Origin of the sequence: Agromyces sp. NPDC057679 (assembly GCF_042799635.1) — a bacterium.
Classification (GTDB): Bacteria; Actinomycetota; Actinomycetes; order Actinomycetales; family Microbacteriaceae; genus Agromyces.
Window position 1 is genome coordinate 332,967 of record NZ_JBHVIK010000005.1, and the last position, 56,450, is coordinate 389,416.

47 protein-coding genes and 2 tRNA genes (2 of these 49 cut by a window edge) are annotated in these 56,450 nt (G+C 71.4%); 33 read left to right on the forward strand and 16 right to left on the reverse strand.

Going from position 1 to position 56,450, the window contains the following annotated elements; genetic code table 11:
- The 3 genes from ACFVAJ_RS21015 to ACFVAJ_RS21025 form a co-directional block, all read left to right on the forward strand.
- Positions 1-2,840 carry the 3' portion of a cell wall-binding repeat-containing protein gene (locus ACFVAJ_RS21015; protein WP_376947682.1) on the forward strand. Its footprint begins 2,746 nt before the window's first position, so the window shows 2,840 of its 5,586 coding nt (coding positions 2,747-5,586); its start codon lies off the left edge, out of view; the stop codon is at positions 2,838-2,840.
- A gap of 110 nt (positions 2,841-2,950) precedes the next feature.
- A complete protein-coding gene (locus tag ACFVAJ_RS21020) occupies positions 2,951-5,275 on the forward strand; it encodes an MMPL family transporter (protein ID WP_376947684.1) in 2,325 nt (774 codons plus the stop codon).
- A 102-nt stretch (positions 5,276-5,377) separates the two neighbouring features.
- Positions 5,378-5,450: transfer RNA gene (locus ACFVAJ_RS21025), tRNA-Lys, on the forward strand.
- A gap of 75 nt (positions 5,451-5,525) precedes the next feature.
- On the opposite strand, the gene ACFVAJ_RS21030 is transcribed toward ACFVAJ_RS21025, so the two are convergent.
- The 8 genes from ACFVAJ_RS21030 to ACFVAJ_RS21065 form a co-directional block, all read right to left on the reverse strand.
- Complete coding sequence (locus tag ACFVAJ_RS21030; protein ID WP_376947686.1) at positions 5,526-5,717, reverse strand: hypothetical protein; 192 nt, start codon at positions 5,715-5,717, stop codon at positions 5,526-5,528.
- An 86-nt stretch (positions 5,718-5,803) separates the two neighbouring features.
- The gene (locus tag ACFVAJ_RS21035; RefSeq protein WP_376947688.1) at positions 5,804-6,397 is read right to left on the reverse strand and encodes an energy-coupling factor transporter transmembrane component T family protein; all 594 of its coding nucleotides are present in this window, start codon (positions 6,395-6,397) and stop codon (positions 5,804-5,806) included.
- A 10-nt stretch (positions 6,398-6,407) separates the two neighbouring features.
- Complete coding sequence (locus tag ACFVAJ_RS21040; protein WP_376947690.1) at positions 6,408-7,088, reverse strand: energy-coupling factor ABC transporter ATP-binding protein; 681 nt, start codon at positions 7,086-7,088, stop codon at positions 6,408-6,410.
- On the reverse strand, positions 7,085-8,227 hold the full coding sequence (locus ACFVAJ_RS21045) for a thiolase family protein (protein ID WP_376947692.1): 1,143 nt from the start codon (positions 8,225-8,227) through the stop codon (positions 7,085-7,087). Before ACFVAJ_RS21045 ends, ACFVAJ_RS21040 begins: the two co-directional genes overlap by 4 nt.
- Complete coding sequence (locus ACFVAJ_RS21050) at positions 8,224-9,555, reverse strand: long-chain fatty acid--CoA ligase (RefSeq protein WP_376947694.1); 1,332 nt, start codon at positions 9,553-9,555, stop codon at positions 8,224-8,226. The genes ACFVAJ_RS21045 and ACFVAJ_RS21050 overlap by 4 nt, the downstream gene beginning before the upstream one ends.
- Complete coding sequence (locus tag ACFVAJ_RS21055) at positions 9,552-10,238, reverse strand: biotin transporter BioY (protein WP_376947696.1); 687 nt, start codon at positions 10,236-10,238, stop codon at positions 9,552-9,554. Before ACFVAJ_RS21055 ends, ACFVAJ_RS21050 begins: the two co-directional genes overlap by 4 nt.
- Before the next feature lie 130 nt (positions 10,239-10,368).
- Positions 10,369-10,839 carry a hypothetical protein gene (locus ACFVAJ_RS21060; protein ID WP_376947698.1) on the reverse strand — a complete coding sequence of 157 codons (471 nt, stop codon included), beginning with the start codon at positions 10,837-10,839 and terminating at the stop codon, positions 10,369-10,371.
- 120 nt (positions 10,840-10,959) lie between these two features.
- A complete protein-coding gene (locus ACFVAJ_RS21065) occupies positions 10,960-11,148 on the reverse strand; it encodes a hypothetical protein (RefSeq protein ID WP_376947700.1) in 189 nt (62 codons plus the stop codon).
- A gap of 98 nt (positions 11,149-11,246) precedes the next feature.
- Here ACFVAJ_RS21065 and ACFVAJ_RS21070 point away from each other — a divergent pair, with 98 nt between their 5' ends.
- From ACFVAJ_RS21070 to ACFVAJ_RS21080, 3 genes are read left to right on the forward strand one after another with little or no spacing between them, the layout of a single operon-like run.
- Entirely contained in the window at positions 11,247-11,864 is a 618-nt protein-coding gene (locus ACFVAJ_RS21070) for a TetR/AcrR family transcriptional regulator (RefSeq protein ID WP_376947702.1), read from the forward strand.
- Positions 11,865-11,872: 8 nt separating this feature from the next.
- Positions 11,873-14,779, forward strand: coding sequence for an MMPL family transporter (locus tag ACFVAJ_RS21075; RefSeq protein ID WP_376947704.1), 2,907 nt, complete (start codon positions 11,873-11,875; stop codon positions 14,777-14,779).
- Positions 14,776-16,917 (forward strand): YhgE/Pip family protein, encoded by a 2,142-nt coding sequence (locus tag ACFVAJ_RS21080; RefSeq protein WP_376947706.1) that lies wholly within the window; start codon positions 14,776-14,778, stop codon positions 16,915-16,917. The genes ACFVAJ_RS21075 and ACFVAJ_RS21080 overlap by 4 nt, the downstream gene beginning before the upstream one ends.
- 88 nt (positions 16,918-17,005) lie before the next feature.
- Here the strand turns inward: ACFVAJ_RS21080 and ACFVAJ_RS21085 are convergent, their stop codons facing one another.
- The gene (locus ACFVAJ_RS21085) at positions 17,006-17,410 is read right to left on the reverse strand and encodes a RidA family protein (protein WP_376947708.1); all 405 of its coding nucleotides are present in this window, start codon (positions 17,408-17,410) and stop codon (positions 17,006-17,008) included.
- 75 nt (positions 17,411-17,485) lie between these two features.
- Between ACFVAJ_RS21085 and ACFVAJ_RS21090 the strand changes: the two genes are divergently transcribed.
- The 6 genes from ACFVAJ_RS21090 to ACFVAJ_RS21115 all read left to right on the forward strand — a co-directional run bounded on the left by ACFVAJ_RS21090 (position 17,486) and on the right by ACFVAJ_RS21115 (position 26,957).
- The gene (locus ACFVAJ_RS21090; RefSeq protein WP_376947710.1) at positions 17,486-19,735 is read left to right on the forward strand and encodes a bifunctional alpha,alpha-trehalose-phosphate synthase (UDP-forming)/trehalose-phosphatase; all 2,250 of its coding nucleotides are present in this window, start codon (positions 17,486-17,488) and stop codon (positions 19,733-19,735) included.
- Between the two features lie 9 nt (positions 19,736-19,744).
- Positions 19,745-21,439 carry a dihydroxy-acid dehydratase gene (gene ilvD, locus ACFVAJ_RS21095; RefSeq protein ID WP_376947712.1) on the forward strand — a complete coding sequence of 565 codons (1,695 nt, stop codon included), beginning with the start codon at positions 19,745-19,747 and terminating at the stop codon, positions 21,437-21,439.
- A gap of 44 nt (positions 21,440-21,483) precedes the next feature.
- Positions 21,484-23,286 carry an acetolactate synthase large subunit gene (locus ACFVAJ_RS21100; RefSeq protein ID WP_376947714.1) on the forward strand — a complete coding sequence of 601 codons (1,803 nt, stop codon included), beginning with the start codon at positions 21,484-21,486 and terminating at the stop codon, positions 23,284-23,286.
- Positions 23,287-23,288: 2 nt separating this feature from the next.
- Positions 23,289-23,798 carry an acetolactate synthase small subunit gene (ilvN, locus tag ACFVAJ_RS21105; RefSeq protein ID WP_376947716.1) on the forward strand — a complete coding sequence of 170 codons (510 nt, stop codon included), beginning with the start codon at positions 23,289-23,291 and terminating at the stop codon, positions 23,796-23,798.
- Positions 23,799-23,861: 63 nt separating this feature from the next.
- Positions 23,862-24,890, forward strand: coding sequence for a ketol-acid reductoisomerase (ilvC, locus tag ACFVAJ_RS21110; RefSeq protein WP_376947718.1), 1,029 nt, complete (start codon positions 23,862-23,864; stop codon positions 24,888-24,890).
- 174 nt (positions 24,891-25,064) lie between these two features.
- Entirely contained in the window at positions 25,065-26,957 is a 1,893-nt protein-coding gene (locus ACFVAJ_RS21115; protein WP_376947720.1) for a bifunctional metallophosphatase/5'-nucleotidase, read from the forward strand.
- Between the two features lie 81 nt (positions 26,958-27,038).
- Here the strand turns inward: ACFVAJ_RS21115 and ACFVAJ_RS21120 are convergent, their stop codons facing one another.
- Positions 27,039-27,914, reverse strand: coding sequence for a hypothetical protein (locus ACFVAJ_RS21120; protein ID WP_376947722.1), 876 nt, complete (start codon positions 27,912-27,914; stop codon positions 27,039-27,041).
- Between the two features lie 102 nt (positions 27,915-28,016).
- Between ACFVAJ_RS21120 and ACFVAJ_RS21125 the strand changes: the two genes are divergently transcribed.
- Positions 28,017-28,763: a copper homeostasis protein CutC gene (locus ACFVAJ_RS21125; RefSeq protein WP_376947724.1), complete on the forward strand. Its 747-nt coding sequence runs from the start codon at positions 28,017-28,019 to the stop codon at positions 28,761-28,763.
- Between the two features lie 17 nt (positions 28,764-28,780).
- Here the strand turns inward: ACFVAJ_RS21125 and ACFVAJ_RS21130 are convergent, their stop codons facing one another.
- Positions 28,781-32,989 carry a BTAD domain-containing putative transcriptional regulator gene (locus ACFVAJ_RS21130; protein ID WP_376947726.1) on the reverse strand — a complete coding sequence of 1,403 codons (4,209 nt, stop codon included), beginning with the start codon at positions 32,987-32,989 and terminating at the stop codon, positions 28,781-28,783.
- A gap of 113 nt (positions 32,990-33,102) precedes the next feature.
- On the opposite strand from ACFVAJ_RS21130, the gene ACFVAJ_RS21135 reads away from it, so the two are divergent.
- The 4 genes from ACFVAJ_RS21135 (at position 33,103) to serA (ending at position 36,232) form a co-directional block, all read left to right on the forward strand.
- The gene (locus tag ACFVAJ_RS21135; protein ID WP_376947728.1) at positions 33,103-33,558 is read left to right on the forward strand and encodes a hypothetical protein; all 456 of its coding nucleotides are present in this window, start codon (positions 33,103-33,105) and stop codon (positions 33,556-33,558) included.
- Positions 33,559-33,604: 46 nt separating this feature from the next.
- Positions 33,605-34,114, forward strand: a complete 510-nt coding sequence (locus ACFVAJ_RS21140; RefSeq protein WP_376947730.1) for a DNA polymerase III subunit gamma/tau — start codon at positions 33,605-33,607, stop codon at positions 34,112-34,114.
- Entirely contained in the window at positions 34,111-34,482 is a 372-nt protein-coding gene (locus tag ACFVAJ_RS21145) for a bacitracin resistance protein (protein ID WP_376947732.1), read from the forward strand. Before ACFVAJ_RS21140 ends, ACFVAJ_RS21145 begins: the two co-directional genes overlap by 4 nt.
- A gap of 151 nt (positions 34,483-34,633) precedes the next feature.
- On the forward strand, positions 34,634-36,232 hold the full coding sequence (serA, locus tag ACFVAJ_RS21150) for a phosphoglycerate dehydrogenase (protein ID WP_376947734.1): 1,599 nt from the start codon (positions 34,634-34,636) through the stop codon (positions 36,230-36,232).
- A gap of 66 nt (positions 36,233-36,298) precedes the next feature.
- On the opposite strand, the gene ACFVAJ_RS21155 is transcribed toward serA, so the two are convergent.
- Positions 36,299-36,862 (reverse strand): TetR/AcrR family transcriptional regulator, encoded by a 564-nt coding sequence (locus ACFVAJ_RS21155; RefSeq protein WP_376947736.1) that lies wholly within the window; start codon positions 36,860-36,862, stop codon positions 36,299-36,301.
- A 161-nt stretch (positions 36,863-37,023) separates the two neighbouring features.
- On the opposite strand from ACFVAJ_RS21155, the gene ACFVAJ_RS21160 reads away from it, so the two are divergent.
- The 7 genes from ACFVAJ_RS21160 to ACFVAJ_RS21190 all read left to right on the forward strand — a co-directional run bounded on the left by ACFVAJ_RS21160 (position 37,024) and on the right by ACFVAJ_RS21190 (position 44,573).
- Positions 37,024-38,586 (forward strand): MFS transporter, encoded by a 1,563-nt coding sequence (locus tag ACFVAJ_RS21160; protein WP_376947827.1) that lies wholly within the window; start codon positions 37,024-37,026, stop codon positions 38,584-38,586.
- Positions 38,587-38,679: 93 nt separating this feature from the next.
- Complete coding sequence (locus ACFVAJ_RS21165) at positions 38,680-39,741, forward strand: 3-isopropylmalate dehydrogenase (RefSeq protein WP_376947738.1); 1,062 nt, start codon at positions 38,680-38,682, stop codon at positions 39,739-39,741.
- 29 nt (positions 39,742-39,770) lie between these two features.
- Positions 39,771-40,886, forward strand: coding sequence for a branched-chain amino acid aminotransferase (locus ACFVAJ_RS21170; protein WP_376947740.1), 1,116 nt, complete (start codon positions 39,771-39,773; stop codon positions 40,884-40,886).
- Complete coding sequence (locus ACFVAJ_RS21175) at positions 40,883-41,359, forward strand: GNAT family acetyltransferase (RefSeq protein ID WP_376947742.1); 477 nt, start codon at positions 40,883-40,885, stop codon at positions 41,357-41,359. The genes ACFVAJ_RS21170 and ACFVAJ_RS21175 overlap by 4 nt, the downstream gene beginning before the upstream one ends.
- Positions 41,360-41,477: 118 nt before the next feature.
- Positions 41,478-42,977, forward strand: a complete 1,500-nt coding sequence (locus ACFVAJ_RS21180; RefSeq protein ID WP_376947744.1) for a DUF222 domain-containing protein — start codon at positions 41,478-41,480, stop codon at positions 42,975-42,977.
- Positions 42,978-43,208: 231 nt separating this feature from the next.
- Positions 43,209-43,982 carry a fumarylacetoacetate hydrolase family protein gene (locus ACFVAJ_RS21185; RefSeq protein ID WP_376947746.1) on the forward strand — a complete coding sequence of 258 codons (774 nt, stop codon included), beginning with the start codon at positions 43,209-43,211 and terminating at the stop codon, positions 43,980-43,982.
- 9 nt (positions 43,983-43,991) lie between these two features.
- Positions 43,992-44,573: a group III truncated hemoglobin gene (locus ACFVAJ_RS21190; protein ID WP_376947748.1), complete on the forward strand. Its 582-nt coding sequence runs from the start codon at positions 43,992-43,994 to the stop codon at positions 44,571-44,573.
- A gap of 101 nt (positions 44,574-44,674) precedes the next feature.
- Here the strand turns inward: ACFVAJ_RS21190 and ACFVAJ_RS21195 are convergent, their stop codons facing one another.
- Positions 44,675-45,733 carry an aminotransferase class V-fold PLP-dependent enzyme gene (locus ACFVAJ_RS21195; protein WP_376947750.1) on the reverse strand — a complete coding sequence of 353 codons (1,059 nt, stop codon included), beginning with the start codon at positions 45,731-45,733 and terminating at the stop codon, positions 44,675-44,677.
- Positions 45,734-45,814: 81 nt separating this feature from the next.
- On the opposite strand from ACFVAJ_RS21195, the gene ACFVAJ_RS21200 reads away from it, so the two are divergent.
- The 3 genes from ACFVAJ_RS21200 to ACFVAJ_RS21210 all read left to right on the forward strand — a co-directional run bounded on the left by ACFVAJ_RS21200 (position 45,815) and on the right by ACFVAJ_RS21210 (position 48,691).
- Entirely contained in the window at positions 45,815-46,777 is a 963-nt protein-coding gene (locus tag ACFVAJ_RS21200) for a LysR family transcriptional regulator (protein ID WP_376947752.1), read from the forward strand.
- A gap of 10 nt (positions 46,778-46,787) precedes the next feature.
- Positions 46,788-48,302 carry a glutamate--tRNA ligase gene (gene gltX, locus ACFVAJ_RS21205; RefSeq protein WP_376947754.1) on the forward strand — a complete coding sequence of 505 codons (1,515 nt, stop codon included), beginning with the start codon at positions 46,788-46,790 and terminating at the stop codon, positions 48,300-48,302.
- 317 nt (positions 48,303-48,619) lie between these two features.
- A tRNA-Gln gene (locus tag ACFVAJ_RS21210) sits at positions 48,620-48,691 on the forward strand.
- A 62-nt stretch (positions 48,692-48,753) separates the two neighbouring features.
- On the opposite strand, the gene ACFVAJ_RS21215 is transcribed toward ACFVAJ_RS21210, so the two are convergent.
- Entirely contained in the window at positions 48,754-49,350 is a 597-nt protein-coding gene (locus ACFVAJ_RS21215) for a TetR/AcrR family transcriptional regulator (protein ID WP_376947756.1), read from the reverse strand.
- A 75-nt stretch (positions 49,351-49,425) separates the two neighbouring features.
- Here ACFVAJ_RS21215 and ACFVAJ_RS21220 point away from each other — a divergent pair, with 75 nt between their 5' ends.
- Complete coding sequence (locus ACFVAJ_RS21220) at positions 49,426-51,150, forward strand: FAD-binding protein (protein WP_376947758.1); 1,725 nt, start codon at positions 49,426-49,428, stop codon at positions 51,148-51,150.
- Between the two features lie 67 nt (positions 51,151-51,217).
- On the opposite strand, the gene ACFVAJ_RS21225 is transcribed toward ACFVAJ_RS21220, so the two are convergent.
- Positions 51,218-52,009 (reverse strand): SDR family NAD(P)-dependent oxidoreductase, encoded by a 792-nt coding sequence (locus tag ACFVAJ_RS21225; RefSeq protein WP_376947759.1) that lies wholly within the window; start codon positions 52,007-52,009, stop codon positions 51,218-51,220.
- 138 nt (positions 52,010-52,147) lie between these two features.
- Here ACFVAJ_RS21225 and ACFVAJ_RS21230 point away from each other — a divergent pair, with 138 nt between their 5' ends.
- Positions 52,148-52,654, forward strand: coding sequence for a MarR family winged helix-turn-helix transcriptional regulator (locus ACFVAJ_RS21230; RefSeq protein ID WP_376947761.1), 507 nt, complete (start codon positions 52,148-52,150; stop codon positions 52,652-52,654).
- Between the two features lie 27 nt (positions 52,655-52,681).
- Here the strand turns inward: ACFVAJ_RS21230 and ACFVAJ_RS21235 are convergent, their stop codons facing one another.
- Complete coding sequence (locus tag ACFVAJ_RS21235) at positions 52,682-53,545, reverse strand: TspO/MBR family protein (RefSeq protein ID WP_376947763.1); 864 nt, start codon at positions 53,543-53,545, stop codon at positions 52,682-52,684.
- Between the two features lie 147 nt (positions 53,546-53,692).
- Here ACFVAJ_RS21235 and ACFVAJ_RS21240 point away from each other — a divergent pair, with 147 nt between their 5' ends.
- From ACFVAJ_RS21240 to ACFVAJ_RS21255, 4 genes are all read left to right on the forward strand, one after another.
- A complete protein-coding gene (locus tag ACFVAJ_RS21240; RefSeq protein ID WP_376947765.1) occupies positions 53,693-54,265 on the forward strand; it encodes an ArsR/SmtB family transcription factor in 573 nt (190 codons plus the stop codon).
- A complete protein-coding gene (locus ACFVAJ_RS21245; RefSeq protein ID WP_376947767.1) occupies positions 54,262-55,608 on the forward strand; it encodes an MFS transporter in 1,347 nt (448 codons plus the stop codon). Before ACFVAJ_RS21240 ends, ACFVAJ_RS21245 begins: the two co-directional genes overlap by 4 nt.
- An 86-nt stretch (positions 55,609-55,694) precedes the next feature.
- Positions 55,695-56,027 (forward strand): PadR family transcriptional regulator, encoded by a 333-nt coding sequence (locus tag ACFVAJ_RS21250; RefSeq protein ID WP_376947769.1) that lies wholly within the window; start codon positions 55,695-55,697, stop codon positions 56,025-56,027.
- Positions 56,024-56,450: the start of a permease prefix domain 1-containing protein gene (locus tag ACFVAJ_RS21255; protein WP_376947771.1), read on the forward strand. Its footprint extends 626 nt past the window's final position; only the first 427 of its 1,053 coding nucleotides appear in the window; it begins with the start codon at positions 56,024-56,026; its stop codon lies beyond the right edge, outside the window. The genes ACFVAJ_RS21250 and ACFVAJ_RS21255 overlap by 4 nt, the downstream gene beginning before the upstream one ends.

The following is a 56,450-nucleotide window of genomic DNA, read 5'->3' on the forward strand; positions in this document are numbered from 1 at the left end:
CCGATGCACTCGCGGGTGCCGCGGTCGCGGCCCGGGACGGCTCGCCGATCCTGCTCGTCCGGCCCGGCTCGATCCCGCCGAGCACGGCAGCGGCGCTGAACACCCTCGATCCGGGTGAGATCGTCGTGCTGGGCGGTACCGGCGCGGTCTCCGCGGGAGTGGCCGGCCAGCTCCGCGGATTCACCGACGGCAGTGTCGTCAGGATCGGCGGAGCCGACCGTTACGCGACGGCGCTCGCCATCAGCAAGCGATTCTTCCCGGACGGGGCGGATCGGGTCTACGTCGCGACGGGGGCGAACTTCCCCGACGCACTGGCCGCGAGCCCCGTCGCCGGAATCAACCATGCTCCGCTGATCATCGTCCCGCCCAGCGGGCTCACCCCCGCGATCCGGGCCGAGCTCACGCGCCTCGACCCCACATCGATCCACATCCTCGGTGGGACCGGGGTCATCTCGGCCGCGACCGAGCTGGCACTCGCGACCTTCGCGCCCGAGCCGCTGCAGCCTCCGGACGACCGGCTCGACTTCATGTACTCGCGGGGGGCGTACGTGAACGTGGCAGGTGAGACCGTCACCGGCCTCGAGAACGTCGACTTCTGGATGGGCGGGCTCGCGGAACGGCTGAACCCGTTCGGCGGCATGCTCGGATCGACGTTCAACTTCGTGTTCGAGAAGCAGCTCGAGAATCTCCAGTTCGGCGACCGGTTCTACTACCTGTTCCGCAACCAGGGACAGCAGCTGTTCGCAGGGCTCGAGGGCAACACCTTCTCGGACCTGATCCAGCGGAACACGAACGCCTCGAACCTCCCGGCCGACATCTTCGCGCTGCACGACCCGATCCTCGACCTCGAGAACCTGCCGGACCCGCTGCCGGAGGGCCTGCTCGAGGAGTCCGACGGCACGTGGCGTTGGGACGGCGACGAGCACGTCGAGGTCCACGGCACGCCCGAGGTTGACCGGATCCGCGGCGATGAGGGCGACGACGCGCTCTGGGGTTACAGCGGCGACGACGTCCTCGAAGGCGGGGCCGGCAACGACGCCCTCGTCGGCGGGCCCGGAGACGACATCATCACCGACTCGTTCGGCGACGACAACCTCAAGGGCAAGCAGGGCAACGACGCGATCAACGCCGGGCCGGGCATCGACCTGACGATCGGCGGCCTCGGCGACGACTTCATCATGGGCGGCGGCGATCCGAAGACGACGTTCTCCGGCCTGGGCGACGACGTGGTCCTCGGCACATCCGGTCGGATGACCGTGTTCGGCGGCGAGCACAACGACTGGGTGGAGGGCTCGAGTCACGCCGACCTGCTGCAGGCCGACAACGCCGATCAGTTCCAGACCGACACGCTCGGCGGCAATGACGTCGTGATCGGCGGTCTCGGCAACGACGACATCGAGGGAGAAGGCGGTGACGATATCCTCGTCGGCAAGTCCGTCGGCACCGACCGCCACCTCGGCAACCTCGGGTTCGACTGGTTGACGTACTACGGAGAGACGAACAACGTGAATGCGGACTTCGCGTTCTCCAGAGTCTTCCAGCAGCAGAACCCGCTGCCGTCGCGGTTCGATCACCTCGAGGCGCTCTCGGGCGGCCAGGGCGACGACTCGCTCCGCGGCGCGATGGTCGCGCCGGACGACCTCATGGACAATGAGATCCCGCTGACGAAGGCCACGCAGGCGAGCATCGACCTCATCGACGGGCTCGAGGAGCTGATCCGGCCGAGCGGGGCACCGTTCGACTACGCGGCGCCGTTCATGCGAGGCACGCCGGAGAGCGACACCGACGGCGTCCACGAGATCATGGTCGGCGGCGTGGGAAGCGACCTCGTCGAAGGTCGGGGCGGCAACGACTTCCTCGACGGCGACGCGATGCTCCGAGTACAGCTGGTGGATGCCGACGGCACCCGGTACGACAGCGCAGCCGATGTGCAGGCGGCGGTCTTCCGCGGCGAGATCAACCCCGGCGAACTCGACATCGTCCGCGAGATCGTTATCGATGAAGAGGATGTCGCGGGCTCCGTGGACACGGCGTTCTACAACAACCCGTTCGAGGCGTACGAGATCACCGAACTCCCCGACGGGTACTGGCAGATCGCCCACACGCAGGTGCAGGAGGCCGAGGAGTCCGATGGCGTCGACGTCATCAGAGGCTTCGAGACGCTGCAGTTCGCCGACAACTGCGCGGCGCTCAACGATGCGGGCGAGTGGGAGGTGTGCGAAGTCACCGCGGTGATCCAGCTGTCGACCGACAGCCCGATGGAGGATGCGCCGATCACGGCGACGCTCGTCGACGCCGACACGCTCGAGCCCATCGACCTCACCGGTCTCGGCAACGCCACGTACACGTGGTGGGCCGGCGAGGGCGAGGGTGGCGAGATCTCCGAGTGGGAGCTGCTCTCGACGGTCACGGTGCCGGCGGGTCAGCCCATCAGCCCGGTGACCTTCACGCCGAACGACCTCGCGGTCGGCTACGTGCTCAGGGCGACGGTGACGTATCAGGATGCCGACGGCATCGTGTACACCGCCACATCGGCACCGACGGCGAACCCGGTGGGCAACGTCAACGACGTGCCGACGAACCCGGTGATCATCGTCTCGCCGAGCGGGCTGCTCACCGTGCAGGCGCCGCTCGACGCGGACGGGTTCAACGAGGACGATCCGGGGTTCACCTACCAGTGGTTCCGCGACGGAGCTCCCATCGCGGGGGCGACGAACAGCACCTATACGCCCGGTGACGCGGATGCCGGGACGGCGCTCACCGTCCAGGTCACCTACACGGACCTCTTCGGCACCGTCGAGAGCCCGACGTCCGCGCCCTACTCGCCGCCGGGAGGCTGATCGGGCGAGTGACCGAGTGCGGGGTCTGCGATGCGCGGGCCCCGCACCTCCGTTCGATCCCGAGCACGGCGACGACGAAGCATCCGACCCCATGCGCCGAAGGATGAACCATGAAGACGCAGCGCCCTCCCCGCATCGCCGGCACGAGGTCGGCCGCTTCGGTTCCCACCTCCCGGGGGCTTCCGGGCAGCTCATCCCGCTGGATGCGGGTCGGGGTCCCGATCGCCCTCGCGCTCGTCTGGATCGTGGTCTTCCTCGTCGGGGGCCGGATGTTCAGCCAGGTGAACGACCTCGCGACGAACGACCGCGTGCAGTTCCTTCCGAGTTCGGCCGAGTCGACGCGGGTCGACGCACTGCACGACGAGTTCGCCCTCGAAGGCGTGACGTACGCCGTCGTCGTGTTCGAGTCCGGACGACCGCTCACCGCCGCAGACGAGAGCCGACTGGAGATCGCCGTCGATCGGCTCGAGCCGATCGCGGGGGTGCAGGCCTTCAGCGCGACGCCGATGATCGTCTCCGATGACGGCCACGCGGCCGAGTTCGTCATCCCCGTCGACGCGGCAGGCGCAGTCGATGAGTCCGTGACCGAGCTTCGGGCAGAACTGCTCGCGCTGGTCCCCGAGGGGATCGAGGTCTACGTCACCGGGCCGGCCGGCTTCGCCAGTGACGTGATCACGGCATTCTCGGGCATCGACGGACTGCTGCTGCTCGTCGCGCTCGGCGCCGTGCTCATCGTGCTCATCGTCGTCTACCGGTCGCCGCTGCTTCCACTCGTCGTCCTGGCGACGAGTCTCTGCGCGCTCTGCGGGTCGATCATCGTCGTCTCGGCACTCGCTCGGAGCGGAGCCATCCTGCTCGCGGGCCAGACGCAGGGGATCCTGCTGATCCTCGTCATCGGTGCGACGACCAACTACTCGCTGCTCTACGTCTCGCGCTACACGGAGGCGCTCGAACACCACCGATCGCGCTGGGGAGCGACGCTCGAGGCATTGCGCAACTCGTGGCAGCCCATCCTCGCCTCGGGCGCGACGGTCATCGTGTCGCTGCTCGTCCTCCTCGTCAGCCGGCTCGATTCGAACCGGACGCTCGGCCCGATCGCCGCGATCGGCATCGTGTTCGCGCTGCTCGCGGCGTTCACCCTCCTGCCGGTGCTGCTGCTGTGGCTCGGTCGCACGGCCTTCTGGCCACGGCGGGTCGCGCATCGCAGCGCCGCCGCGGGCGAGGAGCCCGACGTGCTCGCGGGACCGGGCCTGTGGGCGCGTCTCGCCCGGGTGGTCTCCGCGCGCCCGCGCGCGACCTGGGTCCTCTCGACGCTGCTGCTCGGGGTGATGGCGCTCGGCCTCACGCAGCTGAGGGCCGACGGTGCCCCATCGAGCGAATACGTGCTCGGGTCCTCACCGGCGCGCGACGGCCTCCACGCGATCGCCGAGCACTATCCGGCGGGGGCGGGCACCCCGGTGATCGTGGTCACGGGCACCGACGCCATGCTCGAGGCGACGGCGACCGCACTGGAGGTCGACGGCGTCGACTCCGTGCGGGTGGCGACACTCGGCGGCCCGACGCCGATCACGCCCGAGGGGGTGCAGCCGTTCGCCGAGGGAGCCGGAATCGCGCTCGCCCCGATCGTCGTCGACGACCGCGCGCTCCTCGAGGTCACGCTGACCACCGCTGCGGATACCGAGGCGGCCGCGGCGACCGTGCTCGCGCTCCGCAAGGCGTTCGACGAGGTGAGTCCCGGCATCCTGGTCGGGGGGCAGACGGCGATCGAGATCGACGGCAGCGAGGCCGCGATCGCGGACCGCTCGCTCATCATCCCGCTCGTGCTCCTCGCGATCCTCGTCGTGCTCATGGTGCTGCTGCGGGCGGTCGTCGCACCGCTCGTCCTGATCGGGAGCGTTGCGTTGTCGTACGCCGCCGCCCTCGGCTTCTCCGCCGTGATCTTCAACACGGTCTTCGGGTTCAGCGGCGCCGACCCCACCGTGCCCCTCTTCGCCTTCGTCTTCCTCATCGCGCTCGGGGTCGACTACAACATCTTCCTCATGACCCGTGCGCGCGAGGAGGCCATCGTGCACGGCGCCCGCACGGGGGTGCTGCGCGCCCTCGTCCTCACCGGGGGCGTGATCACCTCCGCGGGAATCGTGCTGGCCGCGACCTTCGCCGCGCTCGGGGTGCTTCCCCTGCTGTTCATGGCGCAGATCGCCTTCATCGTCGCGTTCGGCGTGCTCCTCGACACCTTCCTGGTGAGGACGCTGCTGGTGCCTGCACTCGTCTTCGAGCTCGGCCCGACGGCGTGGTGGCCGAGCAGACTCTCGAAGGCACCGGCGATGGCGCGGGCCGAGGGCGGAGCGGCGGACCCGGCGGACTCGGCGGACCCGGCGGACCCGGCGGAACCGGCCGCTCCGACGCGGGAGCTCGCTCGAACCGAAGGCGGGTGATTCGGCGTGGAGAGGCCCGTCCGTGGCTCGATTCGCATTCTGGCCCGATGACCTGATAACGTAGTGCCTCGGTTCGGGTTGTGAACAAAACATCCGAATCATGCACCTCTAGCTCAATCGGCAGAGCAACTGACTCTTAATCAGTGGGTTCAGGGTTCAAGTCCCTGGGGGTGCACTGAAAGCCCCGATCCTCTCGCCAGGATCGGGGCTTTTCTTTTCCTGATCGGCCGGCCGCGGCTGTCCGCGCGGATCACGGAATGATGGTGCCGCGGAACTGCCGCATCGACTTCTCGCGTTCGACGTCGACCGAGTTCGCCACGCCGGAGCCATCGTCGACGGGCTGCCGCGGGCGGGTGGTGCCGCGGTGCCGGGTGAACAGCCATTGGCCGACGCACCAGGCTGCGAGCAGGACGACGAGTGCCAGCCAACCGGTCCAGTCCATGTCGCGCCTCCTGATGAGCTGAACGGTACTCCCGTTCGCGCCGGAACGGTGGAGGAGGCACGGTGCGAGAGCATCCGCGCCGGCGCTCAGTCGTCGAAGCCGCGGGCGATGAGCGCCTCGCCGAGGTGGTCGGCGGTCTGCAGCGCACGCACGATCACCGGCACTGCGAGCGCGACGACCGAGCCCTCGGCCCCGCGGGCCTTGCGCGCCTCGAGCACCTCGCGCACGATGTCGGCGAGGAGCGGCACGCAGCGGATCGCGAGGGCGAGGGCGAGGCCGACCCGGTCGGCGTCGATCCAGCGCCGGAACGGTCGCAGCAGGGTCTGCATCGCGTCGAGCGTCGCCGTCACCGGGGTCGTGAGCGTGTAGAGGGCCGCGAGGGCGACCGCGATCACGAGTCGCAGACCCATCGTCGCCGCGGCCTCCCAACCGGCGAACAGCCACTGCACGGGCACCGCGAAGGCGAGCACCCACAGGATCGGGGCGATCTGGCCCCAGACGGCCGATGCCGGCAGCCGGGCGGGGAGGAAGAGCAGCGCGGTCGCCCCCGCGGCGATGCCGAGGGCGAGGAGGGAGCTCTGCAGTGCGACGACGGTGACGAGCACCGCGAGCAGCCCGAGCTTCACGAGCGCCGGGGTGCGATGCACGAGCGAGTCGCCGGGGTGGTAGACGCCGATCATCCGGTCACGCTCACCCGATCAGCGCCCGGTAGGCGGCGAGAGCTGGAGCGGGGGCGTCGTCGGCGACGACACGGCCGGCCTCCATCACGATCACGCGGTCGAAGTCGTCGAGCAGTTCGAGCTGATGGCTGACGACGACGAGCTGCTGCTCGAGCGCGGCGAAGTGCTCGGCCACGAGCCTCGCGTTGCGGGCGTCGAGGAGGGTCGTCGGCTCGTCGGCGACGACGATCGCCGGGTCGGCGACGAGCACCGAGGCGAGCGCCAGCAACTGCTTCTGCCCGCCCGAGAGCCGGTGCGCGGGCCGGTCGGCCAGCGTCGTCAGCCCGAAGCGCTCGAGCGTCGCCTCGACGCGAGCCGCGGCATCCTCGGCGGGCAGCTTGTGCCGTCGCAGGGTGAACGCGACGTCTTCTCGGACGGTGGGCATGACGATCTGGTTGTCGGCGTTCGTGAACACGAAGCCGACGCGGCGGCGCACCTCGCGTCCGCGGCGGGCGACGTCGAGGCCATCGACGGCGACCGTGCCCGACTTCGGGGTGACGAGGCCGTTGATCATGCGGGCGATCGTCGACTTGCCCGACCCGTTCGCGCCGACGATGCCGACGCGGTGCTCCGTCAGGGTGAGCGAGACGTCGTCGACGATCGGCTCGGCGCCGAAGTCGTGCGAGACGCGGTCGAACTCGATGCGGCTCATGCTGCGCGCTCCACGATCATGGCGATGCCCTGGCCGCCGCCGATCGAGCAGGCTGCGAGGCCCGGCCGGTCATCGTCGGCGTCGAGCATGCGCGCGGCGAGGCGCACGAGCAGCACCGCGCCGGATGCCCCCCACGGGTGCCCGAGCGCGATGGCCCCGCCGTCGGTGTTGACGACGGCCTCGTCGAGTGCGAGCGCGTCGCTCACGGCGAGCAGCTGCGCGGCGAAGGCCTCGGTGATCTCGACGAAGCCGAGGTCGCCGGCGGTGAGCCCGGCACGATCGAGGGCGGCCGCGGCCGCGGGGGCGGCGCCGAGCCCGGGGAGCGCCGGGTCGCCGGCCGAGACCGCGGCGGCGCGCACCCGCAGGGCGGGCAGGCCGAGCTCGCGGGCGAGCTCGGGCAGGGTCACGGCCATCGCGGCGGCGCCGTCGGAGAAACCGCACGAGTTGCCGGCGGTGACGGTGCCTGAGCCCGACGCCTCGTCGAGGGACGCGAACGCCGGGGCGAACCGGGCGAGCAGTGGTGCGCTCATCGCGCGGGGGCGGTCGTCGATCGCGACGTCGTCGACCGCCACGAGTTCTCGGTCGAAGCGGCCCGCGCGCTGCGCCGCGAGCGCGAGCCGGTGCGAACGCTCGGCCCAGGCATCCTGGCGGTCGCGAGTGATGCCGCGCACGGCCGCGAGGTGATCGGCGGCGGGGCCCATGTCGGGGTCGGCGAAGCCGAGCGGTGCGAACGGCGCGCGGGTGAACCGCTCGCCGCTGTCCGGCCAGAGCCGATGCGGCGCGGTCGACGCCGACTCGGCACCGCCCGCGAGGAGGAGGCGCGCGTCGCCGGCGCGCACGCGCGACGCCGCCTGCATGACCGCCTCGAGGCCCGAGCCGCACTGGCGGTCGACGGTGACGCCGGGCACCGAGGCGCCGAGTCCGGCGCGGAGCGCCGCCACCCGGGCGAGGTCGCCGCCGGGTCCCATGCAGTTGCCGAGCACCACGTCGTCGATCGGCAGGCCCGCCGACGCGACCTCGGCGGCCACGGCGGCGAGCACGGGCGCGGCGAGCGCGTCGACCGCCTGGTCGGCGAAGCCTCGGCCTGCGGTGCCGATCGGGGTTCGTCGCGCGGCGACGAGCACGGGGGCGGCGGTCATGCGGGCTCGCTTTCGATGATGCCCTCGGACGAGTGGGGAGGGGAGACGGCGAAGGAGGCCGTGTCGGGGGCGGTGTCGCGGGCCTCATGGTCGGGGAAGCGGCCGGCGGCCTCACGCAGTCCGTCCGTCGCGAGCGCGGCACGCACGGCACCCCGGGCGACCTTGCCCGAGTCGGTGCGCGGTACCGCGCGGAAGAACCATCGGCGCGGCAGCTCGGCGGGCTCGAGTCGGGCGCGGGCCGCGTCGACGACCGCCTGCTGCGCGGCGTCGAGGCGCCCGTCGGCCACCGGCTCGTCGGCAGCGAGGCGATCGAGTTCGACGACGGCGACCACCCGCTCGCCGAGCAACTCGTGCGGCTCGCCCACGACGGCCGCCGCGGCGACCCCGGGAAGCCCCGTGAGCACCGCCTCGACGTGCTCGGCGAGCACCGTCGCGCCGGCGGTCGTGATCGCCGCGTCGCCGCGTCCGAGCACGCGCAGGCGGCCGTCGGGCGCGGTCTCGGCGAGGTCGCCGACGGTCGCGTAGCCGGCGGCGTCGCGACGCAGCATCCCGCCGCCGATCGCCTCGAGCGCGAGGTAGGGCGAACGTACCCAGAGCTCGCGCCCGCCGGGAGCCTCGCGCAGTTCGATCTCGGCGCCGGGGAACGGTTCGAGCCCGTCGCCGTGCCCCACGGCGACGAACGAGAGCTCCGCGGCGCCGTAGTACTCGACGAGGCGGAGTCGCGCGCCCGCCCCCGCGCGCAGCGACGCGCTCATCGCCGCACCCGCGACGACGGCCGTGCGCGCCTCGAGCCCGTCGTCGAGCAGCCGTGCGAGCCGCGTCGGCGTCGCGTGCACGACGCTCGCCCCGCGCAGCCCGTCGCCCACCGACGCCCCCGCCCACAGCGCGTGCAGCGCCGCGTAGAGGTGCATCGAGACGTGCAGGGGGCCGGTGACCGCGACGCGGTCGGATGCCCCGATGCCGGCGATCTCCGCGAGGGGCGACGCCGAGGCGAGCCACGACTCCTCGGTGCGGGCGACGACGGTCGGAGCGCCGCCCGAGGATCCCGAGGTGCGCAGGGCGAGCGCGGTGCCCTCGGGGAGGCGGCCCTCGAGTCGCGCGGCCTCCTCCGCGTCGCCGCCGACGAGCACGGGCCGCCCGCGCTCGAGCGCGGCGAGCACGGTCGTGATCAGCCGGACGGGCGACATGCCGGCGGGGCATCCGATGGGCCCGTCACCCGGCGGGAGCACGGCTGCGGCGACCGCCGCGGCGAGCTCGCCCACGCGCACGACGTCGCCGCCGAACGCGAGGGCCGGCGCGCCGGGCGCTCCCCGCAGCCATTCGCTCATGCGGCGTCGACCGCAGAGACCGAGGTGCCGCGGCGGGCCCACGGCCAGGTGCGGGGCTCGATGAGGCCCGGCCAGGCGCGGTGCACGCCCTTCGCGACGAGCACCGTGACGACGACCTTCAGCACGTCGCCCGGCAGGAACACCGTGGAGCCGACGATCGCGACGCCGAGCGGGGTGCCCGTGATCGCGGCGAACACCGGGACACCGACGAGGTAGATCGCGACGATGCCGCCGAGCGCCGTCCAGAGGAGCGCGGGCACGATCCGGTAGCGGGGGAGCAGGCGCGCGGTCGCCCAGCCGATCACGGCGACGCCCACGAGCCAGCCGATGAGGTAGCCGACCGACGGGCCGACGAAGACGCCGAGGCCGCCGCGCCCGCCCGAGAGCAGGGGCAGGCCCGCCGCGACGAGCACGAGCAGCAGCAGCACCGAGAGAAAGCCCTTGCGCGCACCGAGGACGGCACCCGCGAGCATGACGCCGAGCGTCTGGAACGTGATCGGCACCGCGGTGCCGCCGAGGTAGAGCGCGCCGGGCAGGCCGAGCGCGGCGATGAGCCCGGTGAACACGGCGATCTGGGCGAGGTCGCGGGCGGTGCCGCGACGCTTGGGCGTGCGCGCCTGCTCGAGGTCGGATGACCCGTCGGCGATCTCGGCGGACGGGGTGCTGCTCGGTGCGGTGCTCATCGGGTTCCCCTCTGGAGGCGTGGCGGGCGAATCACCCGTGATTTCACGCTAGAAGGGCGGGGGAGTGCCCCGTCGGCTCAGCCGTACAAGAATGCACGGCCGAATTTGGAACCGCCCGGATCGGCGAGGCTCAGGCGGCGGCGCGCGTCTCGAGCTCGGTCATCGGCCCGATCATGCGCACGGCGGCGAGCTCGGATGCGTCGGCGTCGGCGACCTCGACGGTGTCGACCGTCTCGTTCTCGACCGGGTCGGCCCAGACGATGAGCGGTGCGGGCTCCCAGCCGAGGGCCATCGACTCCTCGCCGGCGGGCACGACGACGGCGACCGAGTCGCGCTCGTCGAGGATCGCACGGGTGAGCTCGGCCGCGATCTGGTGCGTGAGCATCGCGTGGAAGATGCGGTCGGTGTCGCCGTCGGAGCGGCGGACGAGCGACCAGCCGCCGCCCTGACCGATGAACTCGGAGAGGCGGGCGTTGAGGAGTTCGAAGATGTGCTCGCCGCGCAGGTCGGCCGCGGTCGGGCGCGGCGGAGTTGCGGCAGGAGCGGCAGCGTGTGCGGAGGCCTGGGCGGCAAGCCGTGCGCGGCGCCAGCGGCGGAACATCAGTGGCCCCTCTCGGTCGTGGTGCAGCGGGTACTGCGTCGTCTCGGGTCGTTCGTCCCAGTTTCGGGCACCGCGGCGCGGATTCCGAATGACACGCCGGGCGGGCGCGGCGTCGGTGTGCTATTCGCCGAGTTCGGGGCGCTTCGTCTCTTCGGCGACGGTGCCGATCGCGATCGCGAGGCTCGCGGCCCACGACACCCACATCAGCAGCAGGCGCCAGTCGCGCGGGCCGTCGAGCGTGGCCTTGGCCACGCCGATCCCGCTGATGACGGCGCTGATGACGGCTCCGCTGAAGAGGTACTTGCGCATGTCCGCCACGCTACCGTGCGGTGAACGCGGGCTGGGAGTCATCCGTGAATCTGACCGATCGTGCAGGATCTGACCGATCGGTCAATTACCGTCGAATCATGCCCACCGATGCGACCATCCACTCGCGCGCCCGTGCCAGCGACGAACTGCTGCGCACCGCGCTCGAACAGTTCGCGACCGTCGGCTTCGCCGGCACCTCGCTGCAGCAGATCGCCGATCAGGCCGGGTACTCGAAGTCGAGCGTGCTCTACCACTACGCCTCGAAGGAGGCGCTGCTCGAGGCCGCGATCACGCCCGCCATCGAACGCCTCGAGGTGCTCGTCGGCGAGTTCGCCGAGGGGCGGCGCTCCGACGCCGCACGTGGCGTCTTCATCGGCCGGTTCGTCGACCTGCTGCTCGGCGAGCGCCTCGCCGTGCACCTGTTCGTGAACCAGGGGCACTCGCTCGGCGGCATCCCGATCGTCGAACGCGGCAACGCCGCCATCCGCGTGCTCGCCGACGCGATCTGCAGCGGGGCGAGCCTCGTCGAGCAGATGCGCTTCGGCGTCGCGCTCGCCGGCGCCACCTACGCGCTCGTCGCCGGTGCCACCTTCTTCGACGACGACGACCTCGTCAACGAGACCATGAACGCCCACACCGACGACGAGCTGCGCGAAGCGCTCGTCGACGTCGTCTCCGAACTCCTCCTCCCGGCCGACGGCCGCCAGACCCGATAGGCCCGCCCATGGCTCTCCTTCTGCACCGCATCGGCCGCTTCGCCTACCGCCGCGCGTGGCTCGTCATCGTCGCCTGGGTGATCGCGCTCGGCGCCCTGCTCGGCGCCGGCCTCGGCCTCGGCGGCCAGCTCCAGGACTCGTTCGCCATCCCCGGCACCGAGTCGCAGACCGCGATCGACCAGCTCGCCGCCGTGTTCCCGCAGACCGCGGGCGCCTCGGCGAAGGCCGTGATCGAAGCGCCCGAGGGCGACACCGTCGACTCGGCCGAGGCCCGTGCCGCCATCGAGGACATGGAGGCCGAGCTCGAGGACCTCGACGGCGTCGCGAGCGTGCTCGGTCCGTTCGACGAGTACGCCGGCGACCAGGTCTCGGGCGACGAGCGCACCGCCTACATCCAGATCACCTTCGACGGGCAGGTCACCGACGTGACCCCCGAGATGCTCGACGCCGTCACGGCGACGGGGGAGATCGGCGAGACCGCGGGCCTCGAGGTCGCGTTCGGCGGCGACGTCTTCCAGGAGACGAGCTTCGGCCTCACCGTCACCGAGGTGTTCGGCGTGCTCTTCGCAGCCGTCGTGCTCATCATCACCTTCGGCTCGCTGCTCTCGGCCGGGATGCCGCTGCTCACCGCCCTCGTCGGCGTCGGCGCCGCCTCGGGCGGGATCCTGATCGTCGCGTCCTTCGCGACGGTGTCCTCCACCGCCCCGATGCTCGCCGTCATGATCGGGCTCGCCGTCGGCATCGACTACGCCCTGTTCATCCTGTCGCGGCACCGCAACCAGCTCGCCCGCGGGCAGGACCCCGAAGACAGCGCCGCCGAGGCCGTGGCCACCGCGGGCGGTGCGGTCGTGTTCGCCGGGCTCACCGTCATCATCGCCCTGCTCGGCCTCCTCGTGGTCGGCATCCCGTTCCTCAGCGTCATGGGCGTCGGGGCCGCCTTCGCCGTGCTCATCGCCGTCATCGGCGCGGTCACCCTGCTGCCGGCGCTCCTCGGCGTCTTCGGCAAGCGTCTCGCGCCGAAGCCCGGCAGCCGGGCGCACCGACGGGCGAACGCGGCCGACGACGGCGGCAAGCCCACGATGGGCCGGCGCTGGGTCGACCTCGTGCTGAAGGCGCCGGTCGTGTTCGTCGTCCTCGTCGTCGGCCTCCTCGGCGCCGCCGCGATCCCCGCGGCGAGCCTCGACCTCAACCTGCCGAACAACGCGGGCACGCCGGGCTCCACCCAGCGCGAGGCGTACGAGATGATCGAGAGCGGCTTCGGACCGGGCTACAACGGCCCGCTCATCGTGACGGTCGACATCACCCAGACGACCGACATCTTCGACGACCTCGACGCCATCGGCGCGCAGCTCGCCGAGCTCGACGACGTCGCCTACGTCGGCGAGGGGCTGCCGAACGAGACCGTCGACACCGCCATCATCCAGGTCGTGCCCGAGAGCGCCCCCGACACCCCCGAGACGAAGGCGCTCGTCGAGGAGATCCGCGAGCTCGCGCCATCGATCGAGGCGGAGTTCGGCACGCCCATCGCCGTCACCGGCTACACCGCCGTCGCGATCGACATCTCGAACCGGCTCGCCGACGCGCTCATCCCGTTCGCGCTCATCGTCGTCGGGCTCTCGATCGTGCTGCTGCTCATGGTGTTCCGCTCGGTGTTCGTGCCGATCAAGGCGGCCCTCGGCTTCCTGCTGTCGGCGTTCGGCGCGATCGGCGTCACCGTCGCGATCTTCCAGTGGGGCTGGTTCGCCGAGCTGCTGCACGTCGAGCCCGGGCCGATCCTCAGCTTCCTGCCGATCCTGCTCATGGCGGTGCTCTTCGGCCTCGCCATGGACTACGAGGTGTTCCTCGTCTCGGGCATGCGCGAGGAGTACGTGAAGACGAAGGAGCCGCGCACCTCGATCGTGCACGGGTTCCAGCACGCCGCCCGCGTCGTCACGGCCGCCGCGCTCATCATGTTCTTCGTCTTCTTCGCCTTCGTGCCCGAGGGATCGGGGGTCATCAAGGGCATCGCCTTCGCGCTCGCGATCGGCGTCGCCTTCGACGCCTTCCTCGTGCGCATGACCCTCGTGCCCGCCGCGATGGCGCTCGCCGGCAAGGCCGCCTGGTGGCTGCCCGCGTGGCTCGCGAAGCGCCTGCCCGACGTCGACATCGAGGGCGAGGGGCTGCGCGCCCACCTCGAGCAGGAGGAGCGGGCGGCCGCCCGGCCCGCCGCGATCAACCTCGACGAGGCCGTGTTCGGGCTCGCCGAGCGACCCATCGGCCCGCTCGCGGTCGAGGTGCCGGCGGGCGGCGTGCTCGTCGTGCGCGGCGAGCCCGTCGACCGCCGCGTGGTCGCCGCGACCCTCGCCGGCCGCCTCGCCCCCGTCTCGGGCCTCGTCGCCGTGCAGGGCACGCCACTCCCGACCGGGCAGGGTCGCGTCATGCGCCACGTCGCGATGGCCGAGGTCGCGTCGGATGCCCCGACGGGCACCACGGTCGGCGAGCTCATCGCCGCACGACTCGATGCGACGAGGCCGTGGTACCGCCTCGGCGTCTCGGGCTCGCAGGTGCGCGAGTGGACGGAGCGCGCGGCCCGTGCGCTCGGCGCCGGCTCGCCCGCCGCGGACGGGGGAGCCGTCGTGCCGCGTTTCGACGACGACACCCCGCTCTCCTCGCTCGGCGCCGAGGCGCGCACCGTCGTCGCCGTCGCCGCCGCGCTCGCCGAACGGCCGCGACTCGTCGTGCTCGACCTCGACGACGAACCGAGCGGCGCGAGCGCCGAACTCTGGTCGGCCCTCGCCGACCTCGTGCCCGCGACGGTCACCCTGATCGTCGGCGTCGGCACCGATGCGTCGACACCCGACGCCTCGCCCGCGCTCGCCGCCCGTGGCATCCGAACCCTCGAACCCGTCTCTCGCAGCCTGGAGGCACACCGATGAGCACCCGACTCTCCCGCCTGTTCGGCTCGACGCCGGCGCAGCGCCGCACGCGACTCGGCGTCCTCGTCGCCGCCGTCATCGCCGTGCCGCTCGCCGTCGCCGGCCTCGTCTCCGGCGCCCTCGGCGGCGCGACCGACAACCTCGCCGAGATCCCGGCGGTCGTCGTCAACAACGACGAGATGGTCACGATGACGCTGCCCGACGGCACCGAGCAGCCCGTGCTCGCCGGCCGCCAGCTCGTCACCGAGCTCACCGGCGCCGACACCGCCGGCTTCGCCTGGACGATCTCGAACGACGAGGAGGCCGCCGAGCTGCTCGCCTCGGGCGACGCGTACGCCGTGCTCACGATCCCGTCCGACTTCTCGGAGTCGGTCACCTCGATCTCGGGCCAGTCGCCGACGCAGGCGAACCTCGACATCCGCACCGACGACGCGCACGGCTACCTCGCCGGTTCGGTCGCCCAGTCGGTCGGCGACGCGATGTCGACCGCGTTCGGCCGCGAGCTCACGGCGCAGTACCTCGAGGGCTTCTACACCAACCTCGCCGCGATGGGCGGCTCGCTCGGCGACGCCGCCGACGGGGCGACCCAACTCTCGAGCGGCATCGGCACGCTCTCGGGCGGGCTCGGGAAGCTCTCCGACGGCGTCTCGCAGGCGGCGTCGGGCGCCACGGATGCCGCGAGCGGCGCCTCGGCGTACGCCGACGGCGTGGCGCAGTACACCGACGGCGTCGACGGCATCGCGGGCGGCGTCGCGAAGCTCGACGCGCAGGCCGGGGGTCTCGACGGCATCACCGACGGCACCGCCCAGTACGTCCAGGGCGTCCGCCAGACGGGAACGAGCGTGGAGGCCGGTATCCAGCAGTACGTCGATCAGGGCGTTCGAGGCACGGGCGCGGCCCTGGTCGAGAACACCGAGGGGTACGCCACCGGTGCGCATCAGCTCGCGGACGGCGGTGACGCCCTGTCCGCCGGCATCCCCGCTCTCGTCGCAGCTGATCCGACCGGCGGCGCGGCACAGCAGGCCGTCGCGGCGTACGTCGCGAAGGTCGCCGCGCTGGCGAATGGCGCCGATGCGCTCGCGGGGGGCACCGGAGTCGCGTTCGACGAGCTCGCGAAGGGTGGCGACACCTTGGCGACGAAGACCGGTGCTGGCATCGAGCAGTTGGCTCAGGGCGGCGACACGCTCGTCGCGAAGACCGGCGAAGGCATCGACGGCCTCCAGACGGGCATCGGGCAGCTCGCCTCGGGTGCGCAGCAGCTCTCGGCCGGCTCGGCGGGCCTCAGTGACGGCGCGACCGGGCTCGCCTCGGGCATCGGCGAACTCGCCGGCGGGCTCGGCGCACTCCAGACGGGTGCCGACGGTGCCGCCGATGGGGCCACGAAGCTCGCCTCGGGCGCCGACGAGCTCGCCGACGGCCTGACCGCCGGCGCGAAGGAGGCGCAGCAGCTCGGCGACATCGACGCCGAGACGACGGCCGACGTCGTCGCCGAACCCGTCACGGTCGACGCCACCCGCGACAACGAGATCAGCTCGACCGGCGAGGTCATCGGCATGATCTTCGTGCCCGTCGGCCTCTGGCTCGGCGCGATGGCGATGTTCCTCGTCTTCCGTCCGTTCGGGCGCGAGGCGCTGCGCAGCACCGCTTCGACCGGCGGCCTCGTCTGGCGCGCGCTCGCCCGGGCCGGGCTGCTCGCCCTCGCCCAGGCGATCGCGGTCGTGCTGCTGCTGCACGGGGCGATGGGCGTGGCGTGGAGCCTGCTGCCGCAGACCCTCGCGTTCGCGGCGCTGCTCGCGCTCGTGTTCACGGCGCTGCACGCCTTCTTGACGGTGTGGCTCGGACGCGCCGGGCTGCTCGTCTCGCTCGTGCTCGTCGCCCTGCAGCTCACGGCGGCCGGCGGACTCGTGCCGATCGAGGTGCTCGCAGGTCCCTACCAGGCGATCAGCCCGTTCCTGCCGCTCACCTGGGGCGTGCTGGGCATGCAGTCGATCATCGCCGGAGCGGGCGGCGGCGTCATCGCCGGGGCGGCCGGAGTGCTCGTGCTCTTCGGCCTGCTCGGGGTCGCGGGCACCGCGTTCGTCGTCGGCCGGCGGCGAGGCATCCGCTCGATCGGATTCGCCGCGACCGCGCTCGGCTGAACCGCTGATCGCCCACTGAACCCCGTTCGCGCGTCTGAACCCCGCGCGAACGGGGTTCAGACGCCGAAGCGGGTCTCGATATGCTCCGCTACTCGGCCGGCGGCAGCGCCGCGATGGCACTCACCTCGATGAGCGCGCCCGGCACGCCGAGCGCGCGCACCACCGCGGCCGTCACGAGCGGCGGTGCACCGGGGCCGGCCAGGCGCGGCGCGATCGCCCCGTAGGCCGCCCCCAGGTCGGCTCCCTCGGCGATGAGCACCGTCCACTGCACGACGTCGGCGAGGCTCGCGCCGGCGGCCTCGAGCGCGATGCTCGAGTTGTCGATCGCCCGGACCGACTGCTCGGCGACGTCGTCGGAGACGACGGCACCCGTCTCGTCGACGCCGTTCTGGCCGCCGAGGTAGATCGTCGTCGCACCGGGCGGCACGACGGCGACGTGGCTGAATGCGGGACTCACGACGAGCCCGGCGGGTTGCAAGCGTGTGATCTCCATGCCTCGACCCTCGCACCGACCGCCGACACAACGCACTGTTAGCCTGAGGACAGCGCGAGGAGGGACATCCGCTCTATGAACGCCCCCGAACCATCACGCGACGACCTGTACGTCGATGCCGCCTACGACATGATCGTGGTCTCGAACCGTCTGCCCGTCGACTACCAGGCCGGGCCCGACGGCGAGACGCAGTGGCGGAGCTCGCCGGGCGGTCTCGTCACCGCGCTCGAACCCGTCATGCGCGCCGCCGACGGCGCCTGGATCGGCTGGGCCGGCGTCGCCGACCGCGAGTTCGATCCGTTCGAGCACGACGGCATCTCGATCATCCCGGTGCCGCTCAGCGAGTCCGAGCTCGAGGAGTACTACGAGGGCTTCTCGAACGACACGCTCTGGCCGCTCTACCACGACGTGATCGCGCCGCCCTCGTTCCACCGCGAATGGTGGGACGCCTACGTGCGCGTCAACCGACGCTTCGCGGAGGCCGCCGCCCGGGCCGCCTCGCCCGGCGCCGTCGTCTGGGTGCAGGACTACCAGCTCCAGCTCGTGCCGCGCATGCTCCGCGAGAGCCGCCCCGACCTCGTCATCGGCTTCTTCAACCACATTCCCTTCCCCGCATACGGCATCTACTCCCAGCTGCCGTGGCGACGCCAGGTCATCGACGGGCTGCTCGGCGCCGACGTCATCGGCTTCCAGCGTGCCGCCGACGCCGGCAACTTCTCGCGCGCGGTGCGTCGCCTGTTCGGCTACGCGACGCGGGGCAGCGTCATCGACGTGCCGGATGCCACGGGGGAGGTGCGGCACGTCGTCGCCCGTCACTTCCCGATCTCGATCGACGCGGCGGGCTTCGAGGCGATCGCGCGGCGCCCAGAGGTGCAGGCGCGCGCCCGAGAGATCCGCGAGAGCCTCGGCAACCCCGAGACGATCATGCTCGGCGTCGACCGGCTCGACTACACGAAGGGGATCCGCCACCGCCTGAAGGCGTTCGGCGAGCTCCTCCGCGACGAACGGCTCTCGGTCGAGAAGGCGACGCTCGTGCAGGTCGCGAGCCCGTCGCGCGAGCGGGTCGAGACGTATCGGCAGCTGCGCGACGAGATCGAGCTCATGGTCGGCCGGCTGAACGGCGACTACTCGACGCTCGGCCACCAGGCCATCGCCTACCTCCACCACGGCTACCCCCGCGAGGAGATGGTGGCGCTCTACCTCGCCGCCGACGTCATGCTCGTCACCGCGCTCCGCGACGGCATGAACCTCGTCGCGAAGGAGTACGCCGCCTGCCGCTTCGACGAGGACGGGGTGCTCGTGCTCAGCGAGTTCACCGGCGCCTCCGACGAGCTGCGCCAGGCGGTGCTCGTGAACCCGCACGACATCGAGGGACTGAAGGACGCGATCGTCGAGGCGGCGTCGATGCCCAAGCGCGAGCGTGCCCGGCGCATGCGGGCGCTCCGGCGGCGCGTCCGCGAGAACGACGTGGCCAACTGGTCGGCGACGTTCCTCAAGACGCTCACGGGCGCCGGGATCATCGAGCCCGGCGTGCCCGAGTCACTCGCCTCCTCGGTGCGGCGGATCGCCGGCACCGAGCGGCTGCTCGTCGCCCTCGACTTCGACGGCACCCTCGCCCCGCTCGTCGACCGGCCCGAGGATGCGCGAGCGACCCGGCGCGCCCGCGCCGCCGTCGAGCGGCTCGCCGCGGTCGACGACACGCGCGTCGCGATCGTCTCGGGCCGCGCCCTCGGAAGTCTCCGGGAGGTCGCCGATCCGCCCCACGGGGCGCTCCTCAGCGGTTCGCACGGCGTCGAGCTGCAGCTCGACGGCGGCGACGTCATGATCGAGCTGCGCGACAGCGAGCTCGCCGAGCTGCAGCGGCTCGCCGCCGTGCTCGACGAGATCGCCTCGAGCGAGGACGGGGCCTGGGTGGAGCAGAAGCCCGCCGGGCTGGCGCTGCACACCCGCAAGGTCGCCCAGGCGGCGCGCGGCAGCGAGCTGCAGCGCACGGCGCGCGAGCGCGTCGCGCACGAGCTCCCCGACCTCACGATGCGCAGCGGCAAGGGGGTCGTCGAGTTCTCGGTGCGCCCGAGCGACAAGGGCGAGGCGCTCACCCGACTGCGTCAGCACGCCGGCGCGAGCGCCGTCGTCTACGTCGGCGACGACGTCACCGACGAGGACGCCTTCGCGGCGCTGCAGGACGAGGACCTCGGCGTGAAGGTCGGCCAGGGCAAGTCGCTCGCGGCCCACCGCGTGCGCAGCCCCGAGGACGTCGCCGAGCTGCTCGAACGCCTCGCCGACGAACGTGACACACAGCGCGGGGGCCCCTCGCGCTGGCCATAGACTCGATCCATGTCGGAGTTCGATCCCAAACCGCGTAGTCGTACTGTCACCGATGGCATCGAGGCCATGACGAGCCGGGGCATGCTCCGCGCCGTCGGCATGGGCGATGCCGATTGGGACAAGCCCCAGATCGGCATCGCGAGCTCGTGGAACGAGATCACGCCGTGCAACCTCTCGCTCGGGCGCCTCGCGCAGGCCGCGAAGGAGGGCGTGCACGGCGGCGGCGGCTACCCGCTGCAGTTCGGCACCGTCTCGGTCTCCGACGGCATCTCGATGGGCCACGAGGGCATGCACTTCTCGCTCGTCTCCCGCGAGGTCATCGCCGACTCGGTCGAGGTCGTCATGCAGGCCGAGCGCCTCGACGGCTCGGTGCTGCTCGCCGGCTGCGACAAGTCCATCCCCGGCATGCTGATGGCGGCGGCCCGCCTCGACCTCGCGAGCGTCTTCCTCTACGCCGGCTCGATCGCCCCCGGCTGGGTGCGCCTGTCGGACGGCACCGAGAAGGACATCACGATCATCGACTCCTTCGAGGCGGTCGGCGCGGTGAAGGCCGGCACCATGTCGGAGGAGGACGCGAAGCGCATCGAGTGCGCCTTCGCGCCCGGCGAGGGTGCCTGCGGCGGCATGTACACCGCGAACACCATGGCCTCCGTCGCCGAGGCGCTCGGCCTCTCGCTGCCGGGATCGGCGTCGCCGGCCTCGGCCGACCGCCGTCGCGACTACTACGCCCACCGCTCGGGCGAGGCCGTCGTGAACCTGCTGAACAAGGGCATCACCGCACGGCAGATCCTCACGAAGAAGGCGTTCGAGAACGCGATCGCCGTGGGCATGGCGCTCGGCGGCTCGACCAACATCGTGCTGCACCTGCTCGCGATCGCCCGCGAGGCCGAGGTCGACCTCACGCTCGACGACTTCAACCGCATCGGTTCGAAGGTGCCGCACATCGGCGACCTCAAGCCCTTCGGCAAGTACGTCATGAACGACGTCGACCGTCGCGGCGGCGTGCCGGTGCTCATGAAGGCGCTGCTCGACGCGGGCCTCCTGCACGGCGACGTGCTGACCGTCACCGGCAAGACGATGGCCGAGAACCTCGCCGAGATGAACCTCCCGCCGCTCGACGGCGAGGTGCTGCACACCCTCGACGACCCGATCCACGAGACCGGCGGGCTCACCATCCTGCACGGCACGCTCGCGCCCGAGGGCGCGGTCGTGAAGACGGCCGGCTTCGACGCGGCCGTGTTCGAGGGCCCCGCACGCGTGTTCGAGCGCGAGCGCGGCGCGATGGATGCGCTGACCAACGGCGAGATCAAGCACGGCGACGTCGTCGTGATCCGCTACGAGGGCCCGAAGGGCGGCCCGGGCATGCGCGAGATGCTCGCCATCACCGCGGCCATCAAGGGCGCCGGGCTCGGAAAAGATGTACTACTCTTGACGGACGGTCGATTCTCAGGCGGCACAACCGGCCTGTGCATCGGCCATCTGGCACCCGAAGCAGTAGACGCAGGTCCTATTGCTCTCGTGCGCGATGGTGATCTTATTCGGGTCGATATCGCAGCCCGGTCCATCGACCTACTTGTCGACGAGGCCGAGCTGGCCGCCCGCCGTGAAGGCTGGGCTCCGCTTCCCCCGCGCTACACCCGAGGCGTTCTCGCGAAGTACTCGAAGCTCGTGCGTTCCGCCGCCGAAGGCGCCACGACGGGCTGAGCGCTGCGCTTCCCGCACCCATCGCCCACCAGAACAGGAATCGAATGACCACGGAATCGACCCCCGTGCCGTCGCCCGCTGCAGTGCCGCCAGGCGCACCCGTGGAGATCACGGGTGCCGAGGCGGTCGTCCGTTCGCTCGAGATGCTCGGCATCACCGACGTGTTCGGACTCCCGGGCGGCGCCATCCTCCCCGTCTACGACCCGCTCTTCGAGAGCAAGAAGCTCCGGCACATCCTCGTGCGCCACGAGCAGGGCGGCGGCCACGCCGCGAGCGGCTACGCCGCCTCGAGCGGCAAGCTCGGCGTCACCATCGCGACGTCCGGCCCCGGCGCGACGAACCTCGTCACCGCCATCGCCGACGCGCACATGGACTCGGTGCCGATGCTCGCGATCACCGGCCAGGTGTTCTCGACGCTCATGGGCACCGACGCGTTCCAGGAGGCCGACATCGTCGGCATCACGATGCCGATCACGAAGCACTCCTTCCTCGTGAAGGACCCCGAGGACATCCCCGGGACGATCGCCGCCGCGGTGCACATCGCGACGACGGGCCGACCCGGTCCGGTGCTCGTCGACATCACGAAGGACGCCCAGCAGGCGAAGTTCTCCTTCCGCTGGCCGCCGAAGGTCGAGCTGCCCGGCTACCGTCCGATCACGAAGGCGCACGGCAAGCAGGTCGCGGCCGCGGCCCAGCTGATCGCCGAGGCGAAGCGCCCGGTGCTCTACGTCGGCGGCGGCGTGATCCGCGCCCGCGCCTCCGACGAGCTGCTCACGCTCGCCGAGACGACGAAGGCCCCGGTCGTGACGACGCTCATGGCTCGCGGCGCCTTCCCAGACTCGCACCCGCAGCACCTCGGCATGCCCGGCATGCACGGCACGGTGCCGGCGGTGCTCGCGCTCCAGGAGTCCGACCTCATCGTCGCGCTCGGCGCCCGCTTCGACGACCGGGTGACCGGCAAGGCGGCGCTGTTCGCGCCCAACGCGAAGGTCGTGCACGTCGACATCGACCCGGCCGAGATCTCCAAGATCCGCACGGCCGACGTGCCGATCGTAGGCGACGCGAAGGAGGTGCTCGTCGACCTCACCGCGGCCTACCGCACCGTGACCGGCGGCACCGCAGCAGACCTCGACGAGTGGTGGGCGACGCTCGACGGCCTCCGCAGCGAGTTCCCGCTCGGCTTCACCGAGCCGCGCGACGGCCTGCTCGCACCGCAGTACGTGATCGAGCGCATCGGCCAGCTCACCGGCCCCGAGGGCGTCTACGCGGCGGGCGTCGGCCAGCACCAGATGTGGGCGGCGCAGTTCATCAAGTACGAGCGGCCCAACTCGTGGCTGAACTCGGGCGGCGCCGGCACCATGGGCTACGCGGTCCCCGCGGCCATGGGCGCGAAGGTCGCCGAGCCCGACCGCGTGGTCTGGGCGATCGACGGCGACGGCTGCTTCCAGATGACCAACCAGGAGCTCGCGACCTGCCGGCTCAACGACATCCCGATCAAGGTCGCGGTCATCAACAACTCCTCGCTCGGCATGGTGCGCCAGTGGCAGACCCTGTTCTACGACGGCCGGTACTCGAACACCGACCTGAACACGGGTCACGACACGGTGCGCATCCCCGACTTCGTCACCCTGGCCGAGGCGTACGGCGCCCTCGGCATCCGGGTGACGAAGAAGGAGGAGGTCGACGCCGCGATCAAGCTCGCGCTCGAGACGAACGATCGCCCCGTCGTGATCGACTTCGTCGTCTCGGCCGACGCGATGGTGTGGCCGATGGTGCCGCAGGGCGTGTCGAACAGCTACATCCAGTACGCCCGCGATCACTCGCCGGCCTTCAGCGAGGAGGACTGACCATGTCGACCCACGTGCTCTCCCTCCTCGTCGAGGACAAGCCCGGTCTGCTGACCCGCGTCGCGGGCCTCTTCGCCCGCCGCGGCTTCAACATCGAGTCGCTCGCGGTCGGCCACTCCGAGATCGAGGGCCTCAGCCGCATCACGGTCGTCGTCGACGTCGAGGAACTGCCGCTCGAGCAGGTGACGAAGCAGCTCAACAAGCTGATCAACGTCATCAAGATCGTCGAGCTCGACCCCGCCCAGTCCGTGCAGCGCGAGCACCTGCTCATCAAGGTGCGCGTCGACAACACGACCCGTTCGCAGGTGCTCGAGGCAGTGAACCTCTTCCGCGCCCGCGTGGTCGACGTCGCGACCGACGCCCTCGTGATCGAGGTCACCGGCGACTCGGGCAAGACCCAGGCGCTGCTCAAGGTGCTCGAGCCCTACGGCATCAAGGAGATCGCCCAGTCAGGCCTCCTCGCGATCGGTCGCGGCGGCAAGTCCATCACCGAGCGCGTCTTCAAGAACTGAATCGGATGCCGCGGCGCGCGCCGAAGCATCCCTCTCGCAACCCACACCAAGGAGAAAACAGCAATGGCTGAGATGTATTACGACCAGGACGCCGACCTCTCGATCGTCCAGGGCAAGAAGGTCGCCGTCATCGGCTACGGCTCGCAGGGCCACGCCCACGCGCAGAACCTGCGCGACTCGGGCGTCGAGGTCGTCATCGGCCTCAAGGAGGGCTCGAAGTCGATCCAGAAGGCCGAAGAGGCCGGCTTCGAGGTCAAGAACGTCGCCGACGCGGCCGCCTGGGCCGACGTCGTCGTCATCCTCGCGCCCGACCAGTACCAGCGCCACATCTACGCGGAGTCGGTCAAGGACAACCTCGTCGAGGGCAACGCGCTCGTCTTCGGCCACGGCTTCAACATCCGCTTCGGCTACATCGAGGCGCCCGCGGGCGTCGACGTGATCCTCGTCGCGCCGAAGGCGCCGGGCCACACGGTGCGCCGCGAGTTCGTCGCCGGCCGTGGCATCCCCGACATCATCGCCGTCGAGCAGGACGCGACCGGCACCGCCTGGGACCTCGCGAAGTCGTACGCCAAGGGCATCGGCGGCACCCGCGCCGGCGTCATCAAGACGACCTTCACCGAGGAGACCGAGACCGACCTGTTCGGCGAGCAGGCCGTGCTCTGCGGCGGCACCTCGCAGCTCGTGCAGTACGGCTTCGAGACCCTCGTCGAGGCCGGCTACCAGCCCGAGATCGCCTACTTCGAGGTGCTCCACGAGCTGAAGCTCATCGTCGACCTCATGTGGGAGGGCGGCATCGCCAAGCAGCGCTGGTCGGTCTCCGACACGGCCGAGTACGGCGACTACGTGTCGGGCCCCCGCGTCATCGACCCGTCGGTCAAGGAGAACATGAAGGCGGTGCTCTCCGACATCCAGGACGGCACCTTCGCGAAGCGCTTCATCGCCGACCAGGACAACGGCCAGAAGGAGTTCCTGGAGCTCCGCGCCAAGGGCGAGCAGCACCCGATCGAGACCACCGGCCGCGACCTGCGCAAGCTCTTCGCGTGGAACTCGTCGGACGACGACGACTACGTCGACGGCGAGGTCGCTCGCTGACGCAACCCGCTGGTTGAGGAGCGCCGGGCGCAGCCCGACGCGTCTCGAAACCTGCACGGCCCGTTCCGGAGATCGCTCCGGAACGGGCCGCTCGTCGTCGTGCGCGAATGAGCACGACGAATCATCGCGAAACCCCTTGCCACGAGGCATCCCACCGTGGTCGTATTCGGTGGCATGAGCGAACTCTCACACCGCCACCCCCAACCCGCCCCCCGCTGGTGCTCGTGCGCCGTGCCCGACGACGACGTCGCGGCCCCGCCCTCCGGCGTCTCCCGACGCAACGTCCTGATCGGTGCGACCGCCGCGAGCGCACTCGCCGCCGCCGGCTGGGCGGCGAGCCCCGCGTCCGCGGCGACGAACGGCACGACGGCGAAGATCACCATCATGGGCACGTCCGACCTGCACGCGAACGTCGTCAACTGGGACTACTACAAGGACGCGGCCTACTACGACGGGTCGCCGACGAGGGACACCAACGCGGTCGGCCTCTCCCGCGTCGCGAGCCTCGTCAAGCAGGTCCGCGCCGACCGGGGTCGCGGCAACACGCTGCTGTTCGACGCCGGTGACACCATCCAGGGCACCCCGCTCGGGTTCTACTACGCCACCGTCGAGCCGGTCACCGAGACCGGCGCGACGCACCCGGTCGCGGCGCAGATGAACGCGCTCGGGTACGATGCCGTCGCCCTCGGCAACCACGAGTTCAACTACGGCCTCGACTTCCTCGACAACTGGATCGAGCAGATGGACGCGCCCGTCCTGGCCGCGAATGCCGTGCACGCGGGCACGAAGGTCCCGCGGTACACGCCGTACACGATCACGCAGCTGAAGGTCGCGAAGGGGCACCCGCCCGTCAAGGTCGGCGTGCTCGGGCTGACGAACCCCGGTGTCGTCATCTGGGACAAGGCCAACGTCTCGGGCCGGGTCGAGGTGCTCGATCTCGTCGAGACCGCCAAGCGCTGGGTGCCGGTGATGAAGGCGGAGGGCGCCCACATCATCGTCGTGAGCGCGCACTCGGGCGAGAGCGGCCTGTCGACCTACGGCTCCGAGCTGCCGATCGAGAACGCGGCGAAGCTCGTCGCCGAGCAGGTGCCCGACGTCGACGTGGTCCTCTTCGGGCACGCGCACGCCGAGATCCCCGAGCGGCTCGTCACCAACCTCGTGACCGGTGCCGAGGTGATCATGAGCGAGCCCAAGAACTGGGGCCAGCGGCTCAGCGTCTTCGACCTCGACCTCCGCTACTCGCGCGGCAAGTGGTCGGTCGTCGAGCACAAGGCCTACCTGCTCAACGCGAACACGGTCGTCGACGACCCCGAGTTCGTGGCGCTCGTGCGCGACCAGCACGACGCGGTCGTCGAATACATGAACTCGGCGGTCGCCACCTCGACCGAGGAGATGCTCGCCGCCGAATCGTGCTGGAAGGACACGGCGATCCTCGACTACGTCAACGAGGTGCAGACCGAGACCGTGCGCGCCGCGGTCGCGGGCACCGCCGAGGCATCCCTGCCGATCGTCTCGATCGCCGCCCCGTTCAACCGGGCCGCGAGCTTCCCGCAGGGGTCGGTGACGATCAAGGACGTCGCCGGGCTCTACATCTACGACAACACGCTCATGGCGTCGGTCCTCACCGGGAAGCAGATCAGGGAGTACCTGGAGTTCTCGGCAGAGTACTTCAAGCCCGTCGCACCCGACGCTCCGATCGACCCGGCCGCGTGGACGAACGCCCCGACTCCCAGGGCCGCGTCGACCCCCGACTACAACTACGACCAGTTCTCGGGCGTCGAGTACACGATCGACCTCTCGAAGCCGATCGGGCAGCGCATCTCGCCGCTGACGTACGAGGGCGCGCCGGTGGCCGACGACCAGCGGTTCCTCGTGGCGGTCAACAACTACCGCCAGTCGGGCGGCGGCGGGTTCCCGCACATCGCCGCGGCGCCGGTCGTCTACAACGCGCAGGTCGCCATTCGCGAAGCGATCGTGGCGTACGCCTCGGCGGCCGGGACGATCGACCCGCCGAGCTTCCACGTCGAGAACTGGAAGCTCGTGCGCAACGGCGTGCCGGTGTTCTGAGCGGGCACGGCGAGCGGCATCGCCGATGCACGACGGCCCGCACCGGGGGAGCCGGGCGGGCCGTCGTTCGCGTTCGGGGTGCTACTCCGCGGCGGGCGTCTCCTCCGAGGCATCCTCGTCGGCGGGCTCGTCGCCCTCGGCCGGCGCCTCGTCGGCGGGGGCGTCGACGTCGGCCTTCACGGCGTCCACCTGCTCCTGGGTGTAGCCGCAGTAGTTGACGGCCTCGCGCTCCCAGTAGCTGACGAGGCGGTCCTTGCCGGCGGCGTGCGCCTCGGCGACGGTGCCCTCGTAGATCTGGCCGTCCTGCGACTCCTTGTTGACGTCGGGCACGTCCTCGCAGACGTGGAACACCTTGCCCGACTTCGTCCAGTAGACGAGATCCTCGCCGGTGAGCTGGGCGACGATGTTCGACTCCTCGGTGTACTGCTCGACCGACGGCGGGGCGTAGTCGACGCCGAGCGCGATGGCGCCGCCGCCGATGACGATCGCGATGATGCCGGCGAGCGCCTTCTGCTTGCCGTCCATGTCCTTGTTCGTGAAGATCAGGATGATCAGCGGCAGGAACGCGATCACGGCGATGATCGCACCGAGCTGGTTCTGCACGAAGAAGCGGACCTTGTCCTCCTTCGACGCGGGGTCGAGGCGGTTCGCCCGCTTCCAGAGCAGCGAGCCGCCGATCGCGAGCGCGCCGATCACGACGATGAGCGTGATCAGGAGCCACATGACGACCGGCACCTGCCGGAGCACCCAGAAGATCGTGAACGCCTCGCCGGCGATGGCGAGGAGCCACAGGCCGCCGGCGATGAGCCGGAACCGCAGCGCCTGCTGCTTCGCCTCGGGCGTCGGCGTCCACGTGGGCGCCGCGGTCGCGGTCGCCGTCGCCGTCGAGCCGGCCTGCGCCGCCTGCCCCTCGGGCGTCTCGACCCGTACGATCTTCTTCTTGCGCTGCTCTGCCACGTGGTCCCCTCCAGTTGTGTGCCGCGATGAGCATATTGGACGGGCGGCGCCGGGGGACAGTGCGCATCCGCGGGTTCGCGGCGGGCCGGTACGCTGTCGAGAATGGTCGCCTCCCCGCTCCCCGTCGAGATCGCCGTTCAGGATGCCGCGGGCACGCGCATCGCCCTCGCGAACGGCGCCGCACGCATCGAGCTCTGCCAGGCCCTCGGCCTCGGCGGGCTGACGCCCTCGGCCGGGCTCGTCGAGGCCGCGGTCGAGCTCGCCCGCGACGCCGGTGCGACCGGCTTCGTGCACGTGCTCGTACGCCCGCGCGGCGGCGGCTTCGTGTACGACGCCGACGAGCAGGACACGATCCTCCGCGAGATCCGGGCGGCGGTCACGGCCGGCGCCGGCGCCGACGGCGTCGTGGTCGGCGCGCTCACTGAGGGAGGCGAGCTCGACCTCGACGCGATCGCCCGCTTCGTCGAGGCGGCCGGCGGTGCCGAGGTCACGGTGCACCGGGCAGTGGATGCCTCGGCCGACCCGCTCGGCTCGGTCGCCGCGCTCGCGGGGCGCGGCGTGCGCCGCGTGCTCACCTCGGGCGGAGCGCCCGACTGCCGGGCCGGGCTCGCGACGCTGCAGGCGATGGTCGCGGCATCCGGCTCGCTCGAGGTGATGGCGGGGGGCGGTGTGCGCGTCGAGGACCTCGCCGACCTCGTCGCCGCGGGGGTCGACGCGGTTCATCTCTCAGCGCGCGGCACGACCACTCGCGGGGGCGTGAGCGGCCCGGGCGGGGGAGTCGCCGGGTTCGACGTGACCGATCCCGGTCTCGTGCGTGCCGCGGTCGCGGCGGCTGGGGTTGCACGCTGAAGGGTCGAACCGAAGAATCAGTCGCCCCCGAACCCGCAGGTTGATCGGTACGTTCCGAGATCGCCGAGGTAGGTGTTCCACTCCTCGGGCGTCAGGTCGCGCCCGGCCATGCGGCACGCGGCATCCGCGTGGGTCTCGGGCCGAAGGTCCCAGACGGCCACCCCGCCGGCGACGTTCATCGCGACCTCTTGTCCGTCGGCCCGGAGCATGCCGGATGCTGCCGAAGGATTCGCCACGGGGATCGGGTCGCCGAGGCGCAGCCCCGTGGCGAGGTCGTAGATCGAGACGGTGCCGTCGGGAGAATAGGCGCTGAGGAGCCGTCCGCCGGCGTCGATGCTCACCGATTCGATGCGCCCGGGGACCGCCGGGAGCACGTCGATCGGGTCGAAGGACATGCTGTCGTGACGCACGAGCCGGTTGTCGTCCCACGCGGTGAGGATCTCGCCGGGCGACGTGAACATGGTCCCGGCCGCACCGCGGAGGCCTTTGCGCAGCTGCTCGCCGCTCCTCCCGTCGATGACGAGGCTCCAGTACTGGTCAGGTTCGCCGTCCCCGCCTTCCTGCCAGACGGTCACGAGCACCTCGTCGCCGTTCGAGGTCGTCGACAGCGAGATCGGGAAGCCGCCGACGTCGAACGTCGGGTCGACCCGCTCGCTCGTCGCGGCGTCGATCGTCCACACCTCGCCCCCCTCCCGGACGGCGAACATCCTGGCGCCCGAGGCGTCCGGGAAGGTGCCGACGAGGTCGTCGGGGAGTGCCGCCCCCGAGACGATCGTGCCGGCGCGGGTGTCGTAGAAGCCGTCGTGGTCGGCACCCTCGCCGCCGAACTCGCCGTAGAGCATCCCGCTGCCCGCCCAGGACACTCGGTGGGCCGGGAACGGGAGCCGGTTCTCGATCTCGCCGGAGAACGTGTCGAGCACCGCGAACTCGGTGTAACCGGCGTTCGCGCGTTCGGTGTCCGGCCGCCGGGCGACGATGACATGCGGATCGGTGCGGGAGTACGGCCCGATCACCGACCAGCCCGGCAGGAGGAGCTTCGACGCGAGTCCCGACCCGTCGAGCATCCAGCGCGTGATCGCAGGGGCTCCTCGACCGACGGCTACCAGCTCGCGCCCTTCCGAGGTCACCGCGATCGGCCCGACGTATCCGAGTCGCGGTTCCAGCACGACTCCGGTCGGCGCTCCGGTGCGCAGGCTGCGCTCCTCGATGGTGCCCGCGAGTCCGCCGCAGTACACGGTCTCGAGCTCGACCGAGGCGGTCACCCAGCGGCACAGCTCCCCGGACTCGGCGAGCTCCTGCGACCACGCGACCCGCCCGGTGGCGAGATCGACGAGCGCGATCCCACGGTCGCCCGTGGTCACGACCTGCGAGTTCGAGACGATGGCCATGGAGACGTTCACTGCCTCGGGGGGCATCAGGATCTCGGCCTGCACGCTCGCCGACGAGGGGTCGACGACGAACAGCCGGCCCTCGAGTGCGCCGTAGATCAGGCGGCCGTCGGCGGCGAACCGCACCACCCCGGCGCGATCGGTGTCCATCTCGGCCTCGTGCGTCGGGATGCCGGAGGCGATGCGCACGCCACCGGTCGCGACGTCGACGAGGCGGAGCGTCCCTACTTCGTCGATGGCCGCGACGATGCCGCCGTCGGGGCTGAGCGCGATCGTGCTCACGAGGAAATCGAGATCCATGGGTCGGTGCGCGGCCGCCCCGGATGTCACGTCGACGACGCTGAGGCGCCCGCCCGAGCGCTCGAGGTAGTCGGTGAGATCCTGCTCGACCAGGGCAGCCTTCGTCCCGTCCCCGTTCAGCGCCGGCCCGAGCCGGCTGTCCAGGAACGCACTCGCCCGAGGAACGTCGAGCGTGCGGAGCTTCTCACCCGTGTCGATGTCGACGACCCGGAGATCCGGCACATCGGTGGCCACCACCGCGGTGCGCGTGCCGGGGACGAGGACACCGGCGATCTCGTTCATTCCATCCACGCGGATCGTGGCGAGCTTGCCGGGCGAGCCGGTCATGGCCCCGAGCAGTGCTGAGCGTGACCGCGGATCGTCGGGCCAGCGACGGTACGCTTCCGCGGCGAGGAGGTTCGCGACATGCGGTTGGGTCCCTCGCAGCGACAGCGCGGTGCTCGTCAGCGCCTCAATGCGCGCGGTCTCCCGCTGGCGCTCGGTCTCGACCGAGCCCATGGCCACAAGCCCTCCCGCGACGACGGCCACGGCGAAGAGACCGACCGACGCGCCGAGCGCCACCCGGAGCCGGCGATTCTGACGACGGTCGTGGGTGACGCGGCGCTCGAGATCGGCCCGCGCGGCCTGCTCCTGCGCCTCGGACGCCTCGAGGAACGCCTGCTCGGCGGGTGTGAGCTCCGGTGATGCGGTCTCGCGCCAGGCGAGCGCCGCGGCCAGTCGCGCGCCGCGATAGAGGTCCCCGTCGGGCCTCCCGTCGGCATCCCACGTGTCGGCCGCGCCCACGAGCGCCCGCATCGTCCGCAGGCCTTCGGCGTCGTCCTCGAGCCAGCTGCGCAGGCGAGGCCACGCGGTGGCGAGCGACTCGTGGGCGACGACGAGGGACTCCTCCTCGGCGGTCACCAGCCGCGCGCTCGCGAGGCTCGTCAGCACCCGCTCGTGAGCGGCATCCTGTCGCATCAGGCGGATCGGGACGCGTCGGCGCATCGGGGCGCCGTCGGTGCCGATCTCCACGAGCCGGAGGAAGGTCGACCGGCATGTCGAGCGCGCCTCGGGGTCGAGCGACAGGTAGAGGCGGTCGGCCGACTTGGCGATGGCGCCCGAGATGCCGCCGGAGTCCTCATAGCCCGCGACCGTGAGGGTCGCGCCCTCGCGACGCGACCAGGTCTCGACCAGGGCGTGCGACACGTAGGGGAGCGCGCCCGGCGCACCTGCGGCATCCCGCATGATCAGCTCGATCAGGCCGGGCTCGAGGCGGAGCCCGGCGAGCGCCGCCGGCTGCTCGATCGCCTCGCGAAGGCCGTCGGACGTCAACGGGCCGATCAGGTGCACCCCCGTGGCGAACATCGGGCCGATGCCGGGTCGGGTGGCGCACGTGCTGAGGAAGTCGGCGCGGACCGCCACGATCACGCGCTGCCCGCCCGCCACCGCGGCGGCGATGAGCCCGCCCGCCTCGTCGACGTGCGCGTCCGGCAGGCCGGAGTGGAAGAGCTCCTCGAACTGGTCGACGACGACCACGCCGTCGGTGCGCTCCGCGAACGCGTCGCGGAGACGGGGGAGCGGCGTCGCTCCCGACCCGAGCACGACGACGTGCTCACCGCGTGCCCGGAGAGCGGGGACGATGCCGGCGAGCAGGAGCGACGACTTGCCGCTGCCCGACGCTCCCGAGACCGCGAGGAACGGCGACGCCGCCAGCCGATCGAGCGCCGCACGCACGTCGGCGTCGCGCCCGAAGAACTCGTCGGCGTCATCGGTGCCGTACGGCTGCAGGCCGCGGTACGGGCAGCCGGCGCTGGTGAGCGGCGGCTGCGGGGGCGCGTCGAGTACGGCGTCCTGACGCAGGATCGCGGACTCGAGTGCGACGAGCTCCGCGCCGGGGGAGATGCCGAGTTCATCGGCCAACCGTTCCTTGGCCGCGCGCAGGGCTGCGAGCGCGTCGGCCTGGCGCCCGCTGCGGTACAGCGCGGTCGCGAGGATCGCCCACCGTCGCTCGCGGAGCGGATCGCCTCGAACCAGCCGCTCCGCGCCGGCGACGACCGAGCGGTGCTCGCCGAGCTCGAGCCGGGCCGTGAGGAGGTCCTCTTCGGCTGTGGCGCGGATCTCACCGAGTCGTTCGGCTTCGGCGAGGGCCGGAGGCCACTCGCCCAGATCCGCGTATGGGGTTCCGCTCCAGAGCGAGAGCGCGCGTCCGATCACGTCGATGGCGCGCGCAGGATCGCCGCTCGCGCGGTGCAGCGCGCCCTCGTCGAGGAGGTGCTCGAACCGCGCGGCGTCGATCGTGTCAGGATCGACGCGGAGCCGGTACCCCGTACGGTCCGTCGCGACGGACGAGGATCCCAGCGCCCGGCGCACGTGCCCGACGAAGGCCTGCAGCTGCTTGCGCCAGGTCACCGGCACCGCGTCGCCCCACACCGCGTCGGCCAGCTCGGACGGTGCGACGACATTTCCGGTGCGAAGAACGAGGGCGGCGAGCAGCGAACGCTCCTTGGGGCTGAGCCGACCGCCGTCGATCGTGAGGTCACCGAGGACTCGGATCTCCACACCTGCATTCTCGACTCGGGTGCATGGGCTGTCAACGAAGGTGCATGCGGGTCCATACCCGTTCCATACCGTGCGGCTCACGGGGCCATACCGGTGCGCGTGAGCGTCGGGTCATGAACACCACGAAGAACACCGAGAAGAACACCAGCAGGGCCGGCGTCACGCCGGCGATCCTGTTGGGATGCGCACTCGCCGTGGCGCCGATCGCCGCCGCAAGCCAGGCCGGCGCCGCGCCGGGGATGGTGCCGACCGGGCCCGACATCGTGCTCGGGGCGACCGAGAACCTTCGGCAGCTGATGGAGGCCGACAACGCTCCGGCGGCGCCGGTGATCCCGACCGACAAGACGCTTCGGCAGCTGATGGAGGCCGACAACGCTCCGGCGGCGCCGGTGATCCCGACCGACACGACGCTGCGGCAACTGATGGAGGCCGATCGTGCTCCGGCGGCATCGACCCGACCGCCGGATCGGCCGGCACCGCAGTTGACGGAGGAAGACCGCCCACCGTCGGTCTCATGCGATGTGCCGCAGCCGACCGTGCGTCCATCTCCGAACGGAGAGCGCAGGTGACGGCGCCGCAAGGTGGCGGGGCATCCCGACTGGATAGGCTGGTGGCATGCGCCCCGACCCCGATGCCGACGACGACGCCCTGCGCTGGGAGGGCGACGACGACGCCACCCTCGCCCCCGGCTGGAAGGCCGTCGGCACCCCGGTTCCGCTGACGGGCGCGGCGACGACGGCACCGGCGACGGGCGCCGACTCCGACACGAATGCCGACACCGGTACGACCGCAGACGAGGAGGGCATCGACGACGATGCCGCGGCACCCGCCGGTGCCGCGCAGACCGGCTCGGTCGAGCTCGTCGTGCTCGGCGTGCTCGGCGGGGTCTACCTGCTCTACACGATCGGCTGGATCATCACGGCGCTCCGCACGGCGACGCCGGGCATGAGCGTCGTCGGCGACTTCATGTACAGCCTCGGCCTCTGGCTCACGGTGCTCGCCGCCCCGCTCTGGTTCGTGCTCGCGCTGCGCGGAGCGCGCACCGCCCGCTCGCGGCTCGTCTGGCTCGTGGCCGGGGCCGTCGTGCTGGCGCCGCTGCCCTTCATCTTCGGAGTGACCGCATGACCGCCGCATCCGCCGTGCCCGCAGGGGCCGAGCCCGAGGCATCCGCCACCGGACCGACCCTGCCGCTCTGGCTCGACGTCGCCCTCGCCGTCGTGTTCGGGCTCTTCTACGCGTTCGACGTGTGGGAGGTGGTCGAGAGCATCGTGCAACTGCTCGGCATCGGCCTGTCGTTCTCCGTGGCCGGATGGGCGGTCATGATCGTCGCCCTGCTCGCGCCGCTCGCGTGCTTCGGGGTGGCGTTCGCGCTGGGGCGCCGCCGAGGCATCCTCGCGCGCATCGCGCTGTACTTCGCGGGCCTCTGCGTCTCGGCCGCGCTGTTCCTGAGCCTGACGGTGCTGCTCGGCCAGGTCGGCGGCGTCGTCGTCTGAGCCGTTCGCCCGCTCGGCGACGTCGCGAGCCGTCACAGTACGTGATGGCGCGCAACACTCCAGTATGGTTGGCGGGGTAACGGCGCCCCCACTGGCGTAGGCGCTTCTCCCCTCGCGCCTTTCCGCGCGCATCGCTCCGAAGGAACCGTTCGTGTCAAAGCCGGTCGTGCTGATCGCCGAAGAACTCTCGCCCGCCACCGTCGACGCCCTCGGGCCCGACTTCGAGATCCGTCAGGTCGACGGCACCGATCGACCGGCGCTCCTGTCGTCGCTCGCCGATGCCGACGCCATCCTCATCCGCTCCGCGACGCAGGTCGACGCCGAGGCGATCGCCGCAGCTCCCAAGCTCAAGGTCGTCGCGCGTGCGGGCGTCGGCCTCGACAACGTCGACGTGAAGTCGGCGACGACGGCCGGCGTCATGGTCGTGAACGCGCCGACGTCGAACATCATCTCGGCGGCCGAGCTCACGATCGGCCACATCCTGAGCCTCGCCCGCCACATCCCCGCCGGGCACGTCTCGCTCTCGGCCGGCCAGTGGAAGCGCTCCTCGTACACGGGCACCGAGCTCTACGAGAAGACCGTCGGCATCATCGGCCTCGGCCGCATCGGCGCCCTCATCACCGCGCGCCTGCAGGCGTTCGGCATGGAGGTCATCGCCTACGACCCGTACATCACGGCCGCCCGCGCGCAGCAGCTCGGCGTGCAGACGGTCTCGCTCGACGAACTGCTCGAGCGCAGCGACTTCGTGACGATCCACATGCCGCGCACGCCCGAGACGCTCGGCATGATCGGCACCGAGCAGCTGAAGCAGATGAAGAAGACGGCCTACGTCGTGAACGTCGCCCGCGGCGGCCTCATCGACGAGCAGGCGCTGCACGACGCGCTCGTCTCCGGCGAGATCGCCGGCGCCGCACTCGACGTCTTCGTGCAGGAGCCGCCGCGCGAGTCGCCCCTCATCGGCCTGCCGAATCTCATCGTCACCCCGCACCTCGGCGCCTCGACCGACGACGCGCAGGAGAAGGCGGGCATCTCGGTCGCGAAGTCGGTGCGCCTCGCGCTCGCCGGCGAGCTCGTGCCCGACGCGGTGAACGTCGCCGGCGGCGTCATCGACCCGTACGTGCGCCCCGGCATCCCGCTCGTCGAGAAGCTCGGACAGCTGTTCTCCGGCCTCGCCCACGGCGAGCACGGCGGCCTCACGAGCCTCGACGTCGAGGTGCGCGGCGAACTCGTCGACTACGACGTCAGCGTGCTGAAGCTCGCCGCGCTGAAGGGCGTGTTCACGAACGTCGTCTCCGAGTCGGTGTCGTACGTCAACGCCCCGCTCCTCGCCGAGCAGCGCGGCGTGCAGGTGCGGCTCATCACCGAGGCCGACAGCCCCGAGTACCGCAACGTCATCACGCTGAGCGGTGCGCTCGCCGACGGGACCCAGGTGTCGGTGTCGGGCACGCTGACCGGCCCGAAGCAGACCGAGAAGCTCGTCGGCATCGACGGCTACGACCTCGAGGTGCCGATCGCGAAGCACCACATCGTCATGAGCTACACCGACCGTCCCGGCATCGTCGCGGTCTACGGCCAGGAGTTCGGCGAGGCCGGCATCAACATCGCCGGCATGCAGATCGCCCGACGCGAGGCCGGCGGCACCGCGCTCAGCGTGCTCACGGTCGACTCGCCGGTGCCCGCCGAGGTGCTCGAGCGCGTGCGCCAGGCGATCGACGCGAAGGTCTTCGTCGAGATCGACATCACCGAGTAGCACTCGATCGGGCGGATGCCCCGGCGCGACGCCCCTCGCAGGGCGCGCGCCGGGGCATCCGTCGTCTCAGCGGCCGTCGGCGACGAGTCGTTCGAGCAGGGCGACGAGCGCGTCCATCTGCTCGGGGGTGAAGTCGCCCGCGCTCGCGGCGTCGTCGACGGCCTCGGCCCGCAGGGCGGAGTGGTAGTAGAGGCCGTCGCCGATGAGCGTGATGGCGATGGCGAGGGCCGGATCGGAGACGTACCGGCCGAGTTCGGCGAGCCAGCGCTCGCGGACCTCCTCGATGGCCTGCCCGGCCTCGCGATCTCCGCCCTGTGCGAGTCGCACGGTCGCGATGAAGCTGCGGTCGAGGGCGGTCTCGATCTCGAGCGAGGACCGCACGAAGTAGGCGATCGGCCCTTCGGGCGCCCCGTCGATGCGCGCGACGTCGTCGTCGACGAGGCGGTGCAGCCGCTCGATGAGACCGGCGATGAGGGCGTTGCGCGAACCGAAATGGTAGAGCAGTCCGCCCTTCGACACCCCGGCCTCGCGGGCGGTCGCGTCGAGGGTGGCGGCGCGCTCGCCGTCGGCGATGATCAGGCGCTCGAAGGCGTCGAGCACCGCTTCGCGAGCGGCTGGGGGACGGGCCATGTGTCGATTCTCCCTGAACGGCGGCGATCGCGTGCCTGCGGCGTTGACGACGCGCGGCCCGCTTCTGTTACTATACCAACTAGACGGTATAGAAACTGAGTGAAACCATGACCGAGCAGACGGCCACCACGACCCCGACGACCGATTCGTCGACCACCCCGATGACCGACGCGAGCCCTCGCGCCGCCGCGAAGCGCACCCGCGCCGCGGCTCCCACGGGCGCTTCGGGCCGTGCCCCGCGACGCGCCTGGATCGCGCTCGCGGTGCTCATGCTGCCCGCGCTCCTCGTGTCGATCGACAACACGGTGCTGAGCTTCGCGCTGCCCGAGATCTCGCGCGACCTCGCGCCGACGGCGGCCCAGCAGCTCTGGATCATCGACGCCTACCCGCTCGTGCTCGCCGCCCTGCTCGTCGCGATGGGCAGCGCCGGCGACCGGTGGGGCCGTCGCCGCATGCTCATGATCGGGTCGATCGGCTTCGCGGTCGTGTCGGTCGGTGCGGCGTTCGCCCCGACCGCCGAGCTCCTCATCGCCGCGCGCGCCGCGCTCGGCTTCTTCGGCGCGATGCTCATGCCCTCGACGCTGTCGCTGCTGCGCTCGATCTTCGCCGATCGCGAGCAGCGCCGCCTGGCGATCGCGATCTGGGCCTCGGCGTTCGCCGCGGGCAGCGCCCTCGGCCCGCTCGTCGGCGGCCTGCTGCTCGAGCACTTCGCCTGGGGCTCGGTGTTCCTCCTCGCGGTGCCGGTGCTCGTGCCGATGCTCGTGCTCGTGCCCCTGCTCATCACCGAGAGCCGAGACCCGAACCCGGGCCGCATCGACGTCTGGAGCATCCTGCTCTCGCTCGCGACGATGGCGCCGATCGTCTTCGGCATCAAGCACCTCGCCACCGAGGGCCTCGACGCGGCCGGGCCGCTCTTCATCCTCGTGGGCCTCGCGGCCGGCTACCTGTTCGTGCGCCGCCAGCTCGCGAGCGAGGCGCCGATGCTCGACGTGCGCCTGTTCACGGTCGGCCCGTTCGGCGGCGCCGTGCTCGTGAACCTGCTGAGCGTCGTCTCGCTCGTCGGCTTCCTGTTCTTCGTGTCGCAGCACCTGCAGATCATCGCGGGCCTCTCGCCGGTCGAGGCCGGGCTCGCCCTCCTGCCGGGGCTCCTCGCGATGATCGTCGCCGGCCTCGTCGTGGTGCCGATCTCCCGGCGCGTGGCCCCGCGGCTGCTCGTGCCCTCGGCGCTCACGCTCTCGGCGGGCGGCTACCTCGTCGTCGCGTTCGGCGCGTCCGAGGGTTCGCTCGGCGCGGTCATCCTCGCCTTCACGATGCTCGGCATCGGCATCGGCATGGCCGAGACGGTGTCGAACGAGCTCATCCTCTCGAGCGCCCCGGCGTCGAAGGCGGGCGCGGCCTCCGCGGTCTCCGAGACGGCGTACGAGCTCGGCGCGGTGCTCGGCACCGCGGGCCTCGGCAGCATCATCGCGGCGCACTACGCGAGCGCGATCGAACTGCCCGCCTCGCTCACCGCAGCGCAGATGGATGCCTCGCGCGAGACCCTCGCGGGCGCGGCGGTGGTGGCGTCCGAGCTGCCCGCCGCACAGGCCGAGGAGCTCATGCACGCCGCGGCGGTCGCGTTCGACGGCGGAGTGCTGGTGACCTCGCTCATCGGCGTCGGCCTGATGGTCGCCGCCGCGACGATCGCGGCGCTGACCCTGCGCAACCCCTCGCACCAGGACTGAGCGCCGGGTGCCGGCCTGCCGTGCCCCGTCACGGAACGGGGCACGGCGGGCGACGGCAGTACGCTGGAGGGGTTGTCGCACGAAGGAGCATTCATGGGTCGAACGGTCAAGCTCGCGGTCATTCCCGGTGACGGGATCGGCCCCGAGGTCGTGGGTGAGGCGCTGAAGGTGCTCGACGCGGTCACGGCCGGCGGCGACACGGTGTTCGAGCAGACGCCGTTCTCGCTCGGCGCGGCCCGCTACCTCGAGACGGGCGACGTGCTCACCGACGCCGACCTCGACGCGATCAAGGGCCACGACGCGATCCTGCTCGGCGCCGTCGGGGGAGTGCCGGGCGACCCGCGTCTCGCGGGCGCGAACATCGAGCGCGGGCTCCTCCTGAAGCTCCGATTCGAGCTCGACCACTACGTGAACCTCCGCCCGTCGGTGCTCTACCCGGGCGTCGTGAGCCCGCTCGCGAACCCGGGCGACGTCGACTTCGTCGTCGTGCGCGAGGGCACCGAGGGCCCGTACGTCGGCAACGGCGGCGCGATCCGCGTCGGCACCCCCGCCGAGGTCGCCAACGAGGTCTCGGTGAACACCGGCTACGGCGTCGAGCGGGTCGTGCGATACGCCTTCGCCGCCGCGAACGCGCGCCCCCGCAAGAAGCTCACCCTCGTGCACAAGACCAACGTGCTCGTCTTCGCCGGCTCGTTGTGGAAGCGCACGGTCGACGCCGTGGCATCCGAGTACCCCGACGTGACCGTCGACTACCTGCACGTCGACGCCGCGACCATCTTCCTGGTCACCGACCCTGCTAGATTCGACGTCATCGTCACAGACAACCTCTTCGGCGACATCCTCACCGACCTGGCCGGCGCGATCAGCGGCGGCATCGGCCTCGCAGCCTCGGGCAACATCAACCCCGACGGCCGATTCCCGAGCATGTTCGAGCCGGTGCACGGTTCGGCTCCAGACATCGCCGGGAAGGGCATCGCCGACCCCACCGCGGCCATCCTCTCCGTCGCCCTCCTGCTCGACCACCTCGGTCTCGCAGAGGCCTCGGCGAAGGTCTCGCGGGCGGTCGCCGCCGACATCGCCGAACGCGGCGGGGCGACGCGCACGACCTCCGAGGTCGGCGACGCGATCGCCGCTCGCATCGGCGCACTCGACTGATCAAGCGCAAGCGCATCGAAGGACATCTCATGACGATCAACCTCCCGCTCCAGGCCCCCTCCGCCGCCGGACTCATCTGGCAGACGGTCCGCAACGAGAACGCCAAGTCGCCCGAGGAGCGCGAGGCGATCCTCGCCGACCCGGGCTTCGGCAACCACTTCACCGACCACATGGTCGACGTGTGCTGGTCGGAGAAGGGCGGGTGGCACCGCCCCCGCGTCTCTCCCTACGGCCCGATCCAGCTCGACCCGGCCGCCGCCGTGCTGCACTACGCGCAGGAGATCTTCGAGGGCATGAAGGCGTACCGGCACGCCGACGGCTCGATCTGGACCTTCCGCCCCGAGCAGAACGCGGCCCGCATGCAGCGCTCGGCCAAGCGCCTCGCGCTGCCCGAGCTGCCGAGCGACATCTTCATCGAGTCGCTGAAGAAGCTCATCGCGGTCGACGCCGACTGGGTGCCGTCGGCGCCCGAGACGAGCCTGTACCTGCGGCCGTTCATGTTCGCGAAGGAGGCGTTCCTCGGCGTGCGCCCGGCGAAGAAGGTCGCGTTCTACGTGATCGCGAGCCCCGCGGGCGCCTACTTCCACGGCGGCGTGCAGCCCGTGTCGATCTGGCTGTCGACCAACTACGCCCGCGCCGGCAAGGGCGGCACCGGTGCGGCGAAGACCGGCGGCAACTACGCGTCGAGCCTGCTGCCCCAGGCCGAGGCGGCCGAGCACGGCTGCCAGCAGGTGCTCTTCCTCGACGAGGGCAAGTACCTCGAAGAGCTCGGCGGCATGAACGTCGTGCTCGTCTACAAGGACGGCACGCTCGTCACCCCCGAGTCCGACTCGATCCTCGAGGGCATCACGCGCGACTCGGTGCTGCAGCTCGCGAAGGACCGCGGCCACACCGTCGAGAGCCGCCGGGTCACGATCGACGAGTGGCGAGAGGGCGCGGCATCCGGCGACATCGTGGGCGCCTTCGCCTGCGGCACCGCCGCGGTGATCACGCCCATCGGTCGACTCCTCGCCGAGGACTTCGAGATCGTGCACGAGGGCGACGCGGCCGCCGAGCTGGCGCTCTCGCTCCGCGAGGAGCTCACCGGCATCCAGTACGGGCGCGTCGAGGACCGCCACGGGTGGCTGCTGCGCCTCGACGCATGAGCGAAACGCTCCACGACGACGCGACGGCCGGATCGACCTCGATCCGGCCGTTCGTCGTCGACGACACCGAGGCCGTCGTCGCGCTGTGGCGTGCCGCGGGCCTCGTGAAGCCGTGGAACGACCCGTACCTCGACATCTCGCGGAAGATGACGGTGCAGCCCGAGTTGTTCCTCGTTGCCGTCGCGAGTGACGCGACCCTCGTCGGCACGGCGATGGTCGGGTACGAGGGCCATCGCGGCTGGGTGAACTACCTCGCCGTCGCCGACCCCGCGCGCGGTACCGGCCTCGGGCGCCGGCTCATGGCAGAGGCCGAGCGCCTGCTCGTCGAACGGGGATGCCCCAAGCTCAACCTGCAGGTGCGCACCTCGAACACCGAGGTGATCGCGTTCTACGAGCGCCTCGGGTACGCGGTCGACGACGCGGTGAGCCTCGGCAAGCGGTTGATCGAGGATGCTTCGCCGGGCAGTCGCTGAGGGTTCGACTTCTCCTCCACAGGGTGGGCTCCTGTCGGGTTGTTCACAAGCTAAATCGCTGATCAGTCGATAATTCTCGGCGCGATCGAATGTCGGTGGGTGGCGGCAGCATCGAAGCATGACGAACTCGCTCGCGAGCCTCGAGAGTCGTCTCGACGCGCTGCGCGCCGAGTGGGTCGGGGCTGCGCCCGCGTTCGGCGCAGCGGTCGAGGCCGGTGCCGAGCGCGGGCTCGACGACGTCGTCGCGATGAACGATGCGGGTCTCGTCCGTGTGGTCGAGGTTGCGGGCGGGCTGCGTCGTCAACTCGATGCGGTCCTCGCGGCGCTCGCCGCGGAGGTCGACCTGCGCAGCGACGCCGCGTTCGGTGCGGAGGGGCTCGCGAAGCGGCACGGGCAGCGCAACGCGATCCAGCTCGTCGCCTCGACGGTCGGAGCGACGCCACGGCAGGCCGCGATGCTCGTGAGGGTCGGAGCCGCGAGTCGACCGCGTGCGTCGTTCACCGGAGAGCCGATGCCGCCGCGGCGGCCGGCTGTGGCAGGTGCCCTCGCGAGCGGGGCGATCGGTCTCGAGGCGGCCGATGCGATCTGCACCATGCTCGACCGAGTGGCTCCTCGAACGAGCGTCGCGCGTGCCGCCGCCTACGAGGTCGAGCTCGCGGCATTCGCGACGTCGGTGCCGTACTCGCTGCTGCAGCGCGCCGTGACGCACGCCGAGGCGCGGCTCGATCCCGATGGCGTCGCTCCGCATGACGAGGCACTGCGCGAGCAGCGCTCGCTCACGATCACCGAAGAGGCGTCGGGCATGGTGCGGCTGCACGGCCGGTTCGATGTCACGACCGCGGCGCCGATCAAGGCGGCGGTCGAGCAACTGGTCACCGAGGTGTTGCAGCGGCGTCGAGCGACCTCAGACAACCGGCCTGATGGTGACGGGCCGGTCGTCGACGATCTGCGGTCCATCCCGCAGCTGCAGGCTGATGCGCTGGCTGATCTCGCCAGGCATGCGCTCGGTTGCGCCGAGATGCCGACGGTGTCGAAGACGACGGTCGTCGTTCGCCTGCATGCCGATGCGCTCGACGAGGCGTTGCCGTGCGATCACGCAGATGCCGCGATCCGAGGAGCGGTCGACGCACGCGACGACCGTGTCGTGCACGGAGCCGCCGCACGCCCGACCACACCGTGCATGCTCGGCTCGATCGACGGATTCGATCGAGTGTTGTCGGCGGCGATGCTCCGGCGGATGGCGGCCGATGCCGAGCTCATTCCGATGGTGCTCGGCGGGCGCAGCGAGCCGCTCGACGTGGGCCGGTCCAAGCGACTGTTCACCCGGGCGCAACGCCTCGCCCTCGCTGAACGCGACGGCGGGTGCGCGAGCTGCGGCCGCAACATCGGCTACGTCGACGCCCATCACATCAGATGGTGGGAGCGCGATTCCGGCTCGACCGACCTCGACAACGGGGTGCTGCTCTGCACGCACTGCCATCATCAGGTGCATCGAGACGGGTGGAGCATCATCTCGCGTCGGCACGAGATCTGGTTCCTTCCGCCACCCCACGTCGATCCCGAGCAACGGCCGCGACTCGGCGGGCGGGCGCGGTTCGAACTCCGCGACGTCGCGTGACGGGCGCGAATGATGCCCGGGCGACGGGCCCTGAGGGCCTGCCCGGCGGTGTCCCTCGGGCGCCCGCCCCGGCGGTGTCCCTCGGGCGCCCGCCCCGGCGGCGTGCGCCCAAGGCTCGACCACCCGCCTGCCCGGGCGGCGTGCGCAGGGCCCGACCGCTCGCCCCCGGCTGCGTGCCACGAGCGCCCGCCCTCCAGCCCGCGCACACCACCCGCCGATAGGCTTGTTCGCATGAAGATCGCGCGGTTCAGCCATGGTGAGACCATCTCGTTCGGCATCATCGACGAGGAGGAGCACGAGCTCGTCGTGCTGAAGGCCGACCCGATGTTCGCGGGCTACGAGCCGACCGGTGAACGGGTCGCGCTCGCCGAGGCGAAGCTCCTCGCGCCGGTGATCCCGCGGTCGAAGGTCATCGCGGTCGGCAAGAACTACCACGACCACGCCGCCGAGATGGGCGGCACCGCGCCGGCCGAACCGCTGCTGTTCCTGAAGCCGAACACCTCCGTGATCGGCCCCGACGACGCCATCGTGCTGCCCCCGCAGAGCGAGCGGGTCGAGCACGAGGGCGAGCTCGCGGTCGTGATCGGCCGCATCGCGAAGAACGTGAGCGAGGCCGATGCCGAGCAGGTGATCTTCGGGTACACGATCGCCAACGACGTGACCGCCCGCGACCTGCAGCAGCGCGACGGCCAGTGGGCCCGCGCGAAGGGCTTCGACTCGTTCTGCCCGCTCGGGCCGGTCATCTCGACCGACGTCGACTTCGAGAACGGCACCATCGAGACGAGCGTCAACGGTGTGCGCAAGCAGGAGGGGCGCCTCGCCGACCTCGTGCACTCCGTGCCCGCGATCATCGCGCACGCCTCGAGCGTGTTCACCCTGCTGCCTGGCGATGTCATCCTCACCGGCACGCCGGCGGGCGTCGGCCCGATCGCCGACGGCGACACGGTCGAGGTCACGATCTCGGGCCTCGGCGTGCTCTCGAACCCGGTGCGCTCGGCGAGCTAGCGGGTCGGCATGGACGAGCAGGGTGCGGGGCACGGGGCGGAGGTCACCGGCAGCGCCGGCGACCCCCTGACGATCGAGCCTGCGCCGGGCGACGGGCACCACGACCTCCGCGACCGCGACGACCTCGCCACGCTCATCGAGGCGTTCTACCTTCGGGCGTTCGCCGATCCGTTCATCGGACCGATCTTCACCGACGTCGCGAAGATGGACCTCGCCCACCACCTGCCCATCATGTGCGACTTCTGGGAGTCGGTGCTCTTCGACGCCGGCACCTACCGCCGCAACGCGCTCGCGCTGCACGTGGCGCTCGATGCGAAGCACCCGCTCACCGAGGCGCACTTCGACCGGTGGCTCGTGCTCTGGCGCCAGACCGTCGACGACGGCTTCAGGGGCGAGGTCGCCGACCGCGCGAAAGTGCAGGGCGAGCGCATCGCCGCGTCGATCCGCCGCCGCCTCGCGGGCGGCACCGGCTCGGCGTACGAGACGATCACGACGCGCGAGCGGCTCGAGGCGGAGGGCACGATCGACGGGCCCGGACCCGGGCCCGGGCCCGGGCCCGGGGTCGACGGCCCGGCCGGCGGCCGCGGTTAGAACGGCCGGAGGGTGGGGCCTCGCGGCTTCGGATTCTGCGCGGCGGGCGCCTCGAGCCACGGGCGTGACGGCGGAGCCGCAGACGACCGGCGGCCCGAGCCTCAGTGCCGCAGGCTGAGGTGCGCGGCGCTGCCCATCACGGCGTCGGCGGCGCGCGAGACATCCTCGTCGTCGTTCCAGAGGTGGAACGCGACGCGTGCCCGGCCGGCGCGACCCGACGCGACGAGCCCGGCGGCGGTCAGCGCCGCGAGGTCGCAGCCGGTCTCGTCGGGCCAGGTGACGATCGCCGAGTCGGAGGCGTCGAGTCCGATCCGCTCGCGGAACGCGTTCGCGAGCCCCACGTCGTGCCGCTGCACCCCGCGCAGGTCGAGTGAGGCGGCGAATCCGAGCGCGGCCTCGGCACCCGCCCAGGCGTGCCACGCGGGGGAGACCTCGAAGCGGCGGGCGCCGTCGGCGAGGTGGAGTTCGGGTCCGTAGCACGACGCCCACGGGTCGGTGCCCGAGTACCAGCCCGCGGTGTGCGGGGTGAACGACCCGACCGCCCGGTCGGAGATCGCGGCGAAGGCCGCACCGCGGGGTGCGCCGAGCCACTTGTAGGCGTGGCAGACGACGAGATCGCCGGTGACGTGGTCGGTCGGCATCCATCCGGTCGCCTGCGTGGTGTCGACGAGGGTCAGCGCTCCTGCGTCGCGGGCGGCGGCGGCGATGGATGCCTCGTCGGCGATCTCGCCGGTCGCCGACTGCACGAGCGAGTACGAGACGAGCCAGGTCGACGGGGTGACGGCGTCGGCGAGGGCGTCGAGCGGAACGTGCCGCACGTCGAGGTCGCCGCGCGCGAGGAATGGGGCGACGACCGACGAGAAGTCGCCGTCGACGCACAGGATCTCGGCGCCGGCCGGAGCGGCGGCGGCGGCGAGCCCCGTGAAGACCGAGACCTGCGATCCGGTCGCGATGCGCTCGGGGGAGGTGCCGAGGAGGCCCGCGGCGTGCCCGCGGGCGCGCTCGAGGGCGGCCGAGTAGTCGGCGGCGGTGGCCGCGCCGAGCGACCAGCGCTCGAGGTCGCGGCGCACGGCGTCGCGGGTGACGTCGGCCGGCAGGCCCAGGGTGCAGGCGGCGAGGTAGCCGCGGCCTGCGGCGAAACGGTCTCGGAGGTGGTGCATGCCTCCAGCGTCGAACAGTTCGACTCATTCGACAAGAACCAGTGTTCGATGACATGCATAACCAACGCTTATGATGCTGGCATGTCGGATGCCTCGATCGACGCCCTCGCGGCCGCCCTCGACCTGCAGACGGTGCGGGTGGTGCGCCGCATCGCCGAGCACGGCTCGCTCACCGCCGCGGCCACCTCGCTCGGCTACAGCCAGCCCGCGGTGAGCCAGCAGCTCCGCCGCTTCGAGGAGCGCACCGGCATCGCCCTCGTCGAGCGCGTCGGCCGCGGCATCCGCCTCACCGAATCGGGGCGCGTGCTCGCCCGCCACGCGAACGACGTCGCGACCGCCCTCGAAGCGGCCGCCGGCGAGCTCGCCGAGCTCCGGGGGCTCCGGGCCGGGCGGGTGCGCCTCGTCGCCTTCCCGTCGGCGTCGGCGACGCTCGTGCCCCGGCTCATCGCCGCGCTCGCGGCGGAGCATCCCGGCGTCACCGTCACCTACGTCGAGGCCGAGCCGCCCGAGGCGGTCGCCGCCGTGCGCGCCGACCGCGCCGACGTCGCGATCACCTTCAGCTACCCGGGCGACCGCGACGACCCGCACCGCGCGAGCGCGCGCGGCCTCGACGTGCGCGGCTACGGCGAGGAGCCCATGCAGCTCGTGCTGCCGGCGGGGCACCCGGCAGCGGCATCCGACCGCATCGAACTCGCAGCCCTCGGCGACGAACCCTGGATCGCCGGCTGCCCGCGCTGCCGCGGGCACCTGCTCGAGCTCGCGGATGCCGCGGGGTTCACGCCGCGCATCGCCTTCGAGACCGACAACTTCGTGGCCGTCGAGGGCATGGTCGCGCAGGGCCTCGGCGTGGCGCTGCTGCCGGCGCTCGCGCTCGCGGCGTCGCCGAGGCATCCCGACGTGGTCGCCCGGCCGACCGCGCGCGCCGACGTGCGCTCCCTGCATCTCGTGACCGCGCAGGGCGCGGGCAGGGTGCCCGCCGTTGCGGCCACCCTCGCCGCGCTCGATGGCCTCGCCGGCGAGCGGGCCGCGCGTGTCGCTCGGTAGCATTGAGGCGATGTCCGAGTCAGCTCACCCCTTCACCCAGGCCACCGGCAGCGATGTCCGTGTGCGCTTCTGCCCCTCACCGACCGGCACGCCGCACGTCGGCCTCGTGCGCACCGCCCTGTTCAACTGGGCCTATGCACGCCACACCGGCGGCACCTTCGTGTTCCGCATCGAAGACACCGACGCCGCGCGCGACAGTGAAGAGAGCTACGAGATGATCCTCGACGCGCTCACCTGGCTCGGCCTCGACTGGGACGAGGGCGTCGGCGCCGGCGGCCCGCACGAGCCGTACCGGCAGTCGCAGCGCGCCGGCATCTACGCCGAGGTCATCGAGAAGCTGAAGGCCTCGGGCCACGTGTACGAGAGCTACTCGACCGCCGAGGAGATCGACGCCCGCAACGAGGCGAACGGACGCCCGAAGCAGCTCGGCTACGACAACTTCGACCGCGACCTGACCGACGAGCAGAAGGCCGCGTTCCGCGCCGAGGGCCGCGAGCCCGCCCTGCGCCTGCGCGTGCCCGAGGTCGACCTCGGCTTCGACGACCTCGTGCGCGGTGAGATCAACTTCCCCGTGGGCAACACGATCGACTTCGTCGTGGTGCGCCCGAACGGCGCCCCGCTCTACACGCTCGTGAACCCCGTCGACGACGCGCTCATGGGCATCACGCACGTGCTGCGCGGTGAAGACCTGCTCTCGTCGACGCCGCGCCAGATCGCGCTGTACCACGCGCTCATCGACATCGGCGTGACCACCTTCGTGCCGCGCTTCGGCCACCTGCCCTACGTCATGGGCGAGGGCAACAAGAAGCTCTCGAAGCGCGACCCCGAGTCGAACCTGTTCCACCACCGCGACCGCGGCTTCATCCCCGAGGGGCTGCTGAACTACCTCGCGCTGCTCGGCTGGGGCTTCTCGGCCGACCGCGACGTGTTCAGCCGCGACGAGCTCGTCGCCGCCTTCGACGTCGAGAACGTCAACCCGAACCCGGCGCGGTTCGACCTGAAGAAGGCCGAGGCGATCAACGGCGACCACATCCGCCAGCTCGACGTCGCCGACTTCGCCGCGCGCACCGTGCCGTACCTGCAGGCCGCGGGCGCCGTCTCGACGCCGATCACCCCGGGGGAGGAGGCGATCCTCGCCGAGGCCGCCCCGCTCGTGCAGGAGCGCATCAACCTGCTCGGCGAGGCGCCCGGAATGCTCGGCTTCCTGTTCACCGACGCCGACTCGCTCGAGTTCGACGAGGCAGCCGTCGGCGGGCTGCCGGCCGACGCGCCCGCGGTGCTCGCCGCCGCCCGCAACGCCCTCGACGCGCTGCCCGCCGAGGCGTGGACGATCGCCGAGATCGAGGAGGCGCTTCGCGCCGCACTCATCGACGGCCTCGGCCTCAAGCCCCGCGTGGCCTTCGGCCCCGTGCGCACCGCCGTGTCGGGCCGCCGCGTCTCGCCGCCGCTGTTCGAGTCGATGCAGATCCTCGGCAAGGTCGACTCGCTCGCGCGCGTCGACCGGCTCGCCGCGCTCATCGGCTGACCTCCACGGTCTGCCGCAGCTTCGCTGCACGTTTCTGGATGCCCCGGGGTTCGCCTCCGGGGCATCCGTCGTCTCTGCATCTTTGGGTCTCTGTGTCTTTGCGTATTTGCGTCTCTGACGGCCTGCCGGTCGAGGAGCGAGCGAAGCGAGCGTATCGGGACCTCGATCGTGCCGATTCCGGTGGTCGAGGAGCGAGTGAAGGGTGCCGCTCGAGACCCGCTTTCGCCCTCGCAACGCGCCGAGGCTCGCTCAGTTTGGGAGTCTCCCGATAATCGGCTACAGTTGACTCTCGGCGCGGAACTCCGGTTTCAGGCCATTGGGGTATGGTGTAATTGGCAACACGGCTGATTCTGGTTCAGTTGTTCTTGGTTCGAGTCCAGGTACCCCAGCAGTGAGAAACCCCCGGTTCGCCGGGGGTTTTCGTGTTTCTCGGCGGAGACGCACCGGCTGCTCAGTCGCGTGCGGCTGCCGTGCCCAGCTGCTCGAAGAGCACCGCGTCGACGAGCGCCGCCGCCTGACCTGGCTGATACGGCGCGCGGCGGAGCGCCCGCAGGATGAACGCACCGATGAGCGCATCGATGATGAGCTCGATCGAGGCCGTCGAGGCGAGTTCGCCCCGTTCCTGCGCGACCGCCAACCGCTCGGCGAGGAGGCGCGTGGCGGGATTGGCCTCATCGAGGCGATGTCCGACGACGGCATCCTCCGCGGCCGCGGCGACGAGGTAGCGGGTCAGGGCGGTGGCTTCGGGGTTCTCGGTGAGCCCGAGGGTGGGTTCGAGCCAGCCGACCAGGTCGGCGCGGAGGTCACCGGTGTCGGCGGGCAGGGGAGTGGGTAGCACGATCGCACCCTCGAGCAGGGCATCGGCTACCAGTGCGCTCTTCGACGGCCACCACCGGTAGATCGTCGGCTTGCCGACTCCGGCGTCGGCCGCGATCCCCTCGATCGTGAGCTGGTCCCAACCGCGTTCGGCGAGCTGCGCCGCCGTCGCGTTCAGGATCGCCAGCCGCGCCTTCTCGCTGCGGACGGCCCCGCGTCGTCGCTCGGTCATGGTCACACCGTAGCGGCACTATTCACAAAACGCTCCGTTACGTAATATGAATGCGTCATCGATCAAGGAGGATTCATGACCGACACCCGAACCACCGGATCCGAACACCCGAGCGACGAATACGACGTGGTCGTCGTCGGATCCGGGGCCGCCGCCTTCGCCACCGCCCTCGGCGCGATCGACGAGGGGCTCACCGTCCTGATGGTCGAGAGCACCGAGCGTTTCGGCGGCAACACCGCGATGTCCGGCGGCGGACTCTGGCTGCCGAACAATCCGCTGATGCAGCGCGACGGCGCGCGCGACTCGCGTGAAGAGGCCCTCCGCTACCTCGAGGAGACGGTCGGCGAGCCCGGCCGGTCGTCGAACCGGGCGCGCAAGGAGGCGTTCGTCGACGGCGTCGCCGACTTCGTCCTGACCACCGAACGCTTCGGGTTCCGATGGATCCGGGCCGACAAGTATCCCGACTACTATCCCGAGCTCCCCGGCGGCAAGATCGGCCGCTCGATCGAGCTCGCCCCGGTCGACAGCAAGCGGATCGGCGCGTGGCGCAAGAAGTCCCGGGCGCTGCTCCCGTTCCCCATGCTGAACAGCGACATGTACCTGCTCGGCCGCGCGTGGTCGACGTGGTCGGGCTTCTGGCAGGGCGTCCGGCTCGTCTTCCGCACGCTCGGCGGACTCGTCACCGGCCGCATCCTCGTCGGCATGGGCGCCGCGCTCGCGACCTCGTTCGCGAAGACCGTCGTGCTCGACGGCGGGGTGCCGCTCTGGCTCGACTCGCCCGCCCGGCGACTCGTCGTCGAGGGCGACCGCGTCGTCGGCGTCGAGGTCGAGCACGGCGGCGAGCTCGTCACCGTGCGCGCCCGCAAGGGCGTCATGCTCGCCGCCGGTGGATTCGACCGGGATCGCGAGCGACGCAAGGCGCTGCAGGGCGTCGAGGGCAACCCGGCCGGCTCGCCGGGTGCGCTCGGCGGCGGCATCGACATGGCCGCCGAGGTCGGGGCCGACCTCGAGTACATGGAGGACGCCTGGTGGGGCGCCACCGTTCGCCCGGTCGAGGGCGGCCTCAGCTCGTTCATCGTCGGCGAGCGGTCGATGCCGCACTCGCTGCTGGTCGACAAGGAGGGGCGCCGGTTCGCGAACGAGTCGGAGTCGTACGTCGACCTCGGGCATCACATGCTCGAGCACGACGGCGCGACCGGTCCCTACTGGATGATCCTCGACGGCCGGTACGCGAAGCGGTACTTCCTCACCTTCGCCGCCGACCCGAAGGCCAACAAGGCGATGGCGGCGCAGGGCATCAAGGTGACCGCGCCGACCCTCGACGAGCTCGCCGCGAAGATCGGCGTCGACCGCGAGGCGTTCGCCGCCGAGATCGAGAAGTTCAACGGATTCGCCCGCACCGGGCGTGACCAGGACTTCCAGCGCGGCGACTCGGCGTACGACCGTTACTACGGCGATCCGACCATCCTCCCGAACAACAACCTCGCCCCGATCGAGCACGGGCCGTTCACCGCCTACGAGGTCGTCATCGGCGACCTCGGCACGAAGGGCGGCGTCGTCACCGACGAGCACGCACGCGCACTCCGTGCCGACGGCACGGTGATCGAGGGGCTCTACTCCGCCGGCAACAACTCGGCCGCGGTGATGGGCCACACCTATCCGGGTCCGGGATCGACGATCGGGCCGGCCTGCGTGTTCGGCCTCATCGCCGCCCGGCACATGGCGGCGGGCGGCGCCGTGGTCGGTGCCGAGGCAGGTGCCACCGCAACCGAGTCGGTCGCGGCATCCGGCGCCGCCTGAGCGACGCGTCGCGCGCGTGGCCGAGACGCCACGCGCGCGACGAGCCCGCCGCCCGCGAAGGAGGCCGCTAGAGCGTCGTGGTGAGCACGCCGCCGTCCGCTCGGATCGCGGCGCCGTTGGTCGCCGAGGCGAGGGGGCTGGCGAGGTAGGCGACGAGGCCGGCGATCTCCGACGGGTCGAGGAATCGTTCGAGCAGCGTCGTCGTGTTCTGCCCGATGATCGCCGCCTTGACGGCGTCGACGGGAGCGGACTGCGCGTCGGCGATCGACGCGACGGTCGCGGCGACGCCGTCGGAGTAGGTCGGGCCGCCGAGCACGGTGTTGACGGTGACGGCAGTACCGCGCGTGCGTTTGGCCAGCCCGTTGCCGAGGGCGATCATCGCCGCCTTGGTGACGCCGTAGTGCACCATGTCGGCGGGGATGTTCACGCCGGACTCGCTGCTGATGAGGAGGACGCGGCCCCATCCCCGTTCCAGCATGCCGGGCAGCAGGCGGCGCGAGAGGCGCACCCCGCTCATCACGTTGACCTCGAAGTATCGGCTCCACTCCTCGTCGGAGACCGACTCGAATTCGGCGAGCCCGAAGAGGCCGACGTTGTTGACGAGGATGTCGACCTCGCCGAGCTCGTCCACGAGTCGTTCGACCTCGTCCGGCGCGGAGAAGTCGGCCGCCAGTCCGGTGTGGTCGGCCTCGGGGTGCGCGGCGCGCAGCTGAGCCACGGCCGCGTCGACGCGGTCGGCCGTGCGCCCGTTCAGGATGACCCGGACGCCCTCGGCGGCGAGCGCATGCGCGATTGCGAAGCCGATGCCCTGCGTCGATCCGCTGATGAACGCCGTCCTGCCCTGTAGTCGCAGATCCATCTGCATCTCCCTCCGGCAGCGCTCCAGGCGCTGCCCATTCACTTGCTTGGGAAAGTAATTCTAGGAAGAATTCACTTTCCTGAGCAAGTTTCTGGGTGTCGTCGCCTCCCGGATCGTCGGGTGCCGTAGCCTCGGATCATGCCGTCGTCGTCCGAATCGTCAGGCCTGAGCGAAGCCCACCTCGAGGTGTGGGCCTCCCTCGCCACGCTCCTCGAGCGACTCCCCGCGACGCTCGACGTGCAGCTGCAGCGCGACAGCGGCCTCACGCATTTCGAGCACGGACTGCTCTTCGCGCTCGACAGCGCAGGCGATCGCACCCTCAGGATGAGCACGCTCGCCGGCTACGCGAGCAGCACGCTCTCGCGACTGTCGCGCGCGATCTCACGGCTCGAGCGGAAGGGACTGGTCCGTCGCGAGGTCGATCCGAGCGACGGGCGGGTCACCCTGGCCGTGCTGACCGACGACGGGCACGACCTGCTCGTGCGGTCGACGCCCGCGCATCACGCGCTCGTCGAGCGGCTCGTGTTCGACGCGCTCACCCCGCAGCAGGTGCGTCAGCTCGGCATCATCGCCGGGCGACTCGCGCAGGCGGTGGACCCGGCCGAGACCTGGAGTCCCGGAGGGGCTCGGACCGGACCCGCCTGACCGCTCCCGTCGGGGTCGGGAGCTCGCTCACCTGGAGGTGGCGCGCTCGAGTCGAGCACCGGTGCTCCGCTGTCGGGCTCGCTCGTGGCGCACCCGTGCGATCGCCGTGGCGGCGACCACGAGGGCCGCCGCGATCAGCGCGGCGACGCCGGTCGCGATCGAGTGCGGCTCATCGGTGATCCGCGCGACGGCGACCCAGCACAGTCCCCAGCACAGCGCCAGCGCCGGGGCGATGCGTCCGCCGCCCCAAAAGGCGAGCGCGATTCCGGCTGCGGCCGCGACGGCCAGCACGAGCACGGCCCAGATCTCAGGGTCGATACCGAAGCCCTCGAAGGCGGCGGCGACGAGGACGGCGGTGGCATTGGCTGCCGTCGCGATGACGACCCAGCCGAGGTAGAGGCCGATCGATCCGTCGGCGACGACGGCCTCGACCCGGTTCTTCGGGGCGGTGCCCCGCAGGACGACGAAGAGTCGGCAGAGCGCCACGAGGAGGGCGACGATGATCGGCAGACTGAGTGCGAGGAGATCGAGCTGCACGCTCGTGATCCAGACGGCGTTCAGCACGAGCGACGCGGTCACCCACCAGCCCAAGCGCCGCTGGCGTTCGTCGTGCCGTTGGGCCGGCAGCGCCTGCCAGATCGCGTAGGCGAGCATGCCGACGTAGATCACGCTCCAGATGCGGAAGGCGCCGGTGCCCGGCGCGATCAGCGTCGAATCGGCGGCGAGCGTGCCCCCGGCCGCGTCCTGGATCGAGGTGCCGACGACGACGCCGGAGCCGATGAAGGCCGCGACGATCGCGAGCACCGAACTGATGAGGACGACGAGCTGCCTGGCGACGTCGCGCCGGCCGGTGGTGTCGCCGGTCGAAGAGCGGGAGGTAGCGGTGGTCACGAGCGCGTTCCTTCCTCGGTGGTTCTGTGGTGCCACAGCCTCGCACGCACGGCCGTGCGGCGTCTGCCCGTTGACATCCGTTTGTGACGCCCGAAAAATACACAAGGATACTTGTACAAATGTTCTTGTGTATCTAATGTCGGAGGCATGGATATTGCCCCCGAACCCGCTGACGGCATCCGCGACATCGTCGACGCCGACGTCCTGAAGGCGTTCACGCATCCGCTGCGCAACCGCCTGTACGACCTGCTCGCCGTCGACGGCCCCGCGACTGTCTCGATGCTCGCCGAGCGGGCGGGCGTCGCGATCGGCAGCGTGAGCCACCACCTCGGCATCCTCGCGAGGGCGGGACTCGTCGTGGAGGCGCCCGAACTCGCCCGCGATGCCCGCGAGCACTGGTGGCAGCGGGCGCAGCGGGGTGTCCGCTGGTCGTCGTCGGGCCTCACCGACCCGGCGGCGCGCACGATCGCCGACTCGCTCGAGTCGCAGATGCTCCAGGAGCAGCACGACCGGGCGCGGCAGTGGCTCGCCGAACGCGACGCGCGTCCCGAGTGGTCCGAGGTCGCGTTCGCGCACCAGTCGCGCCTCTGGCTCAGCCCAGCCGAGCTCGCCGAGCTCGACGAGGCGATCGTGGGGCTGGTCCGGTCGTACTCGGGCCGTGACCACGACGGGCGGGAGGCGGTGCTCCTGTGGGCGCGCGCGTTCCCGAACCGGCCGTGAGCGTCGAGCAGGCGCGCCGCGCCGGAGCAGCGTCGGGGGCGGATGCCGTGGGGTCGATCCAGCCCGCGTCGGCGGTGCCGGCCCGGGGCGGAGGCGGCAGCGGCGGTCTCCGGCGCAACCGCGATTTCCTGCTGCTCTGGGCGGGGGAGGCGGCCTCGGTCACCGGCGCCGGGATGACCAGCGTGCTCCTGCCGCTCGTCGCCGTCGACCTCCTCGACGCCTCGGCGACCTGGATGGGCGTCATCGCGGCGGCCACCTGGCTGCCGTGGCTCGTCGTCGGGCTGCCGCTCGGCGCGTGGGTCGACGGCCGATCGCCGCGCGCCGTGATGATCGGCGCGAACGCGGTCTCGATGCTGGCGTACGTCTCAGTGCCCGTCGCGGCGGTCGTCGGCGTGCTGAGCCTCTGGCAGCTCGTCGTCGTCGCGCTCGTGGTCGGCACCGGCACGATCGCGTTCAGGTCCGCGTATACGAAACTGCTCGTGCGCATCGTTCCCGAGCGCGACCGGCCGGTCGCCAACAGCCTGCTGTTCGGCACCGAGAACGCCGCCAACACGGTGGGGCCGGGGCTCGGCGGCCTCGTCGGCCAGCTCGTCGGACCGGTGAAGGGCATGCTCGGCGAGGCGCTCGGACTCGCGATCTCGCTCGTCTGCCTCGTGGTGATGCGGCCGCACCCCGCGGCGTCGACGCCGCGTCGCGAGCCGCTCTGGGCGTCGGTGCGATCGGGTCTCCGGCTCGTCTTCGGCGACCGGCGGCTGCGGTTCTTCGCGCTGCAGGGCGCGGTCGCGAACTTCGGCCTGATCGGGCAGCAGGCGATCCTCGTGCTGTGGCTGAGCCGCGAGCTGCACCTCGACTCGGGCGCGATCGGGCTCGTCTTCGCCATCTCCTCGATCGGCGGCATCGCGGGCGCGCTCGCCGCGCCCGCCCTCGGTCGTCTGCTCGGCGACGCCCGCGGCGTCAGCATCACCCTGACGGTCGCGGGGCTCATGCTGCCGCTGCTCGCCTTCGCGCAGCCCGGCCCGGTGCTCTGGATCGTGGTCTCGGCGAACGCCGTGGCCGTCGCGGGCATCGTCGCGGCGAATGTGCTGCGGCGCACCTGGGTGCAGTCGTACGTGCCCGAGCACATGCTCGCGCGCCAGAGCACGAGCGCCCAGCTCGTGAACTTCGCGGGCATGCCGATCGCGGGCGTGCTGGCGGGGGTGCTCGCCGAGCAGTGGGGGCCGGCGCCGGTGATCTTCGTGATGGGCGTCGTGGCGCTCGTCGCGAACGCGGCCTCCTGGCTGCAGCCCTGGCTCCGTCGCCGCGATCTCCCTCGTCGAACGGCCGGGACGACCGCGGACTCCTGACCGCCGACCTGCGAATGCTTGACGTACTACGGCACGCGTAGTACGTTCGGTGGTGCATCAGCCGGCGAGCGGAATGGAGGACCACGATGATCAGTGCCGACGCGATCCGCGGGTACGTCGACCTCATGGTGCTCTCGCTCCTGCGGCAGCGGCCGTCGTACGCGTACGAGCTCGCACAGCAGATCCACGCCGTGACCGGCGCCGAGTACACGATCAAGCAGACCACCCTGTACTCGGCGGTCAAGCGCCTCGAGGGGTCGGGGCTCGTCACCTCGTACGCCGGGGCATCCGAGTCGGGCAAACCGCGCACCTACTACCGCATCACCGACGACGGGCTCGCCCACCTCGAGCTGAAGGTCTCCGAGTGGCGCGACACGAAATCGGTCGTCGACCGGTTCATCGAAGGAGTCGAAGCATGAACGTCATCACCGCCTACCTCGAGACGATGTTCGGCGCCTACCCGCCGACCTCGAAGATGCTCGAGGCGAAGGCCGAGCTGCACACGATGATGGAGGACGCCTACCAGGGGTACCTCGCACAGGGGCTCTCCGAGAACGAGGCGGTCGGCCGGGTCATCACCGAGTTCGGCAACCTCGACGAGCTCGCGCCGCAGCTGGGCATCAGCGCCGAGATCGCGCCCGCAGCCGGAGCGTTCGGTGCCGCGGACGGCGCGGCGTCGCCGTCGGCGAGTCGGGCGCCCGCTCCCGCGCCCGTCACGCAGGAGGAGGCCGAGGGGTACGCCGAGGCGCGCCGTCGCAGCGAGCCGCGCGTCGCGCTCGCCGTGGCCATGTTCGTCGTCTCCCCGGCCGTGCTCATCGCGCTGGCGACGCTCACCGGCGGCG

Excerpts from the sequence above, each read along its gene's own strand:
- ACFVAJ_RS21020 (WP_376947684.1), top strand. The coding sequence starts at position 2,951 with ATGAAGACGCAGCGCCCTCCCCGCATCGCCGGCACGAGGTCGGCCGCT.
- ACFVAJ_RS21030 (WP_376947686.1), bottom strand. The coding sequence starts at position 5,717 with ATGGACTGGACCGGTTGGCTGGCACTCGTCGTCCTGCTCGCAGCCTGG.
- ACFVAJ_RS21035 (WP_376947688.1), bottom strand. The coding sequence starts at position 6,397 with ATGATCGGCGTCTACCACCCCGGCGACTCGCTCGTGCATCGCACCCCG.
- ACFVAJ_RS21040 (WP_376947690.1), bottom strand. The coding sequence starts at position 7,088 with ATGAGCCGCATCGAGTTCGACCGCGTCTCGCACGACTTCGGCGCCGAG.
- ACFVAJ_RS21045 (WP_376947692.1), bottom strand. The coding sequence starts at position 8,227 with ATGACCGCCGCCCCCGTGCTCGTCGCCGCGCGACGAACCCCGATCGGC.
- ACFVAJ_RS21050 (WP_376947694.1), bottom strand. The coding sequence starts at position 9,555 with ATGAGCGAATGGCTGCGGGGAGCGCCCGGCGCGCCGGCCCTCGCGTTC.
- ACFVAJ_RS21055 (WP_376947696.1), bottom strand. The coding sequence starts at position 10,238 with ATGAGCACCGCACCGAGCAGCACCCCGTCCGCCGAGATCGCCGACGGG.
- ACFVAJ_RS21060 (WP_376947698.1), bottom strand. The coding sequence starts at position 10,839 with ATGTTCCGCCGCTGGCGCCGCGCACGGCTTGCCGCCCAGGCCTCCGCA.
- ACFVAJ_RS21065 (WP_376947700.1), bottom strand. The coding sequence starts at position 11,148 with ATGCGCAAGTACCTCTTCAGCGGAGCCGTCATCAGCGCCGTCATCAGC.
- ACFVAJ_RS21070 (WP_376947702.1), top strand. The coding sequence starts at position 11,247 with ATGCCCACCGATGCGACCATCCACTCGCGCGCCCGTGCCAGCGACGAA.
- ACFVAJ_RS21075 (WP_376947704.1), top strand. The coding sequence starts at position 11,873 with ATGGCTCTCCTTCTGCACCGCATCGGCCGCTTCGCCTACCGCCGCGCG.
- ACFVAJ_RS21080 (WP_376947706.1), top strand. The coding sequence starts at position 14,776 with ATGAGCACCCGACTCTCCCGCCTGTTCGGCTCGACGCCGGCGCAGCGC.
- ACFVAJ_RS21085 (WP_376947708.1), bottom strand. The coding sequence starts at position 17,410 with ATGGAGATCACACGCTTGCAACCCGCCGGGCTCGTCGTGAGTCCCGCA.
- ACFVAJ_RS21090 (WP_376947710.1), top strand. The coding sequence starts at position 17,486 with ATGAACGCCCCCGAACCATCACGCGACGACCTGTACGTCGATGCCGCC.
- ilvD (WP_376947712.1), top strand. The coding sequence starts at position 19,745 with ATGTCGGAGTTCGATCCCAAACCGCGTAGTCGTACTGTCACCGATGGC.
- ACFVAJ_RS21100 (WP_376947714.1), top strand. The coding sequence starts at position 21,484 with ATGACCACGGAATCGACCCCCGTGCCGTCGCCCGCTGCAGTGCCGCCA.
- ilvN (WP_376947716.1), top strand. The coding sequence starts at position 23,289 with ATGTCGACCCACGTGCTCTCCCTCCTCGTCGAGGACAAGCCCGGTCTG.
- ilvC (WP_376947718.1), top strand. The coding sequence starts at position 23,862 with ATGGCTGAGATGTATTACGACCAGGACGCCGACCTCTCGATCGTCCAG.
- ACFVAJ_RS21115 (WP_376947720.1), top strand. The coding sequence starts at position 25,065 with ATGAGCGAACTCTCACACCGCCACCCCCAACCCGCCCCCCGCTGGTGC.
- ACFVAJ_RS21125 (WP_376947724.1), top strand. The coding sequence starts at position 28,017 with ATGGTCGCCTCCCCGCTCCCCGTCGAGATCGCCGTTCAGGATGCCGCG.
- ACFVAJ_RS21135 (WP_376947728.1), top strand. The coding sequence starts at position 33,103 with ATGAACACCACGAAGAACACCGAGAAGAACACCAGCAGGGCCGGCGTC.
- ACFVAJ_RS21140 (WP_376947730.1), top strand. The coding sequence starts at position 33,605 with ATGCGCCCCGACCCCGATGCCGACGACGACGCCCTGCGCTGGGAGGGC.
- ACFVAJ_RS21145 (WP_376947732.1), top strand. The coding sequence starts at position 34,111 with ATGACCGCCGCATCCGCCGTGCCCGCAGGGGCCGAGCCCGAGGCATCC.
- ACFVAJ_RS21155 (WP_376947736.1), bottom strand. The coding sequence starts at position 36,862 with ATGGCCCGTCCCCCAGCCGCTCGCGAAGCGGTGCTCGACGCCTTCGAG.
- ACFVAJ_RS21160 (WP_376947827.1), top strand. The coding sequence starts at position 37,024 with ATGACCGACGCGAGCCCTCGCGCCGCCGCGAAGCGCACCCGCGCCGCG.
- ACFVAJ_RS21165 (WP_376947738.1), top strand. The coding sequence starts at position 38,680 with ATGGGTCGAACGGTCAAGCTCGCGGTCATTCCCGGTGACGGGATCGGC.
- ACFVAJ_RS21170 (WP_376947740.1), top strand. The coding sequence starts at position 39,771 with ATGACGATCAACCTCCCGCTCCAGGCCCCCTCCGCCGCCGGACTCATC.
- ACFVAJ_RS21175 (WP_376947742.1), top strand. The coding sequence starts at position 40,883 with ATGAGCGAAACGCTCCACGACGACGCGACGGCCGGATCGACCTCGATC.
- ACFVAJ_RS21180 (WP_376947744.1), top strand. The coding sequence starts at position 41,478 with ATGACGAACTCGCTCGCGAGCCTCGAGAGTCGTCTCGACGCGCTGCGC.
- ACFVAJ_RS21185 (WP_376947746.1), top strand. The coding sequence starts at position 43,209 with ATGAAGATCGCGCGGTTCAGCCATGGTGAGACCATCTCGTTCGGCATC.
- ACFVAJ_RS21190 (WP_376947748.1), top strand. The coding sequence starts at position 43,992 with ATGGACGAGCAGGGTGCGGGGCACGGGGCGGAGGTCACCGGCAGCGCC.
- ACFVAJ_RS21195 (WP_376947750.1), bottom strand. The coding sequence starts at position 45,733 with ATGCACCACCTCCGAGACCGTTTCGCCGCAGGCCGCGGCTACCTCGCC.
- ACFVAJ_RS21200 (WP_376947752.1), top strand. The coding sequence starts at position 45,815 with ATGTCGGATGCCTCGATCGACGCCCTCGCGGCCGCCCTCGACCTGCAG.
- gltX (WP_376947754.1), top strand. The coding sequence starts at position 46,788 with ATGTCCGAGTCAGCTCACCCCTTCACCCAGGCCACCGGCAGCGATGTC.
- ACFVAJ_RS21215 (WP_376947756.1), bottom strand. The coding sequence starts at position 49,350 with ATGACCGAGCGACGACGCGGGGCCGTCCGCAGCGAGAAGGCGCGGCTG.
- ACFVAJ_RS21220 (WP_376947758.1), top strand. The coding sequence starts at position 49,426 with ATGACCGACACCCGAACCACCGGATCCGAACACCCGAGCGACGAATAC.
- ACFVAJ_RS21225 (WP_376947759.1), bottom strand. The coding sequence starts at position 52,009 with ATGGATCTGCGACTACAGGGCAGGACGGCGTTCATCAGCGGATCGACG.
- ACFVAJ_RS21230 (WP_376947761.1), top strand. The coding sequence starts at position 52,148 with ATGCCGTCGTCGTCCGAATCGTCAGGCCTGAGCGAAGCCCACCTCGAG.
- ACFVAJ_RS21240 (WP_376947765.1), top strand. The coding sequence starts at position 53,693 with ATGGATATTGCCCCCGAACCCGCTGACGGCATCCGCGACATCGTCGAC.
- ACFVAJ_RS21250 (WP_376947769.1), top strand. The coding sequence starts at position 55,695 with ATGATCAGTGCCGACGCGATCCGCGGGTACGTCGACCTCATGGTGCTC.